Genomic DNA, 57671 nt, shown 5'->3' with positions numbered 1-57671 from the left:
ATATTGAAAAATCTTTTTATATTGATAAGGGAATTTTTGATAGATAAGACGTTTTAAAGACGGTGGCTTGGATATTTTTGTTATTTTGACATTATCTAAAAGACCTAAATGATGATTGAAGTTTGGCTCATAATCCTGTCTTATTTTTCCACTCAAGATCAGCTTATCGCCAAGAGTGTAATGTTCATTTTTGGGTATGAGTGCTTTAAATAGATTACTTTGTACGGTAAAAGTTTTATCATTAACCCCAATGATTTTTACCTGTTGGTTTTCGAAGGTTGGACAATACTGGTGACTGAAATATGACATACCCATTAGTAAAGCTAAAATTAACAAGGAAATCCTATGCTTCTCTTTATGAAATATCACGACAAAAACTAGAAAGCATAACAATTTATAAAGTGGATGGTTGAACAATAAAGATATTATCAGCCCAAATACTATAAGCATAAATAATCTTTCATTTTCTCGAATTTTTTAGGGCCTATCCCTTTGACATTCCTCACTTCATCAAGTTTTTGAAACAAACCAAATTCTTCTCGATAAGCAATAATTGCTTCTGCTGTTTTTGGGCCAATTCCATTCACAGTACTTAGTAATTCACAACTCCCGGTATTGATGGATACTTTCGACTGTAGTGTCTTAATCGGAATGACATAGAGATCTTTATGCGATAAAATTGTTTGATCATTCATTGCTTGATAATCTACATCATCTTTAAGTTTAACGTGTGTTAATGCTTCTTTTAAAGTGGAATACGGTTCTAATTCTAAAGGAATAATATCATCATGATATTTTATTTGAACCGTTATTTTTTTTGCTTCTTGATCCAAAGGTATATATCTTTTTTCAAAAATGAAAAACAAACATAACACGAGCAAGAATAAACCAAATAAAAAGACTTGACGCATCGTTATCACCTTTATTAAGTAATATCGATAAAATCAAGTCCCTAAGTATTTATTTAATTTTTAAAATCTTAACTTCATAAGGTTCTTCAACATCAACCTTAACAACATCACCTTCAACACTATCAAGCATGGCTTGAGCTAAGGGTGAAACGTTTGATATTTTCCCATTGGCTGGATCTGCTTCGACCGAACCAACAATTGCGAATGTTTCTTCCTCATTGATTCCATAGTCTAGAATAGTCACGGTTGCACCTAAGGCAACTTTCTTATGACCTTTCTTGCTACTTTCATCAATAATTTCAACATTAGTCAACATCGCTTCTAAATCACGTATACGTGCTTCTACACGAGCTTGGCGATCTCGCGCTGTATCATAGTCAGCATTTTCTGACAAGTCACCTTGTGCACGTGCTGCTTTTAAATCTTCAATGACATCCGGTCTTTCAACTTCAATTAAGTGACGGAGTTCCTTTTTTAAATCCTCTAAACCTTGTTCTGTTACATACATTTTGTCGCTCATTTTATCACTCCTTGAAATGGTATTATACCATGCTAGCGCTTATGATGCTACTGATTTTAGTTGTTAGTAAATCAATCGCCACTGTATTATGAGCCCCTTCAGGAATAATAATATCTGCATATCGCTTAGAAGGCTCAACAAATTGTTCATGCATTACTCTAACAGTATTCATATATTGATCAATAACATGATCAAGATTTCTTCCTCGTTTATTAACATCTCTTACTAAACGACGGATAAATCGAATATCAGCTGGTGCATCAACAAATACTTTAATATCTAGTAAATTTCTTAATTCTTGATTGTCTAAGGTCATCAATCCTTCTAAAACAATTACATCTGAGCATTCGATATGTTCGCGATAATCACTTCGCGTATGATTCATAAAATCATACACCGGCTTATCAATCGCTTCACCATTCTTTAATTTTTTGACATCACTAATTAATAAATCCATATCAAAAGCAAAGGGATGATCATAGTTTGCTTCAAGTCGCTCTTCCATTGGCATTTCACTTTGATCTTTATAGTAATCATCCATCCGAATAATTACAACATGTTTAGTAACACTAAAGTGTTCTTTCAATTTTTTCGCAATACTTGTTTTCCCTGAAGCGCTCCCGCCAGCAATTCCAATGACAATGGGTTTCATAATTTCCTCCTGATTAATATCCTAATAATTTCTTTCTAACAACCTCATGCTCTGCATAGGTTTCTTGATAATGAACTTTTCCATCTTCTTTCTGATAAACATCCGCAATAAAGAACAAGTAATTATTCTTATCATAATCCAAAGTCGCTTTTAACGCTCTAATCGATGGATTCAGGATCGGTCCTGGTGGCAATCCTTTATATCGATAGGTGTTATACGGTGATTCAATTTGATTGTTTTCTGCACTTTCGCACTCTTTCCAATCATCAAATTCATACAAAGAATAGCATACGGTAACACTTGATTGCAATGCCATATCCGCTTCGATTCTATTCATAAATACACCTGCAACTTTACGCATATCTTCATCACCTGATGCTTCATATTCAACAATCGAAGCGAGTGTGTAAAGTTCTTCCTGCGTCAAATCACTCAAGTGTACCAAATCCTTAACCTCTTCGAACTTATTGGCACCATTACTTAATAATGTTTCAGTAATCGTTTCAGCACTGTCTTTAGGACTTAGACGATACGTATCAGGGTATAAATAACCTTCTAATTTCACTCTAACATCTTTCAGTTTCACGATTTCTTGAGGAATGTGGTCAAACTTTTCGACCATTGCTTGAAGAAAGACTTCATTGTTCCAAAGGTCTAAATAATCTTGAGCGCTTACACCATTTACTGACGATAACTTTTCAGCCATATGTTTTGCCCAATCACCTTCATTTAATGTAATTGTGACATCATCACTAATAAAATCAGGATTATCAAGTTTTTCTAATATTTTTTTCGAAGAATCTGCTTTGTCTACTTCTACAGTACCTACATAAACACGGCCAAATCCGTGAATTTTCGCTTGTATTTTTGTGAAAAAAGCAGAGCGAATTAAACCTTCTTCTTCAAGTTGATGAAGTACTTGGTTAAAGCCACCTTCTTGCACTTCAAAAAGAACAGGTTCACTGTTCTTCTGAATTGATGATACTTGGTAGACATAAAATCCTCCTGTCAACACAAGCAGCAATACCAAGATTAAAATAACTTTAGTGTGTTTCTTCTTCATGTTTTAACACGAATGCTTGGAAAACCTCTTCAATCATTTCCCATTCTTGTTCGTCTTCAATATTAAATAATTCGCCTTCTTCGGTATAACTGGACACAAACACTTGCCCTGATTCATCATTCGGATCTACATATAATACATATTTTTTATCATATTCCTCGTTATCGAATGTGAATAAAATTTCCATTACAATTTCTGTACCGTCATCATTAATGACAACTAATTGATTTTCTTCCATAATTAATCCTCCATAAAACTTTGTTGATCGAGAAACGTTTGCAGTATATGTACTGCTGCTAATTGATCAATCACTTGTTTTCTTTTCTTTCTTGACATATCTTGTGAAATCAATTGTCGATTAGCCGCCATGCTTGTCAGCCTCTCATCAATTAAAACAACTCGTAGAGAAAACTCATTTTCCAAGAGTATTTTGAAATCTCTTGAAATTTGAGCTCTCTCTCCAATATCGTTATTCATCATCTTAGGATCTCCTAAGGCAATGTTTTTAATTTTTTCTTTTCGAATGATCTCATGTAAGGGTTCAATCAAATCATTTAAATTCCCTTCAAACGACAGAGTCGTAAGGGGGTGAGCATACATTCCCAATCCATCCGAGACGGCTACCCCACAGGTTTTTGACCCTAAGTCTAATCCAATACTTTTTGAAATCATTCTTTATTTTCCAAATAAAATCGTACTAATTCTTCAATAATTTCATAACGTTCTACTTCTTGGATTGTTACACGTGCATTGTTATGTGAAGAAATATATGCAGGATCATTAGAAATCAGATAACCAGTAATTTGACTGACTGAACGATACCCACGATCGTTCAATGCGCTATTTACGTCGTCTAGTATTTCTTTGATTCTATCTTGCTTTACCGACTCAGAATTGTAAGCCATTGTCTCAGTAATTTTTTTGTTTGACATCTATATCACATCCTTCTTACCTTCATTTTATCGTATCTAACACTTTAATTAAAGGGAAACTTTAGTTTTGTCCATAAATAAAGCTTTTGCTTCAGCTACTTTCGATAGATCTTTTCCACCTGCTTGAGCAAAGTCGGGACGACCCCCACCATTTCCGCCAGTTAGAACAGCTAATGATTTCGCAATTTCGCCTGCTTTGAATCCTTTCGCAATCGCTTCTTTCGATAAGCGAACCATTATATTTAGACTCTCTTCTTTTAGATTAATGATTCCAATAATGTCAACAGATTGAACAAGTGAATCTGTCATTTCTTTTAAGTCTTTCATATCTTGTAATTCTTTTTCAATGTATAAAACGCTTAATCCATCGTCATTATGAAGTGTGTCTTTTTGATATTGAATCATTTCATATTTAAGGGCTTCTTGACTTAATTGTTTATTTTTCTTTTGAAGATTTTTTACTTCATCTTCTAACTCTAAAAAGCGATCTTCGAGCGTCTTTTGTTCCGGTATTTTATATTCTTCTCTAAGAGTAGAAATTGTTTGTTCGCTTTCTTTAAATATTTCATATGCATGAAGACTTGTGGTTCCTGTTATTCTTCGAACACCTGAACCAACACTTTCTTCTTTAATTATTTTTAAACAACCAATTTCTGCCAAATCCCCAACATGAGTACCCCCACATAACTCCATAGATTTGTCACCCATTTTTACTAAACGAACCTGATCACCGTAATTATCTGAGAAAAAAGCTAAGGCTCCCATTTCTTGAGCTGTGTTTAGATCTGTCATGATTGTTTCAACCTCTGTTGGAACTGAAATCCATTCATTCAACTCATATTCAATTTCATCTAACATGTCTTTTTCAACACTTTCGAAATGACTGAAGTCAAATCTGAAGTACTCATCTGTAACAAATGATCCTGCTTGTTCTACATGACTGCCAAGTTTTGTTCTTAAAATAGATTGTAGCAAATGGACTGCTGAGTGATTTTTTCGGATTAGACGGCGCGCTTGTTCATCAATTGTTAAGGATACAGATTCGTTCATTTTAAGTTGTCCTTCGACTTTAACATGATGAACATGTTGACCGTGTGGACCCTTAAACATTGCAATGACATCAGCATGCATCGAATCGTTTTCAATCGTTCCTTTATCTGAAACCTGTCCTCCACTTTCTGCATAGAATGGCGTTTGGCGAGTTATAACTAATCCTTCGCCTTCAAGGACATCAACAAGTGTTCCATCTTTAATGAGAGCTATCACAGATGACTCTAAACTATTTTCTGTATAAACAAACTCACTTGATTCATTGAAGTTCATTAACGCTTCATTTTGTGATCCCATTGATTCGTGGGTTTGACGAGCATTGCGAGCTCTTTCTCTTTGGATTTCCATTTCTTCATTAAATCCAATTAAATCAATGTCAACGCCTTTCTCAGCCGCAATTTCTTGACTCAGTTCGATTGGGAAGCCGTAGGTATCATACAATGTGAATGCAGTCTTTCCATCAATCAAGTGATGTTCAGCTTTTTCAATGGCGCTCATCAACAAACGCTCACCTGAATCAAGCGTTTTAGAAAAACGAATCTCTTCGGCCTCTATCAGGGATTTTACCATTGTCTTTTTATCGTGTAAATTTGGATAGACATTATCCATAGTCGCGATTACAACATCAACAAGTTCATACATAAAACTCTCTTTTATATTCAAGTTTCTTCCAAATCGAACACCACGGCGTAACACGCGTCTTAAAACATAACCACGGCCTTCATTTGAGAATACTGCGCCATCACTTAATGCAAAGACTAAGGTTCGTATATGATCCGCAATCACTCGATAAGCCATCGGTTCTTGTTGATAGGTAATCTCAGTTTTAGATTCTATTTCATTAATAATTGGCATGAATAAGTCTGTATCAAAGTTTGTTTCTACATTTTGAACAATACTCATTAAACGTTCAAATCCCATTCCAGTATCAATGTTTTTTTGCGGAAGTTCTTTAAAGGTATGAATATCTTGGCCTTCTTTTCCATCAAATTGTGAAAAAACAATATTCCAAATTTCTACATAACGATCATTTTCTAAGTCTTCAAAGAAAAGTTTTTCACCAATTTGTTCAGGATCATATTTGGGGCCACGATCAATAAAAATTTCCGTATTGGGACCACATGGTCCATCTCCGATTTGCCAAAAATTATCCTCAGTCTTCAAAATTCTATCGGCTGGAATATGATATTTATCATGCCAAATTGAATAGGCTGTTGTGTCATCGGGATGCACTGAAAAGTAAGCATCTTTCACATCAAACCCAATATACTCTTTTGAAAATAAAAATTCATACGCGAAGTCAATGGCTTCCTCTTTAAAATAGTCACCAATTGAAAAATTTCCCATCATTTCAAAAAATGTATGATGACGAGATGTTTTTCCGACATTTTCGATGTCATTGGTTCTTATTGATTTTTGTATATTAACAATTCTAGGATTTGTTGGTTTAACAGAACCGTCAAAATATTTTTTTAATGCAGCAACCCCTGAGTTAATCCATAATAGTGTCTCATCATCTTGTGGAATTAAGCCAGCTCCTGGTTCAATTTTATGTTTTTTTGATTCGAAAAAATCCAAAAACATTTGTCTTACTTCTAAACTTGTTTTCATCTATATCCTCCTAAACACAAAAAAAACATTCCATCCAGGAACGTTTTCACGCGGTACCATCCTGATTTATGCAATGCATACATCTCACTTTGTTTTTAACGCAAACAACACGGAGCATAAACTCATCATTAAGGTAGCATTCATCATACAGTCTTGAAGTCTTTCACCTTACAACTTCTCTCTTTGATCAACTGAATTATGACAAACATGTCCTTAATTAAGATTTGCATTTATTTTAGCACAGCTGCGACTTTTGAACAAGTGTTTCTACCCTTTTTACATCACGCGGATGACCAACCACCACTAATATATCATTTGTTTTAAAGATTGCGTCTGGACCGGGCGAAAGAATCGTTTCACCTTTTCGATGAATCGCAATAATGGTCATCATCGTTTTTTGATAGAACGAGGAAGCACTTATACTCATATCAATAAGACTGGAGTCTTCCTCCAACGTAAATTCAAACTGTTTTAAAGGATCCGTATAATTTAGCGTACTGCTCATATCTATAATATCTTGAACGAGTTGATTGATTTGGTTGTCAATCCTTGTTCGTTGTTCCATAAGATTGGTTAAACGATGCTTCATTTCGCTCATATCATTCATTAATGACATCTTCTCTAAATAGGCTAGAGCTGATTTTTTCTCACCAATAACAACACCATAATTATTAATAACATGAACACAATGATGTTCAGATAACAAATTAAGGGAGCGTCGAATTGTTTCAGGGGAGACTGAATATTCACTTGATAAAATTGAACGACCTGAAATACGATCCCCTTCAGCAAGATCTTCTCGTGCAATTCTAGCTGCTATATCCAATGCAATTTGTTCATATTTAGCTTGTTTTAATTTTCTCATATGTTCACCTTATTCTATAATACCATAAATTTTAGGATATAAAGAGCTAAAGACCAAGGCTTCCCTTGATCTTTATGCATTATAAATATTTAAGAATTTCTTTTTTATACCCTAAGAAAGCATGGCTTGTTGGAAAGGATTCAATGGCATTTTTATCTTTTTCTATCACAAGCTCTTTGACTATTTTTCCAGGCTTTCCGTTCAGTACTAAAACTCGATCTGATAATAGAATGGCTTCATCTATATCATGGGTAACTAAAATCGTTGATAATTCTAATTCTTTTACAAGCTCGTAGTACCATGTTTGCATTTTACTTCGAGTGATTGTATCCAGTGCACTAAATGGTTCATCAAGAAGGGCGATTCTATGTCCCATTAAGAAAGTTCTTAAAAATGCAACACGTTGACGCATCCCTCCAGACAGCTGAAATGGATAAAGGTTTTCAGTGTTTTCTAAACCAAACCGTTGGAGCAATGGCATCACTTTACCTTTGATTTCTTCATACGTTTTCCCTTGAATCACTAAGGGCAATGATGCATTATCGTAAACCGTTTTATGTTCAAACAAAAGGTCTTTTTGTAGCATATAGCTCACTTTATTTTTTGTTTGATCATACAGCGAACCCTGTATTTGTATTGTTCCTGTATCAATGTCAATAAAGCCAGCAATACTTTGAAACAGTGTTGTTTTTCCTACTCCACTCGGACCTAAAACAGAGATTATTTCATTTTTACCTAAATCAAAAGAAAGGTTATCAAGAACTGGGTGTTCTCCATAAGAGACCGAAAGTTTTTCTACTCTAAGGACATTACTTTTCAATGAAGTCATTTGAAAAACCAAAGCCTTTGTCAATTGGTTTCTCGATGATTTTAATTTCATACAACCAATCATGGAAGGCATTCCAACGCTCTGCATCAAAAATTCCCCACTGACTTGCCTCTGCTTGATATTTGTCAGCAAGGAAGTTTTGACTTTCATAAATCATAGCTTCACTCGACTGTAATTCAGGAACATGCTTCATCAAAATATCCGCAGCCTCTTTCGGGTTTTCAATGGCAAATTCATACCCTTTACGAATCGCTGATAAAACTGATTTTGCTTGTTCAGGATGTGCTTGTAAATAGTCATTATTAGCAATAAGAACGGGTGTATAATAATCCAGTTCTTTGCCATAGTCAGCAAAATTAAAATAGTTAATTTCGGTCTTTTCACTTCTTAGTTTTGCACCATCCCAAGCATCAAAGATCCAAACCGCATCGACTTGAGTTTTTAATGCACTCACAATATCTGTGACGGTACTTGGCACAAGATTAACCTTTGAAAAGTTTCCGCCATCATCCTCAATTACCTTAGCTACAATGGCTTTTTCTATATCCATATCCCAGGTTGCATACGTATGGCCTTCTAATTTTGCAGGTCTATCAATTCCTTTTTCCTTTAAAGAAACAAGTCCTGATGTATTATGTTGAATCATAGCTGCAACCGCAGTTACAGGAAGTGGTTCATCTTTAGTAAACACAGGGACTAATGAATCTTGAAAACTTACACCAAATTCAGCACCTTTTGAAGCGACAAGACCAACAGCACCATCCTCAGGTGGCTGGACAATCTCAAGATTAACATCTTCAAAATAACCATTTTCTAATGCAACATATAAACCGGTATGGTTGGTATTTGGCGTCCAATCCAAAACGAGTTTAACTGTTTCTTTTTCTTGTTTTGGTGTTGTCTTACCACAACCAACAAGGAGTAAAATTGCGAGTAAACTTAATGCGATTTTTTTCATTATTTTTTTTCTTCCTTCCATGGTTGACATTTCTTTTCTAAAAATGTCACAAAACCCATCAAGATCAAGCTCAAACAAGAAATTATTAAAATGACGGCAAACATTTTATCAAATGCGAAGGCCTTTCTGACTCGTGTCATGTATACACCCAGTCCATAGTGTCCTCCCAACCATTCAGAAACTACTGCTCCAACAATGGCATAAGAAGCAGAAATTTTTAATGCTGCAAAGAATGGTCCAAGTGTCTGTGGAAATTTTAAATGTCTTAAAATTTCCAATTCACTGGCATTCATTGATTTTAATAAATTAATCTGATCTTGATCTGTTTCTTCCAAAGCATTATAGACTCCAATTGTAATTGGAAAAAACGATGTCAGTACAATAAGTACAATTTTAGGTAAGATTCCATACCCAAGCCACAACACTAATAAAGGTGCAATGGCTACGGTTGGAACCGTTTGCGTTAGTACAACGAAAGGATAGAATATGCGATGTACCCATTTAATATGATGCATCATAAAAGCTAAAAAATAACCGATGATGACCCCCATTACCAAACCAAGAAAAGCTTCGAGTAATGTTATTTTTGCATGGGTTATAATCAGTGGGAAATCATGGATAAGCGCTCTCATAATATCTTGAGGAGATGGTAGCATAAAGCGTGGGATAAACCCTGCCTCGACAACCATTTCCCAAAGGATTAAAAGAAACACACCTACGATTAACGCACTATATTTATTGCTTATGTTTTGTAATTTTTTCATCAATCGTTAATAAGTGTCCTTCTTTAACAACAGATGTTTTAATATAGGCACTCACTGCATCACTTGATTGTAACGCAATTAAATGACAGTCTTTGATCAATTCCATGAGTTCATTAAACTCCCCTTCAACAGTTGTTTCAAATGGACCTACTTCGTAGCGAAGTCCTTTTGATTTAATTAATTCAATCACTTCATCAACCGCTTCAACAACTTCTGTTAAGTTATTTCTTTTCGGTAAAATTTGAATAGCTATGCTTGTTTTCATTTTTCCTCCTCCATATAAAAAACCTTCTTTTGCACGCAAAAGAAGGTTACTTAAAAGTCTAATACCATCCTTACGCCAGCATTACCTGGATCAAGTGCAAACAGTTACCTGTTTAGGGTCAAGACTATGAATCTTATCTCAGCTCTCTCTAGAGCCCCCCTTGTAGTTATATTCTATTGTACATTGTCATTATATTATATTCATGTTGAATGTCAATGAATGTTCACAATATCATGAATTATTGTTTTTATGACGATTAAAATATTTTATTATACAAATAGTTCGGTTGATAAATAACGTTCACCTGTATCTGGCAGCAAGACAACAATTTGCTTTCCTTTATTCTCAGGACGTTTTGCTAATTGAACCGCACCAGCAAGAGCTGCTCCCGAAGAAATACCAACTAATAAACCATCTTTTTTTGCAATCAATCGTGCCATCTCAAACGCGTCTTCATTACTTACTTGGACGATTTCATCGACACTTTCTTTTTCATAAATACTTGGAATAAAACCTGCGCCTATTCCTTGAATTTTATGAGGACTTGGTTCACCACCACTCAATACTGGCGAAGCTGTCGGCTCAACAGCAACAACATGAACTCCCGCTTTGTTTTCTTTTAAAAAGCGCCCAACCCCTGATACTGTTCCACCTGTTCCAACACCCGCTACAAAAATATCAACTTTGCCATCTGTATCTTGAAAAATTTCAGGTCCTGTTGTTTCATAGTGCATTTTTGAATTATTAAAATTGTCAAACTGTGAAGGAATAAAACTATTGCTATAACCATCTGCAAGTTCTTCAGCTTTGGCTATGGCACCTTTCATCCCTTTTGCACCTTCTGTTAAGACAATCTCTGCACCATATCCTTGTAGAATTTTTCGACGCTCGATGCTCATTGTTTCTGGCATTGTTAAAATAACTTTAAGCCCTAAGGATGCTCCTACTGATGCTAATCCAATACCAGTGTTACCACTTGTAGGTTCAATAATCACTGTTTCATCGTTAACTTTATTTTCTTTAATCGCTTGTGTCAACATTGCTAAAGCAATACGATCTTTAACACTGCCTCCTGGATTAAAAAATTCAACTTTTGCAACAATTTCGGCTTCTAGCCCTAATTCTTTGCCTGTATTCTCTAATCTTACTAATGGTGTCTTTCCAATTAATGATTGAATATTGTTATGAATCATACTTTACCTCGTTTCTGTTTTTATTATTACAAAACTCTCATTTTTTTACAAACAATATGTTTACAAAATTAATAAGCACTGAAATATATACTGTATTTAAGTGGTTTATTACCAAAAAAAAAAGAAAGCTATTCTGCTTCCTCTTCTTCATCATCATAGTCTTCGTGTTGTGTCACTCGTACTTTAGAGATAACTTTTTCATCAACATCAACAATGGAAAACAAATAACCATGATATACAAAATCTGATGTATCTTCTTCGACATCTTCAAGTGTTGGTATTCGACCTAACTGTCCGATGATAAAGCCACTGACTGTATCATAATCATCAATTGGTAAACCAATTTCAATGACTTCTTCTAAATCTTCAATATCCGTTGCACCATCAACAAGATATTCCCCTTCATGGACCGCGACAACATCGTATTCATCTTCTTCATCGTCATATTCATCAAGAATATTTCCCATGATTTCTTCAATTAAATCTTCCATGGTTACAATTCCAGCTGTTCCCCCATACTCATCAATAACAATCGCCATATGGGTTTTGTGGTTTTGTAATTCCTTAAATAACTGATCCGTTCGTTTTGAATCCGGAACAAAATATGGTTCACGAATTAACTCCGCCATTACAAATTCATGGCCACCATTTTTTCTAATATATCGCAGTAAGTCTCGTAAATGAATAATACCGATAACATTATCCATGTTTTCTTCATAAACTGGATAGCGAGTATATCGTTCTTCATTTACTAAATTCATAACTTCTTCGAAATTAGCTGTTGACTCTAACGCAACGACCTCTGTTCGGTGCGTCATAATATCTGAAACTTCTAAATTATCAAATTCAAAGATATTGTTGATCATTTCTTTTTCGCTAATGTTTATCTCACCAGCATCAACCATAATTCGAATTTCTTCTTCTGTAACCTCTTCACCAACTTTATCAGGGTCAATGCCAACAAGTCTCAAAACAAGATTGGTTGAAAAGGATAAAAATTTAACAATAGGATTGCTTATCTTTGATAGAACCCATAATGGATAAACGACCACAAAAGCGAAACCTTCAGGGTTTGACATTGCAATTCGCTTTGGAACCAGTTCTCCAAACACCAACATTAAGTACGATGTAATGAGTGTAATTAAAAACATTGATAACGGTTTAATAACCGTGATTGAAACATTACTAAATGTTAAAATCCAATTACTCAATTCCGTAGCGAAAGCTTCAGAAGCAAAAACCCCTGAAAGAACACTTGCTAAAGAAACACCAATTTGGATGGTGGATAAGAAAAGATTCGGCACTTCTTTCAAACTTAGCACAATCTTTGCTTTCTTATGACCTTCTTCAGCCATGCTTTTTAATTTAGAATTATTAATCGATATAAATGCAATTTCACTTCCTGAGAAGAATCCATTAAAAAGGACTAACAAGAGAAGTAACGCAACTTGTACCATCATTGTCGTTCACCTCTATCTGTGATTAGTTTATTTAACAAAATACTGGGCAAGGGACAACTGTCCTCTTCATTATGTTCCACATTCATTCCTCCATTAGATTAGTTTCATTAATTCTACAAAGATTTTTTGTTTTTGTCAATTATTCTATGCATCAAATGTTTTTAACGCTTCACTCATGTTTACTTTATCTGCTTTTTTAGCCATGAGTAAATTAATGATAATTGAGAGCGAAAGTGTTAAAACAGCTGCAAACATATAACTTGTCCAAAGCAATTCTCGGTTAAACATCACTGCATCGATTTCTGCATTTATAATAACAAACTGGTGTAGGTATTTTCCAAAGAAAGCTCCAAAGAATAAACTCACAAATGTTAAAATGATGTTTTCTCTTAAGAGATACAAGGCAAGTTCTTTTGGGTAAAATCCTAAAACTTTTAATGTTGCCATTTCTTTATAACGCTCACTTAAATTCATTGTGATTAGATTCAGTAAAACGATTAATTCGAGTGCAAATGCTGCCCCCACAATGACATAAATTACGATATCGAAGTTCCCCATCATATCTTTGTAGGTTGATCTCATGTCTTTTAAGTGATTGACTGCCAAAACTTTGTCATTTTCAAATAATGTTGTATTCATCAACTCTTGATCTTGAGTTGATTTAAAGAGTGTTACATTATTTTTTACATCTTGTTTACTAATTTCTTTGTGTATTTTTTTAGGCATATAGATATAATGAAAAACATAGTTCTCAACAATGTCACCTATTTCAACTTCGTATACTTTTTCGTTATAGGTGAAACTAATGTCATCGCCTACCTGTAAATTATTAAGTAGAGCCAATTTTTCTGTCACAACGACTTTATCTTCACTCACTTCAATCTTTTGCTTAGTTTTTCGATCTTCAAATTTGATATACTCACTCAGTTTATTCATATCATCACTTATATATAGACTGACATCATTATTGTTTACTTTGACAGTTTTCGAAGCTAAATCAATCGAATCGTCGAATAAGTCATGGTTATATTGAGCACCTTCATCATAAATTACCATTCCATCGTATTGAATAATAGAATCAAATTGCTTGTCAACAATCGAATAAATAGAATGCTTAAGACCAAATCCTGTTATAAGTAAGCCAAAGGATCCCCCTATTCCAGCGATCGTCATTAAGAATCGTGTTTTATTCCTGAATAGATTTCTTAAACTAACTTTGTACAAGAAACTCAATCGTTCCCAGATGATTGTCAAGTGTTCTAAAAATATTCGTTGTCCATCTTTTGGCATCGGTGGGCGAAGCAAGTGAGCAGTTTTATTGCGACTGACACTCATCGATTTAACAAATGCAACTCCGACACTGGACATAAAACTAACAAAAAGTGGCAGCCATGCATAGCTCATAACTAAACCATCGTGAAGTTCTGGGGTTTGATACATGATTCGATACGCATTATAGATTAATTTAGGAATCATATAAAAACCAATACCAAGACCAGCAACACTTCCTAAAAGCCAGGCAATACCAGTGAACCCTACAAATTTTAATGCGGATACTAACGATGAATACCCCAATGCTTTATAAACTCCCATCTGCATTCTTGACTCATCAATCATTCGTGATACTGTGCTTAACGTTACCAGAATTGCGACACCAAAGAATATTAGTGGAAACACTTTACCAATTGCTTCAATACGGTCTGAATCTTGGTAAAATTCTCGATAACCAATTAAAACATCTTCGCGATCTTGGAGGTACATTTTACCCCGGCTTGTTTGCGCAATTTTTTCATAGCCTTCATCAATTTTAATCTGAGCTTCACCGATTTCTTGATTTGCTTGTGAACGGTTAGTTTGTAGAGTAAGTTTTGCTGCTTCCAATTCTTTTAAACCTTGGTTATACTTATCAATTCCTTCTTTTAATTGCTTTAGTCCAAGGGATGCCTTTGCAAATTCTTCATTTACAGCTTGTTCTTCTTCTTTGATTGCTAAAAGCATTTGTTCTTTAATTATTGGATTTTCTTGTTCATTTGCTTCCTGATAAGCTGCAGCAAATTTCTTTTCCGCTTGTCCTTTTTGATCTTCAAACAAACGCTGTGCTGTCGCATGTTGTTCTTGTAGATTTTCACCACTTAAAGGAGATTGAGCTATTTCCAGCAAGCCTGATTCTAACTCCTCGTAGGAATCTTTGAGCTTGATTTCATTTGCTAGAATTTTTTGCTCTCCGTCTCGAAACTTAGCATTTGCTTCCAAGGTTTTATCGTCTAATTCTTTTTGTGCATTAGCCAACTTTTCCTTATCTGGCTGAATCAACCGTTCAAAGCGATCATTTGAAAGTTCCATTTCAATTGATTCTATTTTTATTTTAACTTTCTCTAGATCCTTTTCATTTTTAAGTTTTATCCGAGCACTCGTATATACGTCAATTTCTTTCTCCAATTCAATCGGATAAATAAAACCAGAAACACCGCCTGATCCCAAACGACTTTGTCCTCGTTCAAGATTCATATAGAGCGTAGATTCTACAAAACCGACAACTTCGATTTCTTGTTCTTTAAAGATATCTCCTTCATGAACTTTTAATTTGCTCCCTATTGTCAATCTATGAGCATCTTTCATCACTGCATCCACAACTGTTTCACCTTTTGTTTGAGGTAGACGACCTTCTATTAATCGAAGATCGTTTTTAGTTTTCTGATTATACTCGATGACTTTCACAACATTATCGAAGTTTTCATTACTCAAATAAGTATCGCCATCATAAACACCATAGATTTCACCATCAATAACCTTTTCCAGTTCTTTGATCATGTCTGTATCAAGACCTAAACTGTGATGAAGTTGCAAATCCATGACATGACTTTCTTCCATGTACAGATCTGCTGTTTGGCGCATATCATACCCGGTGACTTGAATCCCAATGAAAAAACCCACGCCAAGCATGGTGATGATTGCGATTGCCAGAAACTGAAACCATTTCTGTTTTATTTCCCGAAAAATATCTTTTACCATTTTATTTGTTCCACCGTTTTAACATGTTTGTTATTCCAAGCACGCTCAACCTTACCATTCTTAATTTCAATCACTTGATCGGCAATTTCAGTGATCACAGGGTTGTGTGTAATAATAACAACCGTCATCCCAAAATCATCTGAGCACGCTCTTAAAACAGACATGATATTTTTACCTGTTTCTGTATCTAGAGCTCCAGTTGGTTCATCACATAACAACAACTTTGGGTTTTTTGCTATCGCTCTTGCAATCGCCACCCGTTGCTGTTCTCCACCACTCAATTGAGCTGGAAAGTTATGCATACGATCGCCTAAACCAACTTGTGCCAAGATTTCTTTCGGGTCTTTCGCATCTTTAGATATTTGTGTCGCTAACTCAACATTTTCAATCGCTGTAAGATTAGGGATAAGATTATAGGATTGAAAAACAAACCCAACATCATCACGGCGATATTGCGTCATAGCTTTATCTTTTAGCTTTGAAATGTCTTTTTCATCCACAACAACTTCACCAGAACTTGGCAAATCCATTCCACCTAAAATATTCATGACCGTTGTCTTTCCTGCTCCTGAAGGACCAACAATTACAACAAATTCTCCTTCTTTGATATCGATATCAACACCATCAACTGCTTTAATTTCCACATCACCAACTTGGTATTTTTTATGAATGTTTGTCATTTTTATGTATGTCATTTTTGCACCTCTTTAATTTTTTCTATTAATGTTTCTTTCGTATTATCAGTTCCATTCCAAAACACACTAAACCATGCATAATTTAAGAACTGATTTCGTTTATTTGCTGGTATATTTATTGATTTTAAATCCTTAGATCTAACAGCTAACACAAGTGGATTCTTGTTTTTTTCTTTCATCATCAAAAACTGCTTTTTCTCTTTAAAATTAGGTGTATACTTCACCATAAACTCCATAAATAAAAGCCATGCTGTCGGTCCATGATCAACGGCCATTGATTCAAGACTTTCCACTTGATAATCATAATACATCTGACTTAGTAACAGAATATAATTCTTTTCACTTTTGCTAAGTTGCCATGCATTAACAAGGTCCCGTAGCTTCTCTGGCTTGTAAATAACCACAAGTTTTTCCTGCCAGGTCATTTTAGGATGCAGTCGCTTTACACTCAAGTTTGCTTGATCAAAGATACATTGAATTTCACCTTGATTAGATTTATATATTTTAAGAAAATTGTGTGATGATAATAATTTTATCATTTCATCTCTGCGCTGAATTAGCGATAGATGATGAATCAGTTCAATGTTTCGCTTTGCAGCAGACAGAGTATTTTTTTCTGCTTTAAAGTCAAGCTGTGCCATCAAGCGATAAAATCGGATGAGGCGTAAGGCATCTTCTTTAAATACAACGTGTGGACAGCGAACTGTTTTAAGAGTTCTTGCTTGAAGATCGTCAAGCCCCCCATGAAAATCATCAATCCGTTCATTACGATCCATATAAAGACTATTCACAGTAAAATCTCTGCGACGTGAATCGAGCTGATGACTTGAAATAGGTTCGATTCTTGATGGTTTTCGGTAGTCTACATACTCATGCTCAAAACGAAACTGAGTTATTTCAACAGGTTGGTCTTTAATGTTTACTTTTATCGTGCCAAATTTTTCATTGCGGTAGGTTATCGGAATGGCTAACCGATTTAAAAGTGTCTCAACTTGCTTGATTGGCATCGAGGTTGCCATATCAAGATCAAACGTTTGAACAGATAAAAACTGATCACGAACATAACCACCCACAAGATAGATTTGTTCGTGCTGCAGTTCAATCTCCTTCATGAAGTCACATATTTCTTTATCAAGCATTGCATCACACCTTTCTTATTATTATACCACTACTTTTCAATAATATAAAAAAATGAATGTACAAAAAAAGGGTCCTGGATAAAAGGACCCATTAACACTATTCTTATTATTTTATACTGATTTTATTGACAATATCAGTTTCAACACGTAATGGCAGACTTAACCGTAATACACCATTTTCATAATGACCTTCTATTGCAGTGCCATCAACATCATTGATTCTTATTTTTCTATCGACGTTTTGGTAACGTCGTGATTGATAGAAATAGTCCTTTTCACTTGATGTCTCTTGCGTTTGATGCTCTGCTTTAATCGTCAAGATGTCACCTTGGTAATCCACCTGAATATCCTCTTTATTAAAGCCAGGCATTTCTAGTTCTACAAAATAGGTTTGGTTCTCTTTATAGATATCTATTTCGTTTCCATAAGAAAATGAACTTATTGGCTCCTCATTTAAGAACGCATCTAATAAAGTTTGGGGTCTATTCGTCATTGTATATCTCATTTCTACCTCCTTGGCACTCTCTAGGTACGAGTGCTATGGTTTAATTATACCACGATTATTAGCACTGTCAACCATTGAGTGCTATTTCATGTTTGGTTGAGCAAGTTTTTCATTTTCCCTTTTAAATGGTGTAAACTATATATAGGAGGTAAACTATGAAATTAGTCATTATTAGACATGGAGAAAGTCTTTGGAACAAAAAAAATCTCTTCACAGGATGGACGGATGTTGAGTTAAGTAACCAAGGGATAAATGAGGCCAAGCAAGCTGGCCAACGCCTTTTAGACCAAAACTTTAGTTTCGATATTGCTTACACCTCAACTTTGAAAAGAGCAATCCATACGCTTGATATCATTCTCAATGAGATGAACCTTGTGTATATTCCTGTTATAAAAGATTATCATTTAAACGAAAGGCATTATGGTGCTTTACAAGGTTTAAACAAACAAGAAACAGCTGAAAAATATGGTGATGAACAAGTTTTAATCTGGCGACGTTCGTTTGATGTAAAACCACCAGCACTTACAATGGATGATCCTCGAGCACCAAGAAATCAATCTGCTTATCAAAGGATTGATGAGCATGAATTACCACTCACTGAATCATTAAAAGAAACGATTCAACGCGTTGTACCTTATTTTGAATCAACCATTAAACCTCAAATCATAGCGGGAGAAAATGTTATCATAGCTGCTCATGGTAATTCAATTCGCGCATTAATGAAATACTTTTTAAAGATAAGTGATACTGACATTATTTCTTTAAACATACCAACTGGTGTACCACTCATCATCGAATTTGATGAAAATTTCAATGTCATTAACCACCACTACTTAGATGCCTAATCATCAATCAATCATAAACACTAACTCAGCATTTAAAAACTTTCTTAAATTCTGAGTTTTTTATTGTCATGAGCTACCCTTTGTAATTCAATCCACTAGTTTATCCCACACTTTTCTTGTACAATAGAGTATGTTAAATAGGAGGAAAAAATGAAAAAAAATAATATTGGAGTAATCGGATTGGCGGTAATGGGATCAAACTTAGCCTTAAACATTGCTGACAATGGCTATGATGTCGCCATTTATAATCGTACAACAAAAGTTGGAGAAGATTTCCTTGCAACTAATCCACACAAAAATTTACATTTATATAAAACAATGGAAGAATTTGTCGATTCACTTGAAAAACCACGAAAAATTATCTTAATGGTACAGGCAGGTGCCCCAGTCGATAAAGTGATCGAATCACTAACTGTCCTTTTGGATAAAGACGATATCATCATGGATGGTGGTAATTCAAACTTTAATGATACCATTCGTCGAACTCAAGAAGTTGAAGAACGAGGTTTCAAATTCTTAGGTGTTGGGATTTCAGGTGGTGAAGAAGGTGCTCGTTTTGGTCCTGCAATTATGCCTGGAGGAAGCGAAGACGCATACGCGCATGTTTCAGAAATTCTAGAAAAAATAGCAGCAAAAAAAGATGGTGAAGCATGTTGTGCATACATTGGTGATAATGGTGCAGGTCATTATGTCAAAATGGTTCATAACGGAATCGAATATGCTGACATGCAATTGATTGCTGAATCATATTCATTACTTAAAAATTTAGGGAATTTCAGTAATGCTGAGTTAGCCGATATCTTTAATTATTGGAATCAAGGCGAACTCGAAAGCTACCTTATTGAAATAACTGCAGATATTTTCAAAGTCAAAGACCCTGATAGCGACGCTGATTTAATTGACGTTGTTTTAGATAAAGCAGCTCAAAAAGGAACTGGTAAATGGACAGTTGAAGAAGCTTTAAATACCGGAACCGACGCATCTTTACTCGCTTCATCTGTGTTTGCTCGCTTCATGTCAGCTCAAAAAGATCAACGTGTATTTGCTGAAGATTTGCTAAATGTAAACCTTGAAAACGATGTAGAAAAGAACCAAGAACTGGTTGAAAAAATTCGTCAGGCGCTTTATGCAAGTAAAATTATTGCATATGCCCAAGGCTTTGATTTGATGAAAAATGCTGCTATTGAACATGATTGGGATTTAGATTTTAGTAGTATTGCGAAAATATTTAGAGAAGGATGCATTATTCGTGCCCGTTTCTTAAATCGAATTGCTGATGCTTATACCAAAAATCCTAAACTTCACAACTTAATGCTTGATGAAGCATTCAAAAATACATTGATTGATTATCAAGATAGTCTTCGTGAAGTCAGTGTTTTAGCCATTAAAAATGGCGTAAGCATTCCTGCATTTACCAATGCAATTGCTTATTTTGACGCTTATCGTCAAGGACGTTCAAATGCCAATTTAATTCAAGCTCAACGTGACTATTTTGGTGCTCATACGTTTGAAAGAATTGATAAAGAAGGATCATTCCATCACCAATGGGGTGAAGTCAATGAGGATTAACAATCATATTATCACCATCTTTGGAGGGACAGGAGATTTAAGCTTTAGGAAACTTTTGCCAGCCTTTTACAATCTTCACGCTGGAAATAAATTACCTGAATCCTTTCATATTGTTGTGGTTGGACGTCAAGATCTGACAACTGAAACGTATCGTCAGCGATTACGTCCATGGTTAAAGGAACACAGTCGATGCCCTATTGACGATGAATCGATGGAATTATATTTATCTTATGTATCTTATTTTAAAATGACTTTTACTGAAGATGAAGGATATCCTCAATTAAAGACATACTTTAATTCCTTAGATGAGAATGCTAGACTTCTATATTATTTTGCTGTTTCTCCATCTTTTTTTGAAACAATTACATATAAATTAAAAAACCATGGACTGACTCATAATGCAAAAGTAATTATAGAAAAACCTTTTGGCAATGATCTAGTGTCTGCAATTAAAATAAATCAAACACTCACTGATATCTTAGGTGATGATAATATTTATCGTATTGATCATTATATTGCTAAAGAAATGGTCCAAAACATTTATACAATTCGTTTTGGGAATGCACTCTTTAAAGAAATATGGGGTCGTAAAGCCATTAAATCAATTCAGATTAGCGCTAATGAAACTGTTGGCGTTGAATCACGCGGAACATTCTATGAAGCCACTGGAGCTCTTAAAGATATGTTTCCTAACCATTTACTGCAGATTTTATCAATTGTTACGATGGAAGAGCCCAAAAGTTTTGACGCTCACCATATTCATCACCAACAAGAAAAAGTTCTTGAACATTTAGATATTAAAAATGTTCAAGAAGATGTCATTTATGGACAATACACTCAAGCGATCAATTCTAAATCTTATCGCGATGAAGCAAATGTATCACCTGATTCAAACGTTGAAACATTCGTAGCCCTCAAACTAGCCATTGATAACGATCGTTGGCGTGATGTTCCAATTTATGTTAGAACTGGCAAAAGAATGCATAAACGATCCACTGAAGTTGTTTTAGAATTTAAAGAAGAACTCAATCAAACATCAAATTTGATTATCATTAAAATACAACCTGATGAAGGTGTTTATGTACGCTTTAACATAAAAAAACCTGGTCAAAAAAATGATACAGAAACTGTATTCATGGATTTTTGCCAGAGTTGTAATTATGAAAATAGATTAAACACACCCGAAGCGTATGAACGGTTATTACATGCAGCCATGCTTGAAGACCATACTTTATTCGCAAGTTTCAAACAAGTTGAACTTTCTTGGAAACTCGCAGAAAAAATCATTAACGGCACACATGATAATCCGTTATATTTCTATGAAGCATTTACATCAGGACCAAAAGAATCCTATGACTTATTAAGAAATGACAACAATGATTGGATTGATGAAGAAGTGCTAGGCGAACTATCGTCATAATTTAAAATAACAAAAGGACTTACACGTTGTAACGTGTAAGTCCTTTTTTATCCGACATACTTGGAAATAGCTGTTGATAAACGGGGAATGATTTGATTTTTTCTAGAAACAACATTTTCTAAGAAACTACGATCCTCACCCGGAAATGCTTCTCTAACCGCATTCTCTAACTTACCAGAAGCCAAGACGATCGAACCATTGTCAACGACACTTGTAAAGACAACGACCAATAGATCAAGGTTATATCGTTCCACAAATAAATCCATTTCATTTTCAAACGCATCAATAATTGTATCCAATTCTTCAAAGTGATAAATAACCACCTGAGAAACCATAACTTCTTGGTTTGATAAATAAAACTTCTTAATATCTTGATTAATTATTTCTTGATATGATTTATTTTTGAAATTCGATGTCGCCTCATACATTTCTTGTGCAAACTCAAAACGATCAAGTCCACTGATGTCCTCAAGCTTTTTGGCAATAATATGATCCTGAGGTGTTGTTGTAGGAGACTTTAAATTTAATGTATCAGAAACCAAAGCTGATAAGAGGATTGCCGCAATATTTTTAGGAATCTCAATCTCATGTTCTTGATACATTTTAGTAATAATAGATGCAGTTGAACCAATAATTTCGTTTCTAAAGTATATTGGCTTATTGGTACTCAAGTCACCAATTCGATGGTGATCAATGATTTCCAATACTTCCGCAGTTTCAATCCCTTCAACAGATTGAGATGCTTCGTTATGATCCACAAGAATTAATTTCTTGCTATGACTGTTTAAAATATGATAGCGAGAAACAAAACCAAACAAACGATCATGATCATCAACAACTGGGTAAGCTCTAAATCGAGTTTCAAGCATTTTTCGACCGACTTCATCCACAAACTCATTGCGGTTAAAATAAACTAACTCAGTCGTCATCACTTCCCGAACATTGGGTGCAAAAAGTAAATAACGTGAAGTGTTCATTGATCCATGTGTTGATTTTATAATTGTACAATCAAACTCTTTGGCTAATTGGATAACTTCCTCAGAAATTTTTTCAGTCCAGACTGTTACCAGTGCTGCTGCGCCTTTCCTGATTGCTTCACATTGTGACTCAATATCATCACCAATAATTACCAAACGGTTTTTTAACTCATAATATTTTAATTTCGACTCCGCAATTGTTGCAATACTTGTTTTACCATTAAAATCAAATGTTTTGGATTCATACACAAGTTCACCATCAATCGCTCTAACAATATTAGATACTGGCGTTCTTTTAAGTAAATCAATCGTATGAGCAGTATCTCCCATCGCAATATGGGCAAGATTTGATATTGTAACCATACCAATTAAACGCTGACGATCATCGACAACCGCAAGTGAACGATTATTGCGAGCAATTAAATCCATCGCGTCTTTAATCGAAGCATTTAAAGAGATCGTGATGGGCTGATCCATTTCAATCTCATCAAGTGATGCACGTGCATCCTTCAAAAACACTGGCTTATCAAGGTTGAAGCGTTCTAATAAATATGCAGTTTCGTCATTTAGACCACCTAAACGGCATGCTACTGCTGGCACGCCTAGTTCTTGTTTGAGGTGAGCATAAGCAATTGCTGAAGCTATCGAGTCCGTATCAGGATGACGATGTCCTGTAATAAAAACATTATCCTTCTTTTTATGCATAGGTACTCCCTTCAATTTGTTAACTTTCACTATTTTATCACATTCGTGATTATTTGAGTAGTTCGAAGACCTCAGACGCAGTATTAACTATGTAAGATGCACCAGCAGTCTTTAACTCGTCAACACTTCTAAAACCCCACGATACACCGACTGGAATCATGTGACTATTCAGTGCCGTATAAATGTCAACATCACTGTCACCCACAAAATAAATTTGCTCTGGTTTTATGCCCATTTCCTTTGCAATACTCAATGGATAATGAGCACTTGGTTTTTCTTTCCCTTCAAAACGATCGCCATAAACTGAAACAAAATCAATTTCATTAAAAAATAATTCAACGATTTTATCGGTATATTCCTGTTTTTTATTTGTACAAATTCCAATAGGAATCTTATGGCGGTTTAAATCTTTCAACATCTCAATAACACCTGGATAAGGTCGAGACAATTCATAATACCGTTCTTTATAAACTTCTAAAAAATCAGCAAGTACCTGATCCTTATTTTCATAATCAGTAGGACATGCTCTTTCAACAAGTTTGACCATACCATTACCAACAAATTTTTGATACGCTTCACGACCATGACTTGCCAATCCGTGTGATTCTAAAACTTGATTTAAAGAATTCATCATATCATCAAGTGAATTCAATAATGTACCATCCAAATCAAAAATAAATGCCATTTTTATTCCTCTATTCTATACTTCTTATTTTCTTGTTTGGGACCATAGAAAGTTATTCCTCTTTCTTTTACCCATTCAGAAAAACGAGCGATGTCTGCAATATAATTTCCAAAGTTACTTGGAAAAACTTTTCTTGGTCGAAGACTTTCAACAATAAATTTCGCATCCTCATCATATTCTTGTCCTGCTAAAGGATTGACCTGTGTAATAATTAACTTTGGTTTAACTAACTGTTTAATTGACAACGTCAAAAACCTGAAGCGATCGAGCGCTTCAAGCATTTGTAAATTACTTGGGTTTTTTCTTTTTGAGTGTGAACTAAAACTTCCAGTATGAAAGACAGCCTGCCCGTCTTTAACAAATATAAATCCTAGTCCGTTATCTTTATGGCCAATTGTCATAACTTTAACGTTACCAAAATGAAGAACATCTCCTGCTGATACAATGAATAATTCATTGTCAATCAACATGTCCTTGGGAGATATAATTGGTTTTCGATAAGCCTTAATGGAATCCACAAAATGATCATTTGTGAAGTCAGATACTACAAAATAACATTGTTTTGATCCCTTTAAGTACTGTGATGGTAAGCGTCCTTCTGTATAATCAACAATAAACACACTTTCTCCAAAATCAATAGCGTAACCAAACTTCGATAAATACTCAATTGTTATCATAGTGTTCTCCTAACTTAATTCAGATTGTCCGTGATACAGTGATGCATAACGTCCATTAAACTCCAATAGTTCGTCGTGGCTTCCTCTTTCCACAATTTCACCATTTTCCAAGACTATAATAGCATCTGCATTACGAACTGTCGAGAGTCTATGTGCGATAACAAAGACTGTTCTACCTTCCATAATTGAGTCCATCCCTTCTTCAACTAATAATTCAGTTCGAGTATCAATTGAAGATGTTGCCTCATCAAGAATTAAAATACTAGGATTAGCGACAGCAGCTCTTGCAATATTTAATAATTGTTTTTGACCTTCAGAGAGCTCATCACCATCGCCACGAATTTCTGTATAGTAACCATGTTCTAATTGACGAATAAATGTATCCGCATTTGCTAATTTTGCCGCCGCAATACATTCTTCATCACTCGCTTCAAGATTTCCATAGCGAATATTTTCCATTATACTACCACTGAAAAGATGAGTATCTTGGAGTACCATAGAGATATGTTTTCGTAAACTATAACGGTTAATTGTCTCAATATCAATGTCATCAATCAAAATTCGACCAGAGTTAATATCGTAAAACTTAGTAATCAGGTTCGTAATTGTAGTTTTACCTGCCCCTGTTGATCCTACAAATGCAATTTTTTGTCCAGGTTTAGCAAAGAAACTAATATCTTTTAGGACTAAACGATGGTGATCATAACCAAAATCAACATTTTCGAATTTCACATCACCCACTACATTTTCTAAAATTAAGCTATCTTTATCAACAAATTCTTCAGGCCAATCAATCATTTGAAAAATTCGTTCGGCAGATGCTAGTGCAGCCTGCAAGGTTGTAAACTGACTTGAAATCATATTTATTGGTCGACCTTGAGTTCGTGCCATATTAACATAAGCTCCTAAATCACCAATACTCAAGTATCCATTAATTGATAATATTCCCCCAACAATTCCAATAACCGCATAGTTAATGGTGTTCATGTTCTGCATGAGTGGAAACATCATAATTGATGATATTTGTGCTTTTTGAGATGCCTCTCGGTATTTCTCATTGAGGTCTTCAAAGTATTCCATTGATTCTTGTTCATAATTAAAGAGTTGAATAACATCTTGACCTTCTATGCTCTCTTCAATGTAAGCATTGAGATCCCCCAATGTCTGTTGTTGGCGACGGGAATAACGACGACTTCGTTTCACAATCCAACGAGCCATCAACGTGAGTAATGGAATAATTAGCAATGTCACAATGGATAATGTTGGACTCAGTATAAACATTAGAATTAAAGTCCCTATTAACGTTAGGACGTTGATTACTATCGAGGCCGCTGCATTATTTAATCCTTCGCTTAACAAATCAATATCGTTTGTAAAACGGCTCATTAAATCACCAAACGCATTTTGATCATGATATTTAACTTGCATACGTAACATATTTTGATACATATCCTCACGAATATCTTGAACTGTTTTTTGTGATACTTTGACCATTATTCTCGTTGAAAAGAACTCAGCTAAAATTTCAATTAAGAAAATAACCGCTAAAATAACAAGACGGACCGTAATCTGTTGAAACATGACCTCTGTCGTTAATGTCTTATTCAATCCTTGTTCAATTAAAGTAATAATTGGTGATATAGCATAGGATCCATATAATCCTGCAAATGTGGATACAATGGACATTGTTATGACTGCAATCATCAAATATTTTGATTTTGCTAAATAGGAGATGAGTCTTCTTAAGGTTTGTTTCTGATTTCTTGCTTTACGTACACTCATTCTAATCCTCCTTTGCTCATTTGACTATCATATATTTCTTGGTAAACATTACATGTTTTCATTAATTCGGTATGTGTTCCTTGACCCACAATTTCACCTTTATCTAAAACTAGTATTTGATCACTATCAATCACTGATGAAATTTTTTGTGCAATACTAATAATTGTCATCGTTGGATACGACTTATCAATATTTTCTTTAACACGCATTTCTGTAGCCGCATCAAGCGCTGAAGTACTATCATCAAGCACTAACACCGGCGCTTCCTTTACCAACGCTCTAGCAATCGTTAAACGCTGTTTCTGACCGCCAGAGAAGTTAGTTCCCCCCTGTTGAACAGGATCATCAAATCGTTTCGGTAATTTTCGAATATGTTCATAAATATCAGCATTAGAACTTGCCTTTACTAATGTGTCATCACTCGCATCACGATTACCAAAGTATAAGTTATCACGAATGGTCCCACTGAATAAAACATTATTTTGCGGAACAAACCCAAACAGATCCCTTAATTCTTTTAAATCAATATCACGAACATCAACATCATTGATCGTAACACTTCCCGAACTAACATCAACCAAACGAACAAGTAAGTTAATTAAACTAGTTTTACCACTTCCTGTAGAACCAATAATCCCTAAACGATCCCCTTGATTAACTGTAAAGTTTAAATTCTTTAACACTGCTTCCGCATCTTCATAATATTTAAAACTCACGTCATTAAACTTAATTGTTAAATCATCATGATTAACCTCTATACTCTCATCCAAACTCTCAATATCAATATCAACTGCAAGAACAGCTTTAATTCTTTCAGATGATGCTCGTGAACGAGATAACATCATTAAAACATGCGTAATCATCATCATCGAAAACATTGTAAATCGTAAGTAGTTTATAAATACAAGTAAATCTCCAACTTGAAGCATTCCCACATTCACAATTAGATGTGAAGAGATATACATCACTAAAATACTTGAAAAGTTAATGGCCGCCATCAAGGCTGGACTCATTAAAGCCATCAGTATATTAGCACGCACACTCGCTTCATATAAATCTTGATTTTCTGTTTCAAAATTATCATCTTCATAGTCTTCACGAACAAATGACTTGATGACACGAATATTGATTAAACTTTCTTGAATTTTTTTATTCAACGCGTCAACTTTTGTTTGAAGAACAGTAAAACGCGGAAATCCCTGTTGAACTACATAAAAAAGAATTAACGATAAAACAAAAACAGCAACTAACATAACCCATGATAACTGCGGACTGGTCATATATGTTAAAACAACCGTACTCAATAAGAAAACAGGGGCCCTTACTAACATCCTCAAGGACATCATCAACGTTCTTTGTAAAAAGTTAACATCATTCGTTAAACGAGTAACCAAAGTAGCCGTAGAAAATCTCGACTTGTTTTTAATCGAAAACGTTTGAATCTTATCATAAAGATCTTCACGTAATCGAAGTGCGAAGTTATTCGATGCTTTCGAAGGATAAATTAACCCCAACATACCAATACCAGCCCCCAATAATGCAAGGCCAATCATTTTACCCCCAACTCTTAATATAACCTCTAAGTTCGATTGCTGAATACCAACATCAATTATTTCTGACATTAATTGGATTTGATACAACTCAATTAACGCTGATCCAATAACAAAACTAACGCCTAATATCGCAATTTTAATATCAGGCTTCAAATATTTATATAAACTATTATTTTTCTTTTTCAACGACCATCACCACTCCCTTCCAAATTCCCCTTAATTTTTTTAAATAAAACTTTCAATTGAATGATTTCATCATCCGTTAGACTTGCATACATTTTATAATTTATTTTATCAAACTCACCACTTATTTTAGTGAGAACATCTTCACCATGTTCAGATACATAAAGACGATTTCTACGACGATCATTTTCACATGTTTTACGAATAATAAAACCCGACTTTTCAAGTCTTCTTACCGAAACTGACGTCGCCTCTTTTGTTATTTCTAAAAATTCTGCTAAATCATTTTGTGTCAACCCAGGATTATCTTTTAAATAAAACAATAACCTTGGTTGTCCTAAGTACAAATCATAATCAGTTAAAAATTCTTGAACCGAATTTCGATGACTTAATAGAATACTTCTAAATAAATCCGACAATTCCTCCATTTATTAAACCTCCTCAACAATATAGTTAACCGGTTGACTAATTATACCATATCTTCATAATTCAATCTATCGTATTACCTTATTGTTCACCTATTTATCAAATAAAAAAAGACCACATTGTGGTCTAAAGTTAATTTATCTTAGAAATAGTAACCAAAGAATAAATACGAAGATACCAATGATTAAAAACATTGCTGGTAAAAATGTTGTTAATGCTGCAATAATAATTGCTTTAGTATCATTATCCTCAAATTCAACATCTTTGAATTTTTCGGCAATCTCTTCTTCTGTCAATAATTTTTTCTTTTTTCTGCGAGACATTGTTATTTATTTTAGTGTACAAGCAACAAAATGATTGTCGCCGACTTTGAACCAGTCTTCATCCGCTTTATTTGTTTCACGGAACATTCTAAAGTCATAGATTTCATTTTCACTTGAAAATAAATCTTCTTGTACTTGTTTTTCATTTTTTGATGAATTAATGTCAGTTTTTAAAAACGCAGCAAGTAAACGTTTTGTATAAGGATGCTTTGCATTCTTAAATATTTCTCGAATCGGTGCAGCCTCTACAATTTTTCCACCATGCATAACAATAACATCATCCGCCATTTGACTTATAACCCCAAGGTCATGAGTAATGAATAAGATTGAAGTATTTAAGTCATGTTTTAAATCATTCATTAAGTTTAAGATTTCTGCTTGAATAATAACATCAAGCGCAGTTGTAGGCTCATCAGCGATCAACAACCTTGGATTACATGCTAATGCCATCGCAATCATGACACGCTGACTCATCCCACCTGAAAGTTGATGAGGATAACTTTTCAAGACTTTAGAAGCATTGCTAATCTTTACAGATTCTAACATTGCCAATGATTTCTTACTTGCATCTTCTTTACTTAAGCTTTGATGTAACATCAATACTTCGTTAATTTGTTGTTCAACGGTAAACACTGGATTCAAACTCGTCATTGGTTCTTGAAAAATCATCGAAATATCATTCCCACGAATTTTTCTTAATTTTTCTTCACCAAAATCCGAAATTACTTCTCCGTCAAATGTAATACTACCATCATAGATTCGTTGGTTACTCTCAAACAATTGTAAAATTGACATTGCAGTTTGACTTTTACCACTTCCAGATTCACCAACAATTCCTAACGTTCTACCTTCTTCAACAGAAAAAGATATTCCACGAACAGCTTTAACTAATCCACGCTTTGTAGCAAAATAAGTATGGAGATTGTTAACTTCTAATAACGCCATCTAGAGAACCTCCTTATTTGCATGACCATCCAATAAACGACAAGCAACAAAATGATCAGGAGCAACTTCATACCAATCTTTATCCGCTTCGCCTGTTTCTTGGAATTTAAAATCAAAGATATCATTTGGTTTAACTTCAAGTAATTTTTTAATTTCTTCTTCATCACGATCCATGCGTGGAATCGCTGCAAGAAGTTGTTTTGTATATGGGTGTTGAGGATTGTTAAAGATTTCTTCAGCAGGTGCTAACTCAACCAAATTCCCAAAATACATAACGCCAATTCTATCACTAATATAACGAACAACACCCAAGTCATGAGTAATAAATAAATAAGTTAAATTATGCTCATCTTTTAGATCCTGTAATAAATTAATAACTTGTGATTGAATCGAAACATCAAGCGCACTTACCGCTTCATCACAAACGATAAAACGAGGTTTAAGTGCCAACGCACGAGCAATCCCGATACGTTGACGTTGTCCACCAGAGAACTGGTGAGGATAACGATGAATAAATTCTTTATTCAAGCCACATTTTTCCATGATATCAATAACATAATTGTTAAATTCATCACTCTTATTATCTTTAAATAAACCGTGAGCAATTAACCCTTCTCCAATAATATTACCAACTGTAAAACGAGGGTCAAGTGAAGAATAAGGATCTTGGAAAATAATCTGTAAATCTTTTCTTAAAAATCTCATTTCATTTTTTGTCAATTGAGATAAATCTATACCGCTATCCAATTTAGATTCAAAGAATTCAAATTCAGCATGCGATTCTAAATCTTTCTTCATTGCAAGAACTTTTTCTTCAGTTGCAGTAAATTTTTTATTTACTTCATCACGCTGTGCTTTTAGTTTGTCTAATTCACCATTAGTCTTCCCATCACGCATCTCACGTTTTAACGTTTCAATTTCAATTTTTTTGTTAAGTTCCGCAACTTTAGATCCTTCTTGGTATTTTTCTTCAAGGACTTTACTTACTGCATTTAAGTTATCACTAACTAATAAACCACCCGCTAAACGAAGAACATTACCATATTTATCTTCATAAGCAATCTTTTTCAAACGAAGTTCTTCATTCAACTCTGCAAACTCTTCACCTTTTAAGTTTAGTAATCTTGTCTCAATTTCATTTAACTCAGCAATATCAACATTATGACTAGCCATAACTTTTGGTATTGATTTATAAGCTTTTAATACATATTTAGGCATCATTTCTTCGATGGTCTCACCGTAGTACAATGAAACACCACCAGTCTGATCGTACAACTGTATAAGTGTACGACCAAACGTTGATTTACCACACCCGGATTCACCAACTAACCCTAGTGTTTCTCCCTCTTTAATTTCGATTGAAATATCTTTATTAGCTTTTACATAGTCTTGTTTCTTTTGGAAAACTGATGACTTTTTAATCGGGAAATATTTCTGTAAATGCTCAACTTTTAATAATGCTTTTTCTTCAACTTTTGTTGTCATTAATTCTCCCTACCTTTCTTTTATTATTTTTGATTTGATCTTGGATCCATTGCATCTCGTAAGGCATCACCTATCAAGTTAACTGATAACGCTGTAAAGGTAATACATAACGCAGGCAATAACCATTGCCACCAATAATATTCAATAACAGTTACGTTTGCTACACCATTCAACATGTTACCCCATGAAGGTGAAGGTGGTTGAACTCCAAAACCAAGGTAGGATAAACCTGCTTCCGTTAATAAACTCGAAGCATAACCTAATGTAAGATTAACAATAATAAAGTTAAACACACTTGGTAAAATATGACGAAGTATAATGACATTCTCTCTTAGCCCCAATGCTTTAGCAGCTAACACGAAATCTTTTTCACGTTCAGCCAAGATTTGTCCACGAACTAAGCGTGCAACACCTGGCCACGTAAGAATCCCAAGTATAACCATGATCATATAGAGACGTTGTGATTCCGGTGTATCAGAAGGCAACATCGCAGATAATGTAATCGCTAAAGGTAAGAATGGGAAAGCACTAATAACTTCAGCTATACGCATGAGTAAGTTATCGATCCATCCACCATAGAAACCAGCAATTAATCCAACAATAACTCCTATCGTAATAGAAATTACCATCGCAATTGCACCGACCGTAAGTGAAATCTTACCACCTTGAATTAAACGTTCACTAACAGAACGTCCTAATGAATCAGTTCCTAAAATAAATCCTTTATTCCCCCAAGCATCAATCGTTCCATCTTCATGAATCGCATATTGTTGAAATACATCTGAATAGATACGATCAACTGATGAGTCAGCATCTTTAGGAACACTGGTTAAATCAAATTTTCCATCACCCCAACTATATACTTTACCATTCTCACTCAAAGCTGAAAACGAAGTATATGTAGAAGAAATGTCTTTAATTTTCCCGTCAATTTCAGGAACAGATTGAAACTTGCCATTCGCACCCCAAGTATAAATTTTACCTTGATCATCAAGGCCCATTGCAGACGTTTTTGACATCGCAACTTTCTTTACATTAACAGATCCATCAGTTAATTCTTCAGGTAATTTAGCAACCTCAGTTCCTCGTGTACCAAAGACATTAACAGTTCCATCATCTAGAATAGCTGCAATGTTAAATTGCCCTACTTCAAAATCAACAACTCGACCTTGAATTTCTGCTGGAATTCGATCTAAATTATTTTCTAAAACGCCACCCCACGTAAAGATTTTTCCATCTTCTGTTAAAGCAGCTGAAACACGAGTCCCTGCACCAACTTTAATAATTGGTTTAGTCATGTCATCTTCAACGATAAATGGTAATTCTGCTTGATTGAAGCTATTTTCTCCAACCCCAATAAATTTTCCATTTTCGGTTACGGCAATAACAAAATTATCACCAGCAGCAATAGAAGCAATTTTTTTGCCTTCAGTTAATTCGACGATTTTATCAACTTCGAATTTTTTAAAAGGACGTTGTCCCCAAAAATATACTTCACCTTTATCATCTAAAGCAACAGAGAAAGACGTACCACTGCTAATATCAACAATGTTTTTTCCATCAATGTTTTTATCAACTTTCAAGAAATTACGTCCTGGTGCTAAGTTCCCTAAAATAGTTTCGTGCTCATATGCATTATATTTCATCATGGCACTACCACCAAATACAATTGCAAAAATTAATACAAACGAAATTAAACCAGCAATTCCCAATTTGTTCTCAAAGAAATTTTTAGCAATTTGTTTACTTGGGCTCAGGATGATATCATCAGAACCAACGTATTCTTCTAACTCTTCAATTCCTCCTCCTGGTTTAAAAAGACGAGTGAAAAGAGATTTAATACTTCCCCATAATGTTGTTTTATTATCTTTCATATCTCTATTCTCCTAATCTAATTTAACGCGAGGATCAACTGCAGCATATCCAATGTCCATAATAACATTCGATAATAAGGCAATAACAGCATAGAACATGTTCAAAGAAAGGATTAGCATGAAATCACGAGCAGTAACAGCTTGAATCAATACATTACCTATCCCATTCCAACTAAATATTTGTTCTGTAATGGCAGCTCCACCAAATAATCCAGCCAACATACCTGCAAGAATTGTAACAACAGGAATTAAAGCATTTCTAAACGCATGTTGGTAAATGACAACTTTTTCTGAAAGTCCCTTTGCTCGTGCTGTTCTAATGTAGTCACTATTTAACACTTCAATCATCGCGTTACGTACGTAACGAATAGTTGTTGCAAACGAACCAATTGTTAAGGTTAATATCGGCAATGTCGCAAATTTAAACCACTCAACAAGGTAAGCTGGACCAGTAGTTCCAGGTAATGGCATCCCACCCGTTGGAAATAATTTAAATTTAATCGATAAGACATAGATTAACAATACTGATATTAATAGAGTTGGCATCGACATACCAACAAGTGAGAAAATTTGCCAAAACTTGTCAAATTTTCCACCCCGATTAACAGCAGACTTAATCCCTACAATAACCGAAATAACAAAAGCTAAACTCATCGCTATGATATTAAGGAAGATGGTATTTTTTAAAGGTGTTCCAATCACATCTTTAACCGGACGGTTTTTTGATGTAGACATTCCTAAATCACCTGATACTGTACTTTTTACCCAGCGTACATATTGTTCTGGCAATGATTTGTCGAGTCCTAATTGTTGTTCAATTCTAGCGTATTCTTGTTTATATGCAACCGGATCTTTAATATTAGGATTAATCATTCCTAACACTACATCACCAGGCATCATTTTTACTAATGAAAAAAGCAAGATTGAAATAATGATAACAACAGGAATCAACGACATAATTCTTTTTCCAAGATATTTTAACATCGAATTCTCCTTTTTACGACCTTAAGAAGTGCCTATTCAGGCACTTCTTAAGTTTATACACATAATTTTTCTGTAATTACTCTACAGATAAGTAAACAATTGATTTAGCCCAATCCATTTCTGGAGTAATAACATCTACACCTTTAACACGTGTTGTAGTGATATCGAAGTATTCGTTAGAATATAATGGGATTTGGAATAGTAAATCGTTCCATACTTTGAAGTATTCCATAATATTGTCTGCAAATGCGTCTTTATCTCCAGGTTTTGTTGTTTGAACTGCTTTAATTGTTGCATCTAATTTGTCATCTTCAATGTCTGACCAGTTTAAACCAGTATTAACATATTGTGACTCATTTTGCCATGGATCATACATTGAAGTGAATGATGTAGCTAAGTTAAATGCATTGTAATCGTTATCTTGTGTACCTTGCATATATGCACCAAGTGTTGCGAAGTCTCCTTGATCAACAGCATATTCCACACCTGCTTCTGTAGCAGCTGGAACAAGTTGAGAAATAATCAAGTCAGTAACGTCGTTCTTCTCTGAACCAAAGTGTTTAATTAATAGTTTTTCACCTTTACTGTTGTGACGACGGTAATCTTCACTTGCTTTTTCAACATCAAATGGTGTTGAACCATCTTTTTCAAACTTATAATCTGTTTGATCTAACAGTTCATTCGCTTTTGTTAAGTTATATGTATATTCGATTAGTTCTGATTCAATTCGATCTTTGTTTTCTTTATAGAACCATTGTGATAATCCGTAAGGAGCATTAACAACTGATCCATACCCACCAACAATCTTAGAAACGAACTCTTGACGATTCAATAAGAATCCAAGTGCTTGTCGTACTTCCTTGATTTGTGTAGGCCCTTTATTTGCTTTAAGAACAATGTTTCCAAACCCGTTACGAGGGTAACTGTGTGTTTGAAGTTCTTTTTCTTTCGCTTGGTTAATTAATTTTCCTTCAATTACTCCAGGAACAAAGTCAACTTCATTGTTCTCAAGAGCTTGAATTGAAAGTGAACTTTCAACTTGACGAACAACAACTTTTTCAATTGAAGGTGTTTTTCCTTCGAAGTTTCCTGCATAGTGTTCGTTAACAACCACTGTAGCAGTATTGTTTTCGTTTGATTCAAATTTATATGGTCCAGCTGTTACAGTTGGAGCAAAACGTTCTTTTTCAGAAATCTCTTTCACTGCTGCTGTAATTTCTTCATCGGTATTATCGAATCCATTACCATCTGCATTGAATTTAGCATCTTTGAACCAAGCTGCCATAGGTGTTGGTGAAACTGCAACACTTGCTCTTTCGAAATAGTATGGTAATTCATCTTTTGAAATTGTTAATGAGAAGGTTTTATCATCGATATATTTTACACCATCGAATGTTGCTGATTTTCCTGCTGAATAATCGGCATAACCAACTAATTTATCACCTGTGTTGTCCATTTTTGCTGTTGCTTTCCATTTAGGATTAGCACGCATTAGAACTGTAAATACATAATCTTTTGCAGTGATTTCAGTTCCATCTGAGAACTTGTTTCCTGCTTTTAATGTAAAGGTATACTCTTTGTCGCCGCCTTTGTCTGCAACATCAACTTTTTCAACAACTGTTGGGTTGTCTAATAAATCTGATGTTTCGCGATCTGAGTAAAATACCCCGTAGTCATAGTTGAGTAGTTCTTGTACCCATCTATCATATGCATTACTACTGAAACCTGCGATAAAGTCACCGTTAAAGTTTGATGGTGCCGCTACGGTTAATGTTCCCCCAGCTTTAGGCTTTGAGCTACATGCTGTTAGAACGAGTAAACTTGCTATCAATATAGTAAATAGTTTCTTCATTACTTCTCCTCCTTGTTTCTATAGCGATACAGTAAGCTGTATATGTTGTATTATATCCTACTCTGAATATTTGTCAATGGTTTTTACATATAAATATCATATTTCTTGAAAATTGTTACAATACTATGAAACAACGCTTACATATATGTAAACAATGTATCGTGTTTTCAACCATAAAGCCCGTTTTAACTACTTATTAGGCTTATTTCGACAAATCTATTAAAATTTATATAAAATAATCAAGTTTGTTCATTTAATATTTTCTATTCGTTTAAAATGAAATATTTACTATAAGTTTCTACCTCATCATAATAATCAACTGTTTTGAAAAAATTTACATTTCATTTTCAGTAAAAAAAAAGGTGTCTACATTATGTAAACACCTTTACTTTCATTAAATATGAATTGGTAATCCTAAGGATAACTCCGAAGCATCCATGATTGTTTCTGAAATTGTAGGATGAGCATGAATAGTTAATGAAAGATCTTCAATATTCATTCTCGCTTCCACAGCTAGACCAAGTTCTGCAACGACATCACTTGCTCCAACACCAGCAACTTGACCACCAAGGATCAATCCTGTATCTTTTTCAGTAACTAAACGAACAAAACCTTCTGTTTGGTTAAGTGATAAGGCACGTCCGTTTGCTCCAAATGGGAACTTAGATACTTTAACAGTAAATCCTTGTTCTTTTGCTTGAGCTTCAGTTAAACCAACCGTCGCTAATTCTGGATCTGTAAAGCAGACCGCTGGAATTGCAACATAATCGATCTCTGCATTTTTACCTGCGATAACTTCAGCAGCGACTTTCGCTTCATAACTTGCTTTATGTGCAAGTGCTGGACCTTTTGTTACATCACCAATTGCAAAGATATGCTTTTGTGATGAACGTCCTTGGTTGTCAACCTTAACAAGACCACGCTCATCAAGTTCAACTCCAGCCATTTGCAATCCTAAATCATCAGTATTTGGACGACGTCCAACAGTTACTAAGACATAGTCTGCTTCAATTGTTTCAGCTTTACCATCTTTTTCATAAACAACTTCGACACCATTATCTGTTTCTTTTGCTTCTTTTGCCATAGCATTTGTAACAATTTCAACATTTTTTTGTTTAAAGTTATCCACAACAAGTTTAATCATATCATTATCAAATGCTGATAAGATTTTTGATTCGCCTTCTAAGATTGTTACTTCGGTACCTAAGTTTGCATATACTCCCGCTAACTCACTCCCGATATAACCTCCACCAATAACAACTAATTTTTTAGGAATTTCTTTAAGATTTAATGCTCCAGTAGAATCAATGACACGACCACCAAATTTGAAACCTTTGATTTCAATTGGACGACTCCCTGTTGCAATGATTGCATTTTTAAATGTGTATGATTGTGCATCATCACCATTAACAACTCTTAATTGATTTGTATCATTGAAAAATGCAGATCCTTTGATGATTTCAACTTTGTTTTTCTTTAACAACATTTCAACACCTGATGTTAATTGACCAACAACTTGTTCATCTTTCCATTTTTGAGTTTTAGCAAAGTCAATTTCAACCTTGCTTGTTTTAATTCCAAATTGTTCTGAAGTTTGAGCTTCAAGGTAACGATGTCCTGCGTTAATTAACGCTTTTGAAGGAATACATCCTACGTTTAAACACACACCACCAATATTATCTTTTTCAATAATTGCTACTTTTTTACCTAATTGAGCTGCACGAATAGCCGCGACATACCCACCAGGACCTGAACCAATAACAATTGTATCTAATTCTAATGCTAAATCTCCAACTACCATCTCATCATCATCCTTCCATTAAGAGAAGTTCTGGATCTTTTAATAAACGTTTTAAATCGTTCATTGCGTTTTGAGCTAATGCTCCATCAATAATTCTGTGATCAAAGCTCATCGATAAGTGAAGTACACTTCCAACGCCAAGACTTCCGTCTTCTAAGACAACAGGTTTCTTCTCAATTCGTCCCATTCCAAAGATTGCTACTTCAGGATAGTTAATGATTGGTGTAAACCACATTCCCCATGCTGATCCAATGTTTGAAATTGTTGATGATCCATCACGCATATCTGCAGGTTTTAGTGTTCCTTCATGTGCTTGAGCAGCTAATTCTGAAATCTCACTTGCAATTTTAAAGATACTCTTACGTTCTGCATTTTTAATATTTGGAACATAGAGACCATGATCTGTATCAACTGCAATCCCTAAGTTAAAGTAATTTTTATAAACAATTTCATCTGTTGTTTCATCAACACTTGAATTTAGAACTGGATATTTACGCAATACTGTTGTAACAGCTTTTGCCATATAAGCTAAGAATGTTAGCTTAATGTCTTGTTCAGCCGCAACATCTTTGAATTTTTTACGATGTGACATTAAAGCACTTACTTCAACTTCATCAAAAATTGTAACATGAGGTGCATGTGCTTTAGAGTTAACCATTGCTTTAGCAATTGCACGACGTGTCGGTGTCATTTTCTCACGACTTGTGTCTTCAGTTGTTGCAACAGCTTGTGCTTTAGGTGCAGGTGCTGCTTTTGCTGCTGCCGCTTTAGGTGCTGGAGCTGCTTCAACTTGCGCTGGTGCCGCTACTGGTGCACTTGTAAAGTTATCAATGTCAGTTTTTGTGATATGACCATGACGGCCTGAACCATTTACTTGCGTAATATCGATTCCTTTATCACGAGCATATTGACGAACTGATGGCATTGCCAAGACACGTCCACCAACAACGGATGGAGCATTTGTTGTGTTTTCATTTTGTGCAGGTGCAACTTGAGCGACTGCTTCTGCTGTTGGAGCAGGAGTAGCTGCTGGTGCTGAACCTTCAGCCGCAATTTCAACCAATACATCTCCAACTTGTGAGATGGTTCCTGGTTCAACAAGAATGTTTTTAATGACTCCAGTTACTGGAGATGGAATTTCTTGAACTAATTTATCGTTTTGAACTTCTAATAGTGGTGCATCTTCTTCGACTTTGTCTCCAACAGATACAAACCAACTAACAATTTCACCTTCTGCAATTCCTTCACCAACATCTGGTAAACGGAATACAAAATCTGATGAGGCAGCTGCTGCTGGTGCAGGTGCTGCTTCCACTGGTGCTTCAACTGCAGGTGTTGCTGTTGTTGCCTCAGCATTTTCATGACCAGGTGCATCAATCTCAATTAGAATATCTCCAACTTGAGCGACAGTTCCTGGTTCTACCATAATCTTCTTAATTGTTCCTGAAACAGGTGATGGAATTTCTTGAACTAGTTTATCGTTTTGAACTTCTAGTAAAGGAGCATCTTCTGTAATACTGTCTCCTTCTGCTACAAACCAACTTACGATTTCACCTTCTGCAATTCCCTCGCCCACATCAGGCATCTTAAATACAAATGACATTTATTGTGCCTCCTTAGTCAAAATGAACGATTTCGCGAACTTTATTAATGATATCTTCTTCATTTGGTAACCAATCATTTTCAGCTAAACCAAATGGGTAAATTGTATCAGGTGCTGCAACACGACCGATTGGCGCTTGCAATGATAAAATTGCACGTTCTGCAATTTCAGCCATGACAGCCGCACCAACACCCGCTTGGCGTTGAGCTTCTTGAACTACAACCAAACGACCTGTTTTTTCAACAGAAGCAACAATTGTTTCGATATCAATAGGTGAAACAGTTCTTAAGTCAATAACTTCTGCAGAGATTCCTTCAGCTTTCAATGTTTCTGCTGCTTTATTTGCTTCTCTAACCATGTAACCGTAAGTAACGATTGTTACATCAGTTCCTTCATTTGTAACTGCTGCTTTACCTAAAGGAATTGTATAGTATTCTTCAGGAACTTCGTCTCTAAATGAACGGTATAATTTCATATGTTCTAAGTATACTACAGGATCATTGTCTTCAATTGATGCCAACAATAAACCTTTAGCATCATATGGATTACTTGGAATAACAACTTTCAATCCTGGTGTATGTGTCATTAAACTCTCTAAGTTATCAGCGTGAAGTTCTGGTGTATGCACACCACCACCAAATGGTGAACGAACAGTAATTGGCATTGTACGTGTACCACCTGAACGGTAACGTGTACGTGACATTTGTCCTGCAATTGAGTCAAAAACTTCAAATACAAACCCAAAGAATTGAATTTCTGGGATTGGACGGAATTTTTCTAATGCTAAACCAATTGCTAAACCACCAATACCTGATTCAGCTAATGGTGTATCGAAGACTCGGTCTTCACCATGTTTTTCTTGTAAACCATCAGTTGCACGGAATACTCCACCGTTTTTACCGACATCTTCACCGAAAATTAATGTATTTTCATCTTTTTCAAGGGCAAGGTCAAGCGCATTCGTAATCGCTTGAATCATTGTTAATTGTGCCATCTAATTATTTACCCTCCTTCATTTCAAAGTATTCAATTTGTTCTTGAATAACATTTGTTGGTTCTTCAAACATTGTTTTTAGGAAATCAGAAACTTTTTGCTTTGGAGCATTATCTGCCTGTTTAACAGCTTCTCTAATTTCTTCATCATATTTTTCAATTAAAGCAACTTCTTTTTCTTCGTTCCATAATCCTTTTTCTGTTAAGAAATTACGCATACGAATCAATGGGTCTTTTTTGTCCCATTCTTCAAAGCTTGCTTGTGTACGGTAACGTTTTGGATCATCTCCTGATAATGAGTGAGGTCCAAATCTTGATGTAATTGTTTCAATTACAACAGGTCCGTTTCCTTCAACAGCCCAATCACGTGCTGCTTTTGAAACAGTGTACATTGCCAATGGATCCATTCCATCGACTTGAATTCCTGGTACCCCTGCAGCTGCTGCTTTTTGAGCTAATGTTGTTGCTGCTGTTTGCTTATGACGTGGAGTTGAAATAGCATACCCGTTATTTTGAATATAGAATACGACTGGAGCTTCGAATGCACCTGCAAAGTTAACTCCTTCATAGAAGTCTCCTTGTGATGAACCACCATCTCCTGTATATGTAAACGCAACTTGTTTTTTACCACGTTTCTTTAATCCAAGACCTGCTCCTGCAGCTTGAACGATTTGCGCACCAATAATAATTTGTGGTGGCATTGCATTGTAATCTTCTGGATATAAGTTTCCTTCAACATGTCCACGACTCCATAAGAACGCCTTATATAGTGGTAAACCGTGTAATACTAATTGAGGAATATCTCGATATCCTGGGAATAAAATATCCTCTCTATTAAATGCATATAAACTTGCCAATTGACTTGCTTCTTGTCCAGCTGTTGGAGCGAAGAATCCAAGACGTCCTTGGCGAGCTAGTGTTGTTGAACGGTCATTTAGCGCACGAGACCATAACATGTTCTCAAACAGCTCAACAAGCTCCTCATCTTTTAAATCTGGTAATAAGTCTTCGTTAACGACTTTTCCGGTTTCGTCTAAAACCTGTACCATTGAATAGTTTTTCTCAACTGATTTCAGATGAGCAGCAAAATCTAATGCTTTGTTTTTCTTAACTTTTGCCATTGAAATACCCATTTCCCTTCTATCTCTATATATTAGACCATGATAGGCCAATATTACATTAATAATGTAACACGTAAACCGCTTGCATTCAACGATTTCGCTTATTTATTGTGAGATTTACACAATATTTAACAATTACTCAAACATGAGTGACAATAATTCTTCTTTACTGATTTTGCCGAAATATGTTGTGAGCTCAAATGTAGAGAGTATTGCATCAACATCCAAACGATTGAAACGCACATTTTTCAATCTTTCTTCAATGATCGCAACATCCTCAAGACCTAAGTAATCACCAATAAAACGAACACTTTGAATATACCCAGCATCAACATCCATCATAATTTCAACCTTACCACCAGGGAAACGACGACTGTTTTTTAAATTAAATTCTGGCGATTCGCCATAAATCCAATCCCATGTTCCAAACTTGTTTACTGCCTCATATTCAATTTTCGCAATATCTTCTTCACTCAAGATAATTTCTTCATCTTGTCCTTCATTTGAAAGATAATATTGTAATGCATCCCAGAAGTCAAAAATATCAGTACTGTTTGGTAAATGTTCCTTAATATTAGTAACTCGAGATCGAACCGATTTCACACCTTTCGATGTGATTTTATCAGGATCAACATTTAATGCTTGAACCATGTTTTCAATGTTAACATCATAAAGTAACGTTCCATGATGCATCAATTTTCCATTAGCCATTCTTTGCGCATTCCCCGATATCTTTAACCCATCAATCAAGATATCGTTTCTACCCGACGCTTCAGCTTCAATTCCCATTTCTTTTAACGCTGAAATAATTGGCTGAACATATTTCTTATAATTAACTTTACCCGGATCATCAACATTAATAACAAATGTAAAGTTCAAGTTTCCAAAGTCATGGTAAACTGCGCCACCACCCGAAACACGACGTGCAACTTTAACACCATTATCATCAATGTACTTTTGATTTATTTCTTCTGCAGTATTTTGGTTTTTACCAATAATTACTGCTGGCTCATTGCGCCACAAAAAAAAGAAATCCTCATCTACATCGATATGCTTCATAGCATATTCATCCAATGCAAGATTGAAATACGGATTTGTTGAATTATTAATTAAATATCTCATGCACTACCTCTCTTCCACATATATATTAGTCTCTATTTAGACTCATTTCAAGTAAGATGATACAAATTAAAAACAAGTCTTTTATGACTTGTTTACTCGTTAATTCATTAGTCTTTCTTCATCTGTTGAATAGTGAATGTATTCACGAAGAGCATCAAATATCAACTTCATATCATCCGCTTCAATACCCTTAACATTACTATTTAAAAAATAATCAAGTAAAGGAACAATTTCTTCCTTTTCAATTGAATCTTTAAATGCAGTAATGAAGTGAATAATTATTTCGGATACTTCATCATTTTTAACGTTTGCTTCTATTTCTTCCACAACATTCTCAAAATCATCTTCTAATTCAAACATATTTATGGGTCTGAACGGTGGAATAATTATTTCAAATCGTGCTTCGTGTGGATTTCCTGCAATTATAATCGTTTGATTCCCTTTTATCTCGCTCATTTTATCACCCTTTCACATCTATTTTATCATAAGTACTCGTTATCTGTACATTTATGCTAACATATTAGAATAAAGGAGGCTATTATGAACGAAAGAATTAATACGGTTTTACATAAAATAGAAACTGAACAAGCACTTATTTATGACAAATATAGTATCGAATACCTGATTGGAGTGCAATATGATGTTGGTGAACGTTTTATTGCTTTATTGATTGATAAAAACAAAGAACCCATTTTATTTTTAAATAAACTATTTCAAGCTCCCGATTCAATTCAAAGCGTTACATTTGAAGATCACGATGCGCCACTAAAATTACTTAAAGATTATTTACGTGGTAATACATTGAGTGTTGATGGCAATATGCCAAGTCGTTTTGTCCTTCCTTTGATTGAGGATGGATATCTGTTTTACGATATTCGGCCAATTATTGATGAAGTACGCTCGATTAAATCATTGGATGAGCAAAATATATTGATTCAAGCATCAAAACATAACGATGCAATTATGGAGAAAGTAAAGCAACATATCAAAATTGGAATATCCGAGAAGGAATTAGCAGAAAAGATAAAACAATGGCACTTTGAAGTGGATCCAGAAGGTGTTAGTTTCGAGCCGATTGTACTCTTTACAGAAAATGCAGCTGATCCGCATGGCGTACCAAGTCATAGACGTTTAAAAAATGATGATATGATTCTCATTGATATGGGTGGATATTACCAATCATATGCCTCAGATATGACGCGATGCTTCTTCATGCCTGATCATCATAAGATGTTGGAAATCTATGAAATAGTTTTAAAAGCCAATCAAGCAGCCATTGATGCAGTTAAACCTGGCATTCCTCTTAAAGATGTTGATAAAGCAGCCCGTGATGTGATCTCTGATTGGGGTTGGGCTAATCAGTTTGTTCACCGGACAGGTCATGGCGTTGGAATTGAAGTCCACGAAACCCTTGATGTATCCCAAAGTTCAGAAACAATCATTAAAGAAGGTATGTGCTTTTCAATCGAGCCTGGTATTTACCTTGGCGGTATCGGCGGTATTCGGATTGAAGATCTAGTTTTAGTAGGAAAAAACGGTGCAAAAATACTCAATTCCTTTCCAAAAGACACAAAAATAGTGAAATTGTGAATTAATCATGAAATTGAGGTAAAAACAGTTTACATTCTGTGAAATATACGATAATATGTATAATGCAATCGATAAGATTGTAATGCTTTACATCCCCTCAAAGCATTGGCGGCATAAGCCGCCTTTTTTTTATGCACATTTTTATTTTTTTAGTGTTATAGTTAAAATAGGAATTGTTGAAGGAGGATAACATCATGACAATTTACTACCAATTCAGTGGCCCAAGTAATGAAGATATAGGCTTTGATAATATCACTTTGTCATATCTCATCAAAGATTGCTCAGCAGTTAAAAATGTTCTTGTTATTGCATCAGATCTAGATGACCATGATACTACCGACTATTATTACAATAAAAATCTTCCATGGTTTGAGAGGTTTATCTCTAACCCATTCAAGATTGAACTCATCGATTCAAGAAAATCCATTGAACAAACAAAAGAATTACTCAATAATGCTGATTGTATCCATTTAATGGGAGGCTATACCGAAAACCAAATTGAACTCTTACAGCATTTTGGTATTAACAAAGAATCATTTAAAAATGCTCAAGTTGTTTTTGGTACAAGTGCTGGAGCGATGGCACTTGGACCGATTCTTATCGGTACACACCAACAAAACCATATAATGACAGGCCTTGATTGTGTACCCTCTATTATATGGCCACACTATTCTAAACATGATGATCATACTATCCAATCATTGATTCCACTCGTAAAGCGGTTTGTTGCCCTTAGCGATGACACAGGAATTCGATATGAACGCGATGATATCACTGTCATTAATTCTGATTATCATATATTCAAGTAGAAAAAAAGAAGCGATTAGCTTCTTTTTTCTCTACTCAACTTTCATATCTAGTACATCATCTGCATGTTCAAGTGCAGCTAGACTGGCCTTTATTGAATCAGTGATCGCTGATTCAATATCATCATCAGTAACACCCAAGAAATCAGCGGCTTCTTCTTTTTCAATAAACATATTAGAAAATTGCAAATCTACAAACTTAACCATATGTAATCCTTGATCAAGACCTTGGGCTTCTAATTCTTTTTGAGCTGGTTCAACACTTGCCAAGTATTGTTCTGGTGTAATAGTAACAACAGGTCTTCCCTTTAATCCCATTGCCTCATGCACTATCGCCATCATTTCAGTGAATGTAAGGTTGAAATATCCTAGTGGATAATAATTTCCACCTTTATTCTTTTCTAAAGCACCAACGCAAGCTTGTCCAACCTGTCGAACAGTCACCATTGTTGTGCCTCCACCCGTATAATATGTTGCATCTGGAGTAGCATTCACACTATCCACTAAAAGTGTCCAAACTGGTTTTCGTCCTGGTTGTGACCCAAATATGTATGGTAACTCAACAACAGAAACATCAAAGTTTTCATCCGCCATAGAAATCGCTAGATTTAATTGATCAACGCGACTACGAATATAAGGATGCCACTTTGTTAACTCAAATTCTGGGAACTTACGATCCATAGCCGTAAAATATGATCCTAGTACTACGGCGTGCTTTACACCAACTTCTTTAGAAATTCTTAAGACACGTTCCATTGCATCAATATTATATTTCTTAAAGAAATCGTAAATTGGCGAAGGTCCAGGAATTCGTTCATCAACTCCTGCAGCAAACACAACACCATCCATACCTTTTAAGACATTTGCCATTTCATCATCAGACATTTCTATGTAATTTGCAAACTCAAGTTTCATCTCTTGAGGAATCGGTGCACCTGTAGGAACCGGTGGCAAAGCCAAACCTGTAACTTCATGACCTTTCTCAATTAATTGACGTGCAATCTCACTACCTAGTAATCCTGTACCACCAATAACTAATGTTTTCATGTAATACCTCCTATAATCAAAGTTTATTAAATATTTTGCTATCTTTAGTCAATTATTCACTATCACTAAGTCAATTATTCACTATTAATACAAATTCATGTATAATTATAGTGTACTTGTACAATTCGTTAAATAATTCACAGGAGGTAGAAAATGAGTCACACACAGTTTATCGGCTTACATCGAGGGGCCTATTCATCTCAAGATACATACCCATCTGATCACGAACAATTTGATTCGAGCCATGAAGTTCGAATCATTCATATTAAGAATCCTTATCAGTATATTGAACCTCTTCATTATCATGATTCACTTGAATTTATTTATTGCTTAAAAGGTCCTCTTGAAATAAAACTTAACAACCAAACGATATTACTAAAGGAACATTACCTTTTAAGTATTCCATACTTGATGTCACACCAAATCATTTACGATTCTCATGTTGAATTTATTAAGTGCAATATAACAGGACGGTATATGGTCAAAAACTTACCATTGTATCCGAACTTTATGAAAGAAAATATTAGTTTCAATAAATTTTATGAACCTCTACTCTTAGAAATGAAAGAATGTATTTCAGCAACCAACCATAGCTCTCAATTTGGGTTCACAAGTTCTTTAAATACTTTCTTACATCTTCTGCAGAAATCAATGCCTAAACATTATGAAAATAATTCTAATTGGCAAGACAATGCACCACAAAGTTTTATGGATATATTACTCTTTATCCATATTAATTTTGTCGATGATCTCAAGATTAATGATATTACTGATAATTTTTCTATATCTCAACAGTCATTATCTCGTCAATTTAGAAAATATATGAATATGACCTTTAATGAATATTTAACAATGCTAAGACTTGATCATGCCCGTTACTTATTAATTAATACAACCTTATCAATTCAACAAATTTTATTACAGTCTGGGTATAGCACTAAACAAAGTTTTGCGGTTGCTTTTAGAAAGAAATATCATTGCACCCCCAGTGAGTTTCGCCAACTCAATCAAAGCAATTAAAAAGGAGCCTAGGCTCCTTTTTATTAAATAATTTCTACTTTTTCCATCACAACATCTTCAAGAGGTTTATCATTATAGTCTGTTGCAACTGCTACAATTGAATCAATAACATCCAAACCTTCAGTAATCTTCCCAAAAGCTGCATACTGACCATCTAAATGTGGCGAATATTCTGCCATTAAAAAGAATTGACTTCCGGCACTATCGGGTATCATTGTACGAGCCATTGACAGCACACCTTTTTCATGTTTTAAATCATTTTGGAAACCATTCTGGCTGAATTCACCTGGAATTGTATGTCCAGGTCCACCCATACCCGTCCCATCAGGACAACCACCTTGAATCATAAATCCTGGAATAACACGATGGAATGTCAATCCATTATAAAATCCTTGATTAATTAAACTAACAAAATTTTCTACGGTCTTAGGTGCAATTTCTTCATATAACTCACCAATCATCACATCACCGTTTTTCATCGTAATTTTAAAATTCATATTTTTCTCCTTTATAAATCAAACAGCCCTATTAACATTCTGTTAATTCCTGAGCTCATAATACCAAATGCTAAACAATACATAATAAATTCTTGAGCTAATTTAGGATTTATAAACATATAAACACTAAACGCAATTAAAATAATATTTAGAAGTATTGAGATTACCTTCAACCATGGCTTAACAATCATCACTGAGAATTGTAGATGCACAAATGCTGAAAGTATAAAAACAAATAAAAATAAATATGTCAGAACACCAAGGGTTAAGTTTCTATCACCAAAGACTAAAATCAACCCTAAAACCAACATCATAAAGGCCTCAAATATCATCGTTGACCGCATCGATAAGAAATCTGGTAATTTCCATGCATCAAAAAATAATATAGCACCCATAACGCAGAACACCATTCCTGTTGCCACTAACATTTGAATTAACATGGAAATTGGATTTAACAGCATGAGCACTCCCAAAACTGTCATGAATAATCCAACCATAAATAATGAGAATCTAGGCTTCTTGTAAGTCATCATTTTGATCGTCCTCCAACTCTATAAAATATTTAATGGATTCGATTCTTTGACGTAATCGTTTACGCTTCTTAGTTCTTAGCAACGGTAAATCTAAAACCTTGTACATGATTGTTTTTCCTGTACTATTTTTTCCTTTACCCTCTTCATAGATTTCTAAGAAAGAACCGTCATTGTCATCTGCAATAAATTTGTAATGAGTTTCTACAACATTATCTTGGTCCTCACTCAGTAAGACTAAATGATTGGGACGTTCTTGCACTGGAATCGACTGAATAACTTCTTTTCCACCATGTTTGATTTTCAATGTTTTTTCATGAAGTTTTTTAGGACTACATTTGAACACTTTCGCAAATTCGAGTTCAACAAAGTCCCAAACTTCATCAACACTTTTATTAATCCACACTGTTTCTTTCATAGTTCCTCCTAATTACTATCTTCTATTATACAAGAAAATGATCGGTTTTAAAACCAGTCTAGCAAAAGAAAAGATAAGCTGTTCTCTAACAACTTATCTGTTTAAAATTAACGTTTGTAATTAACAAGTTCGTTATACAAATCACGATCGAGTCTTGTGCAAAATTCGGTTAAAACTTTGACTGTATCTGCATAATCCTTACGATGAATTATTCCACGGTGTGAATGGATATAACGTGCAGGAATTGATAATGTAAGAGTAATAACTCCATCATGAACTTTATGCATTTCACCTGAATCGGTTCCACCTGCAGACAATAGCTCAAACTGATAATCAACATCAATTTCTTCCGCTAAGTCTTGGAGATAGTAGAGTAGACCTTTATGACCGATGTAAGATCCATCCATTACTTCAAGTGTTAATCCAACACCCATTTTTACACGATTATCCATTTTAGGACTATCCGTAGCAATTGTTACATCAAGTGCGATTGCTATATCAGGATTAATCATTTGTGCTGCAGTTTTCGCACCACGCAAACCAACTTCCTCTTGAACAGTTCCGACACCATAAACAGTAGCTTGAGTCGTTACATCTTTCAGGTTTCTCATAACGTCCATAACAATGGCTGCCCCGATTCGATCATCCCATGCTTTTGATAAAAGGAAATTAGGATTAGCTAATACATTGAATTCGGATCGTGGAGTAACGGTGTCTCCAATTTGAATTCCTAATTTTTTTAATTCTTCCTTATTCGAAACACCTAAATCAACAAACAAATCTTCAATCCCCATGACTTTATTTCTAACTTCTGGTTTCATTCCATGAGGTGCTTGTGAACCGATAACCCCGACAAATTCGTCTCCTTTGCGATTCTTTACAGTGACTGCTTGAGATGGAAGTACATGACCCCACCATCCGCCTACAGGATGGATTCTTAAAAATCCATTATCATCAATATCTTTGATTAAAAAACCAATTTCATCAATATGGCCTGCTAGCATAATCTTAGGACCATCTTCCTCACCTTTTTTTATTGAAATAACGGATCCTAATTGATCATATTGAATCTCATCAACTGAATCCTTTACCCATTTTGTAAAGACCTTCGCAACCTCTTTTTCATGACCGGAGATTCCATCTGTTAATGTTAACTCTTCCAACATTTCTAGATTTACATCACCATAAGCTACTTCTATATCATTTTTACTCATAAATTATACCCCTTTTCTTAATATTCGTTATCTTGACGTTCGTGATTTTTTTTATTTTTATAAAAATACATTTCTCGCATGGTTTCACTCGTTAATCCGATATTATCTGCCAATTGACCAAGAGTTATCATTAATAGTCGATAACTATCTTTGTGATTGTCTTGCTGAAATTGAATCACTTCTTGATAAAATTTCCTAAAAATATCCGCAGTACTTAAGTTGCTCTTCTCAAACTCAATCACAGCTTCATTAAATTTAATATCTATCCCTAATGACAATGCAAAATGAAGTACATCTGAAAACTCTTCAAACATCTCCGCTTCATTAATTGTCTTATTTAAACTCCAATATTTAAAACAGCGTGTTTCATTGGCTAATTCTCCAAGTTCGACTAGCAAAGCCAAGACGCGATCTTCCCGTGTAGCACTTCGACTTGTTTTATGTAAATCGAAAATGCGCTGATCCAATTGATCTTGGATTTTTTGTAAATCATCTATCTTTAGTTCCATATTTTACCTCACATTCTTCCTAATCATATCATAGGACCTCATTAAGTTCATCATCCTTTAATTGACTTTGATAAAGTTGATAATACATCCCTTGCTTTTTCATTAATTCATCATGACTACCATCTTCTTTAATTTCACCTTTGTCAATAAGTAAAATTCGATCAACATTCACAATTGTTGAAAGACGATGCGCAATAATGACACTCGTTTTTTCTTTAAATAGTGAGTCAATTGCATATTGAATGACGGCCTCTGTTTCGGTATCAATTGATGAAGTCGCTTCATCTAAAACAATAATGGAAGGATCTGGTAATAATGCTCGAGCAAAAGATATCAATTGCTTTTGTCCTGATGATAAACGATCACCACCTTCACCAACATCAAAATCATAATCACCATCTAGGTTCATGATAAACTCATGAGCACCTACTAATTTACAAACTTCAATAATTTCATCATCATTTGCATCTAACTTACCAAATTTAAGATTATCCTTCACACTTCCTGAAAAAAGGTGTGGTGATTGTAAAACATAACCAAGTTGAGAACGCAACGATCCAATAGAACGCTCTTTGTAATCATGATCATCAACAAGAATTTTTCCACTTATTGGCTCGTAAAATCGGCAGATTAAATTAACAATTGTACTTTTTCCTGATCCCGTTTCCCCAACAAGCGCAATACTTTGTTTAGGTTCAATCTTCAAATTGAAGTTATTTAGAATTGGTTCTTTTTCATTGTAGTAGAATTCAACATTTTCAAATTCAATTTTTCCTTTAATTTTTTCATAACTATTTGGTTTAGGGTTTAAAATGGTTCCATACTTTTCTTGAACATGCTGATGATCCGCCAGTTCAACCTTGGTTTCTAACAGACCAATAACACGTTCTGCCGAAGCTTGAGCCATTTGTAACTGCGCTAAAATTGCCGCTATATTTCTTAAAGGTTGAAAAAATTGTGTTGCATACTGGCTAAACATAATCAATGTACCAATCGCAATGACATCTTGAATTACCATCTCAGTACCAATCCATAGAATTCCCGCTTCACTCAAAGTCGAAAGTAAAATAACACTTGGAATATAGAGAGATGATAAAACAATCGCTTGCATTGCCTTCTTTTTCATCGAACTAGTTAATGTATCAAAATCTTTAAACTGCTGTTCTTCAAGTGCGAGTGTTTTTGTCGTTTTAGCACCAGAAATCCCTTCACTGAATGCTGATGTAACCTGAGAATTTATTGCCCGCAAATCACGGTAGTTTGTCAACATTTTCTTTTGAAACCATGAACTTACAATGAATACAATGGGTAAAACAACTATAATAATCATGGCTAATTTTACATTAACAAGTAACATAACACCAATTAATAAGACCATGATAAATCCTCCCCATACCAAATCAATAAGACTCCATGAAAGGATTGAAGACAAGCGAGCAATATCAGATGTAACTCGCGCCATAATCCAACCACTGTCTGTAACATCATAGTATGAGAAAGGAAGCTCTTGTAATTTCTCCATTGCTTTTTTACGAGTTTCATAGCTAACAGCCATTTCAATCTTCCCACTACGATAAATAAACTCATAAATTAAATATGCTTGAAGACTAATCAAGAAGAAATAAGCTAAAGCAAACAGAATGATTTCTCGAGTTGTTCCCCCACCTGAAAAATAAACATCGATAGCATGACGATTCAGAACCGGTAAAGCAATCGCAATCATCGCTTCGGCAAAGACAAACCCCAAAGCTAAAATAATTTGTTTCTTTTGATTAGCCATCAGTCCAATCATTTTCTTCCACAAACCAACGTCCAAAGAATTAGACGTTGAATCTTCATTATAATTTTTATCTTTACTCATCTTACTTACTCACTCCTTCCTTGTGTCTGAATACTTGCTATTCTTTGATAAATTCCATCCTCATTCAAAAGAGAATCATGACTTCCAACTTGAACTATTTTACCTTGATCAATAACGATGATTTTATCTGCATGCATCGCTGTATTGACTCTATGAGTAATAATAAGAGTACTTGCTTCATGCTCTCTTTTTTCCAATGCTTGACGAATCTTTAAATCAGTTTTCGCATCGAGTGCAGAAAGAGAATCATCAAACACAACTATTTTTTGATTTAATAACAAAGTCCGTGCAATCGCAACCCGTTGTTTTTGTCCACCACTCAAGGTGACACCTTTTTCGCCTACGATTGTTTCATACCCTTGATCAAATTCGGTAATGACATCATGAACTGATGCCATACGAGCAGCATTCTCAACATCTGAATACGAGAAATCTTGTGCCGCAATTTTAATATTGTCACCAATTGTTTTTGAAAATAAAAACGGCTCTTGCAAGACAATGCCAATCTGTTCACGCAATGACTTTTTAGCTATGTTTTTTATACTAACACCATCAAATAAAATATCACCTTGATCGATGTTATACAATTTGGTCAACAGAAGAACAAGACTTGATTTACCACTACCGGTAGGTCCCATAATTGCTACAGTTTCACCAACATCAACTGTGAATGAAATATCAGTAAGCACCTCATTTTGAGCATCAGGATATTTAAATGATACATTTTTAAATTCAATATTCCCTTTTAACTGTGGGGTCTCACCAATTTCAAGATTTTCAATATCAGCATTTAAAACTTCTTGTAGGCGTTCGATCGCAATTGATAATTTCCCCATATCTGCTAAAATACGACCAACATTTCTTAATGGCCAAATGACCATGCTAACATAGGATATAAAAACCACTGCATTCCCCAAGCTTAATGTTCCGTTTCTTACCATGAATAAGCTTGAAATTAAAACAATTAATATTTGTAAGAAACAAAGAAAATCAGACGTTCCCCAATAAACGCCCATCAATTTAATCATGTGTTCTGTCTTATCTCTATATTCGCGATTCCGTTTGTCAAATCTTTCTATTTCGTACAACTCACGATTAAAAGCCTTTACTACACGAACACCATCCAATGATTCTTGAAATACAGAAGACATCGCCGCTTCCGCCTCATCACTTTCTCTAAATCGATCTTGCATCTTTTTAAAGAAGATAATAGCAAATACGAAAATAACTGGAAAAACTAACATCGATAGTTTTGCTAATTCTGCATTAATGTTAAATAGAATAAACATTGCCACAAAAATCATTAAAATAGCATACATCAATTCACGAATTTGATTGTTGATGAAATTACTTATTTGTTCAATATCACTCGTAGCACGTTGAATTAAGTCTCCAGTTTTTACGGTGACATGATACTCAAATGGAAGTTTTTGAATATGATTGTATAGGTCATTTCTTAGATTTTGGACAGTGTGTTCAGCTAAACTACCCGCTGCTTTATTTCGGATATATAACGCAAGCCCACTAATAAAACTTAAAGCTACAACTAAAACTGCAATAATCCATAAATTTCCACGAATCCAATCAATCCCGTTAAATGTTTCGCTAAACACCCTTGCAAATCTTGACGTTATTTGATTATTACTTGCAATATGATCGATTGTAAATTGCATAATCATCGGATTTAAAAGGACAACACTAACATATAGTAGTGTACCGAAAAGAACATAAAAAATACTATGACTTTTGTCGCCCATATATTTCCTTATAAATTTTATTTTTTTCATAATAGCCCCTTTTTTAATAAATATTAATTTATTCTATCATAAGTCAATTAAACTTGCACTCTATATTGTATAGATATAGTAAAAACGTGTCGGACTTCACCAAAACACGTTTATTTTCTTGAATTAATTTTTTTTGTTAATTTATTTCTTTTTGATACTTTTTGCTGGTATACCTGCAACGACATCATTTTTCATCACTTCTTTAACAACAACTGCATTTGCTCCAATAACAGAATCACTCCCAATTTTAATATTGCCAATGATCTGAGCTCCAGCCCCTACTAATACATTATCCCCTAATTTTGGATGACGATCGCAAGGTGTTGTACTTTTTGAGCCAAGCGTAACACCATGATGAATATGACAATCATCTCCAACTACAGCAGTCTCACCAATCACTACGCCTGATCCATGATCAATGACAAACCGCTTTCCAATAACGGCACCTGGATGAATCTCAATTTGTGTAAAAAACCGTCCTACTTGAGATATCAACCGCGCAATAAAATATAAATGAACTTTATAAAAAAAATGAGCAATGCGGTAAAATCCCATAACATGATATCCAGGATAGAGAAAAATCACTTCCAAAACTGACTTAACAGCAGGATCTTTTTTCTTATACGCACGAGCAGTTTCTAACCAAGCCATCACCTTATTCTAGTCCTTCAAGCGCTTCATCGATTTTATCCATAACATATTTACGATCATCAGGATTATTTTCAAAGTCCAAATTATCTACATTGATGACAAGCAAGGGTGATAAATCATAATCTTTAAAGTAATCTTGATATTCATGATTCAATTTTTCCCAATAGTCTTGTTCAACAATCAGTTCATAGTCACGACCACGTTTGTGTATTCTTCGCATCGCTTCTTCAACACCAATTTCTAAATAAACCATTAATTTTGGTGCTTGAACATGTTCTAGCATATTAATTAATAATTCTTCATATATTTGAAATTCTTCATCACTCATTTCTTGACTAAGATTCAACATTCTTGCAAAAATTGCATCACCATAGATACTTCTATCCATAACAGCATTATTTATATCTTTAGCTTTTTTTATATGCTCAAATCTCTTGTTTAAGAAGAAAACTTGTAATGGAAATGAATAACGAACTCTATCGTAGTAAAACTTATCCAAAATAGGATTATCCACTACCGGTTCTTCAAATTCAATATAGCCTTCTTTTCCTAATATGTGCATCAAAGAACTTTTGCCTACACCCACTACACCCTCAATAACAATCATGTCATAAACCTCGCTTCTAGATATATACTTCAATAAACTTTTATAGTTAAACATAAATATCACCGTTTCTACTACTGTGTTAAAAAACACGGCCTTACTATTCTATTACGACTCTTAAACGATTTCAAGTGTACAGCTTAAGTATTTTTTGCGCTTCTAAGATAATCCAATCTTTGAATTCCGTTGGTGCTTCAATTTTCATATTCGCACTACCACTTAAGACAAATTTTTTAAAAGCCATTTCATTTGGGAACGTTACAGACAATCTAAAACTATCATCATCAATCCATTCAATTGTTTGTTTATCTCCCCAAATATATTCACTAATATAATCCATGTTCTTAACTACTATTATAGCCGAAATTGGGTTAATATTATAGCCAAATTGACCGACTCCTCTAAATTTTTTTGTTTCATCATCATACCTAAACTTTTGATGTGTATAAGTGATTGAATCGATTCTACTAATCTTCAGATTAATGAAACGATTTTCTTGATCATAACCACTAAGATACCACATACCATTCACTACAAACATGGAATAAGGTTCAAATGTATACGAACGAAATGTATTGTATTTTTTCTGATATTCTATTTTTATTTTCTCATGATTTTCAATGGCATGATCGATCATTTCCATATGTCTTTGATATTTTTCTATATCAAGATTTAGACTCACTGTTTGAAATGATGGTACACTTGTCTGAATATCTTGATCAAGTTGTTTTGAAATATTTGCTAATGCATCAACAAAATTTGAGCCTAAGCTCAAACCATGTTGTTTTGTTAAAATTGACAAACCTTGCTTAATTAGTTTTTTTTGGTGAAAGCTTAATTCCTGTGCACGAATATCGATTCCTTGACGCAGGATGTAACCACCACCTGGTCCTTTGACTGTCTCAATTTGATAACCAGCATCCTCTAACTCATTTCTTAATCGTTGAACACTTCGCTCGCTGAGAGCTAAATAGTCAGATAGTTCTTGCAATGAAACAATGTTTCTCAAACTCAAATAATTCAACATCTTAATTGCACTCACAACACGACTCAAATTAATCTCACTCCTTCAACAGAATATATTCTTGTTAATAGCAAATCAAATTCACTTAATGTCTTAGCAATTTGACCTAAACCAGCAAGAGACAGCTCTGGTAGAACTTCACTCACTTCAATAATAAGTTGACGACTTAATAATTCACCTGATACGACTGAACCTGTAAAAATAGAACCAGAATAATCTTGATTAAACAAAATTTCAAAGCGAATTCCTAAATCACGACTCAGTGTTAAAAGATTAGGTTCTCGCGTTCCAAAATAGTCAAATAATGTTTTTGCCCCACTTATAATAAGTTTATTGGGTGAATGTGTTGTAAAGACACTAAAGTCACTGTATTTCGAATTATATTTTAATTCTTGATAAAAGTCATTCGCGTCTCTAAATGTTTCAAAATTTAATTCGACATCAATGTCATCCTGAAACTCCATACCAAATCTTTCATGAAACTTATTTTGGTTGTATTTTATTAATCCTTCTATATTGGTATAGTTATACTCATTGATATATTCTTTGATACTGTATGATTTTTTAATCATTCCTATCACCTCAAATAGAGTATAGCAATAGTACACGACAAACTATAGCACCTATTATTATAACTATAAAAAAAGGATAATCAAGTGAATGATTATCCTAAGTTTACCTGGCAATGAGCTAATTTCACTATGGCTAGCATAGCTATACTCGCCGCTAAAGTGCTTAACTTCTGTGTTCGGGATGGGAACAGG

56 protein-coding genes and 1 rRNA gene (1 of these 57 running past the window's edge) are annotated in these 57671 nt (G+C 34.6%); 6 read left to right on the top strand and 51 right to left on the bottom strand.

Features of this window, described 5'->3' with window-relative positions; genetic code table 11:
- The 20 genes from GVV10_RS06545 to GVV10_RS06450 all read right to left on the bottom strand — a co-directional run.
- Window positions 1–309, bottom strand: partial view of a ComEC/Rec2 family competence protein gene (locus GVV10_RS06545; RefSeq protein ID WP_159520897.1) — the start only. 1326 nt of this gene lie to the left of the window's left edge; the window shows 309 of its 1635 coding nt (coding positions 1–309); the start codon lies at window positions 307–309; its stop codon lies off the left edge, out of view.
- 131 nt (window positions 310–440) lie between these two features.
- The gene (locus GVV10_RS06540) at window positions 441–911 is read right to left on the bottom strand and encodes a ComEA family DNA-binding protein (RefSeq protein WP_159520895.1); all 471 of its coding nucleotides are present in this window, start codon (window positions 909–911) and stop codon (window positions 441–443) included.
- A 49-nt stretch (window positions 912–960) separates the two neighbouring features.
- On the bottom strand, window positions 961–1431 hold the full coding sequence (gene greA / locus GVV10_RS06535) for a transcription elongation factor GreA (RefSeq protein ID WP_159520893.1): 471 nt from the start codon (window positions 1429–1431) through the stop codon (window positions 961–963).
- Between the two features lie 22 nt (window positions 1432–1453).
- Window positions 1454–2083 (bottom strand): uridine kinase, encoded by a 630-nt coding sequence (gene udk / locus GVV10_RS06530; protein WP_159520891.1) that lies wholly within the window; start codon window positions 2081–2083, stop codon window positions 1454–1456.
- Window positions 2084–2096: 13 nt separating this feature from the next.
- A complete protein-coding gene (gene mltG, locus GVV10_RS06525) occupies window positions 2097–3146 on the bottom strand; it encodes an endolytic transglycosylase MltG (RefSeq protein ID WP_159520889.1) in 1050 nt (349 codons plus the stop codon).
- Window positions 3127–3384: a DUF1292 domain-containing protein gene (locus GVV10_RS06520; RefSeq protein WP_159520887.1), complete on the bottom strand. Its 258-nt coding sequence runs from the start codon at window positions 3382–3384 to the stop codon at window positions 3127–3129. The genes mltG and GVV10_RS06520 overlap by 20 nt, the downstream gene beginning before the upstream one ends.
- A gap of 2 nt (window positions 3385–3386) precedes the next feature.
- The gene (ruvX, locus tag GVV10_RS06515) at window positions 3387–3818 is read right to left on the bottom strand and encodes a Holliday junction resolvase RuvX (protein WP_159520885.1); all 432 of its coding nucleotides are present in this window, start codon (window positions 3816–3818) and stop codon (window positions 3387–3389) included.
- Entirely contained in the window at window positions 3815–4078 is a 264-nt protein-coding gene (locus GVV10_RS06510; protein WP_159520883.1) for an IreB family regulatory phosphoprotein, read from the bottom strand. Before GVV10_RS06510 ends, ruvX begins: the two co-directional genes overlap by 4 nt.
- 48 nt (window positions 4079–4126) lie before the next feature.
- Complete coding sequence (alaS, locus tag GVV10_RS06505; RefSeq protein ID WP_159520881.1) at window positions 4127–6739, bottom strand: alanine--tRNA ligase; 2613 nt, start codon at window positions 6737–6739, stop codon at window positions 4127–4129.
- A 235-nt stretch (window positions 6740–6974) separates the two neighbouring features.
- Window positions 6975–7604 (bottom strand): TrkA C-terminal domain-containing protein, encoded by a 630-nt coding sequence (locus GVV10_RS06500; protein ID WP_159520879.1) that lies wholly within the window; start codon window positions 7602–7604, stop codon window positions 6975–6977.
- Between the two features lie 79 nt (window positions 7605–7683).
- Window positions 7684–8433 carry an ABC transporter ATP-binding protein gene (locus GVV10_RS06495; protein WP_159520877.1) on the bottom strand — a complete coding sequence of 250 codons (750 nt, stop codon included), beginning with the start codon at window positions 8431–8433 and terminating at the stop codon, window positions 7684–7686.
- Complete coding sequence (locus tag GVV10_RS06490) at window positions 8414–9391, bottom strand: ABC transporter substrate-binding protein (protein WP_159520874.1); 978 nt, start codon at window positions 9389–9391, stop codon at window positions 8414–8416. The genes GVV10_RS06495 and GVV10_RS06490 overlap by 20 nt, the downstream gene beginning before the upstream one ends.
- Entirely contained in the window at window positions 9391–10155 is a 765-nt protein-coding gene (locus GVV10_RS06485) for an ABC transporter permease (RefSeq protein ID WP_159520872.1), read from the bottom strand. Before GVV10_RS06485 ends, GVV10_RS06490 begins: the two co-directional genes overlap by 1 nt.
- Window positions 10127–10420, bottom strand: coding sequence for a thiamine-binding protein (locus tag GVV10_RS06480; RefSeq protein WP_159520870.1), 294 nt, complete (start codon window positions 10418–10420; stop codon window positions 10127–10129). Before GVV10_RS06480 ends, GVV10_RS06485 begins: the two co-directional genes overlap by 29 nt.
- Window positions 10421–10689: 269 nt before the next feature.
- Entirely contained in the window at window positions 10690–11613 is a 924-nt protein-coding gene (gene cysK / locus GVV10_RS06475; protein ID WP_159520868.1) for a cysteine synthase A, read from the bottom strand.
- Window positions 11614–11741: 128 nt separating this feature from the next.
- Window positions 11742–13073: a hemolysin family protein gene (locus tag GVV10_RS06470; RefSeq protein ID WP_159520866.1), complete on the bottom strand. Its 1332-nt coding sequence runs from the start codon at window positions 13071–13073 to the stop codon at window positions 11742–11744.
- Between the two features lie 144 nt (window positions 13074–13217).
- Entirely contained in the window at window positions 13218–16085 is a 2868-nt protein-coding gene (locus GVV10_RS06465) for an ABC transporter permease (protein WP_159520856.1), read from the bottom strand.
- Window positions 16079–16780 (bottom strand): ABC transporter ATP-binding protein, encoded by a 702-nt coding sequence (locus GVV10_RS06460; RefSeq protein WP_159520854.1) that lies wholly within the window; start codon window positions 16778–16780, stop codon window positions 16079–16081. The genes GVV10_RS06465 and GVV10_RS06460 overlap by 7 nt, the downstream gene beginning before the upstream one ends.
- Window positions 16777–17919: a tRNA nucleotidyltransferase/poly(A) polymerase family protein gene (locus tag GVV10_RS06455; protein ID WP_159520852.1), complete on the bottom strand. Its 1143-nt coding sequence runs from the start codon at window positions 17917–17919 to the stop codon at window positions 16777–16779. Before GVV10_RS06455 ends, GVV10_RS06460 begins: the two co-directional genes overlap by 4 nt.
- Window positions 17920–18025: 106 nt before the next feature.
- A complete protein-coding gene (locus GVV10_RS06450; RefSeq protein ID WP_159520850.1) occupies window positions 18026–18424 on the bottom strand; it encodes an Hsp20/alpha crystallin family protein in 399 nt (132 codons plus the stop codon).
- A gap of 155 nt (window positions 18425–18579) precedes the next feature.
- Between GVV10_RS06450 and gpmA the strand changes: the two genes are divergently transcribed.
- The 3 genes from gpmA to zwf all read left to right on the top strand — a co-directional run bounded on the left by gpmA (window position 18580) and on the right by zwf (window position 22258).
- Window positions 18580–19269, top strand: a complete 690-nt coding sequence (gene gpmA, locus GVV10_RS06445; RefSeq protein ID WP_159520848.1) for a 2,3-diphosphoglycerate-dependent phosphoglycerate mutase — start codon at window positions 18580–18582, stop codon at window positions 19267–19269.
- Between the two features lie 150 nt (window positions 19270–19419).
- Window positions 19420–20838, top strand: coding sequence for an NADP-dependent phosphogluconate dehydrogenase (gene gndA / locus GVV10_RS06440; RefSeq protein WP_159520846.1), 1419 nt, complete (start codon window positions 19420–19422; stop codon window positions 20836–20838).
- Entirely contained in the window at window positions 20828–22258 is a 1431-nt protein-coding gene (gene zwf / locus GVV10_RS06435) for a glucose-6-phosphate dehydrogenase (protein WP_159520844.1), read from the top strand. Before gndA ends, zwf begins: the two co-directional genes overlap by 11 nt.
- A gap of 47 nt (window positions 22259–22305) precedes the next feature.
- Here the strand turns inward: zwf and GVV10_RS06430 are convergent, their stop codons facing one another.
- The 18 genes from GVV10_RS06430 to GVV10_RS06345 form a co-directional block, all read right to left on the bottom strand.
- Window positions 22306–23940 carry a putative manganese-dependent inorganic diphosphatase gene (locus tag GVV10_RS06430; protein WP_159520842.1) on the bottom strand — a complete coding sequence of 545 codons (1635 nt, stop codon included), beginning with the start codon at window positions 23938–23940 and terminating at the stop codon, window positions 22306–22308.
- Between the two features lie 49 nt (window positions 23941–23989).
- Complete coding sequence (locus tag GVV10_RS06425; protein ID WP_159520840.1) at window positions 23990–24625, bottom strand: HAD family hydrolase; 636 nt, start codon at window positions 24623–24625, stop codon at window positions 23990–23992.
- 2 nt (window positions 24626–24627) lie between these two features.
- Window positions 24628–25302, bottom strand: a complete 675-nt coding sequence (locus GVV10_RS06420) for a hypothetical protein (protein WP_159520838.1) — start codon at window positions 25300–25302, stop codon at window positions 24628–24630.
- A gap of 9 nt (window positions 25303–25311) precedes the next feature.
- On the bottom strand, window positions 25312–27084 hold the full coding sequence (locus GVV10_RS06415; protein ID WP_159520836.1) for an ABC transporter ATP-binding protein: 1773 nt from the start codon (window positions 27082–27084) through the stop codon (window positions 25312–25314).
- Entirely contained in the window at window positions 27081–28823 is a 1743-nt protein-coding gene (locus GVV10_RS06410; RefSeq protein WP_159520834.1) for an ABC transporter ATP-binding protein, read from the bottom strand. Before GVV10_RS06410 ends, GVV10_RS06415 begins: the two co-directional genes overlap by 4 nt.
- The gene (locus tag GVV10_RS06405) at window positions 28820–29248 is read right to left on the bottom strand and encodes a MarR family winged helix-turn-helix transcriptional regulator (protein ID WP_159520832.1); all 429 of its coding nucleotides are present in this window, start codon (window positions 29246–29248) and stop codon (window positions 28820–28822) included. Before GVV10_RS06405 ends, GVV10_RS06410 begins: the two co-directional genes overlap by 4 nt.
- Before the next feature lie 135 nt (window positions 29249–29383).
- Window positions 29384–29569 (bottom strand): hypothetical protein, encoded by a 186-nt coding sequence (locus tag GVV10_RS06400; RefSeq protein ID WP_159520830.1) that lies wholly within the window; start codon window positions 29567–29569, stop codon window positions 29384–29386.
- Window positions 29570–29575: 6 nt separating this feature from the next.
- Window positions 29576–30514 (bottom strand): ABC transporter ATP-binding protein, encoded by a 939-nt coding sequence (locus GVV10_RS06395; RefSeq protein WP_159520828.1) that lies wholly within the window; start codon window positions 30512–30514, stop codon window positions 29576–29578.
- Window positions 30515–31999, bottom strand: a complete 1485-nt coding sequence (locus tag GVV10_RS06390) for an oligopeptide/dipeptide ABC transporter ATP-binding protein (protein WP_159520826.1) — start codon at window positions 31997–31999, stop codon at window positions 30515–30517.
- A gap of 23 nt (window positions 32000–32022) precedes the next feature.
- Complete coding sequence (locus GVV10_RS06385; RefSeq protein ID WP_159520824.1) at window positions 32023–33873, bottom strand: ABC transporter permease subunit; 1851 nt, start codon at window positions 33871–33873, stop codon at window positions 32023–32025.
- A 12-nt stretch (window positions 33874–33885) separates the two neighbouring features.
- Window positions 33886–34857 (bottom strand): ABC transporter permease, encoded by a 972-nt coding sequence (locus GVV10_RS06380; RefSeq protein WP_159520822.1) that lies wholly within the window; start codon window positions 34855–34857, stop codon window positions 33886–33888.
- Between the two features lie 76 nt (window positions 34858–34933).
- The gene (locus GVV10_RS06375) at window positions 34934–36709 is read right to left on the bottom strand and encodes an ABC transporter substrate-binding protein (protein WP_159520820.1); all 1776 of its coding nucleotides are present in this window, start codon (window positions 36707–36709) and stop codon (window positions 34934–34936) included.
- A gap of 394 nt (window positions 36710–37103) precedes the next feature.
- Window positions 37104–38510 carry a dihydrolipoyl dehydrogenase gene (lpdA, locus tag GVV10_RS06370; protein WP_159520818.1) on the bottom strand — a complete coding sequence of 469 codons (1407 nt, stop codon included), beginning with the start codon at window positions 38508–38510 and terminating at the stop codon, window positions 37104–37106.
- Between the two features lie 7 nt (window positions 38511–38517).
- On the bottom strand, window positions 38518–40113 hold the full coding sequence (locus GVV10_RS06365) for a 2-oxo acid dehydrogenase subunit E2 (RefSeq protein WP_159520816.1): 1596 nt from the start codon (window positions 40111–40113) through the stop codon (window positions 38518–38520).
- Window positions 40114–40126: 13 nt separating this feature from the next.
- The gene (locus GVV10_RS06360; protein WP_159520814.1) at window positions 40127–41107 is read right to left on the bottom strand and encodes an alpha-ketoacid dehydrogenase subunit beta; all 981 of its coding nucleotides are present in this window, start codon (window positions 41105–41107) and stop codon (window positions 40127–40129) included.
- A gap of 4 nt (window positions 41108–41111) precedes the next feature.
- Window positions 41112–42227 (bottom strand): pyruvate dehydrogenase (acetyl-transferring) E1 component subunit alpha, encoded by a 1116-nt coding sequence (gene pdhA / locus GVV10_RS06355; protein ID WP_407925654.1) that lies wholly within the window; start codon window positions 42225–42227, stop codon window positions 41112–41114.
- Between the two features lie 135 nt (window positions 42228–42362).
- Entirely contained in the window at window positions 42363–43349 is a 987-nt protein-coding gene (locus GVV10_RS06350; protein WP_159520809.1) for a lipoate--protein ligase, read from the bottom strand.
- 99 nt (window positions 43350–43448) lie between these two features.
- A complete protein-coding gene (locus GVV10_RS06345; RefSeq protein WP_159520807.1) occupies window positions 43449–43805 on the bottom strand; it encodes a hypothetical protein in 357 nt (118 codons plus the stop codon).
- An 84-nt stretch (window positions 43806–43889) separates the two neighbouring features.
- Between GVV10_RS06345 and GVV10_RS06340 the strand changes: the two genes are divergently transcribed.
- Together GVV10_RS06340 and GVV10_RS06335 are read left to right on the top strand one after the other, a co-directional pair.
- Window positions 43890–44939 carry a M24 family metallopeptidase gene (locus tag GVV10_RS06340; RefSeq protein ID WP_159520805.1) on the top strand — a complete coding sequence of 350 codons (1050 nt, stop codon included), beginning with the start codon at window positions 43890–43892 and terminating at the stop codon, window positions 44937–44939.
- Between the two features lie 194 nt (window positions 44940–45133).
- A complete protein-coding gene (locus GVV10_RS06335; protein ID WP_159520803.1) occupies window positions 45134–45748 on the top strand; it encodes a Type 1 glutamine amidotransferase-like domain-containing protein in 615 nt (204 codons plus the stop codon).
- Window positions 45749–45778: 30 nt separating this feature from the next.
- On the opposite strand, the gene GVV10_RS06330 is transcribed toward GVV10_RS06335, so the two are convergent.
- The gene (locus tag GVV10_RS06330) at window positions 45779–46792 is read right to left on the bottom strand and encodes an NAD-dependent epimerase/dehydratase family protein (RefSeq protein ID WP_159520801.1); all 1014 of its coding nucleotides are present in this window, start codon (window positions 46790–46792) and stop codon (window positions 45779–45781) included.
- 153 nt (window positions 46793–46945) lie between these two features.
- Between GVV10_RS06330 and GVV10_RS06325 the strand changes: the two genes are divergently transcribed.
- Window positions 46946–47812: an AraC family transcriptional regulator gene (locus GVV10_RS06325; RefSeq protein ID WP_159520799.1), complete on the top strand. Its 867-nt coding sequence runs from the start codon at window positions 46946–46948 to the stop codon at window positions 47810–47812.
- Window positions 47813–47835: 23 nt separating this feature from the next.
- Here the strand turns inward: GVV10_RS06325 and GVV10_RS06320 are convergent, their stop codons facing one another.
- From GVV10_RS06320 to rrf, 12 genes are all read right to left on the bottom strand, one after another.
- The gene (locus GVV10_RS06320; protein ID WP_159520797.1) at window positions 47836–48309 is read right to left on the bottom strand and encodes a peptidylprolyl isomerase; all 474 of its coding nucleotides are present in this window, start codon (window positions 48307–48309) and stop codon (window positions 47836–47838) included.
- An 11-nt stretch (window positions 48310–48320) separates the two neighbouring features.
- Window positions 48321–48842 (bottom strand): DUF308 domain-containing protein, encoded by a 522-nt coding sequence (locus GVV10_RS06315; protein WP_159520795.1) that lies wholly within the window; start codon window positions 48840–48842, stop codon window positions 48321–48323.
- On the bottom strand, window positions 48820–49257 hold the full coding sequence (locus tag GVV10_RS06310; RefSeq protein ID WP_159520793.1) for a hypothetical protein: 438 nt from the start codon (window positions 49255–49257) through the stop codon (window positions 48820–48822). The genes GVV10_RS06315 and GVV10_RS06310 overlap by 23 nt, the downstream gene beginning before the upstream one ends.
- Before the next feature lie 107 nt (window positions 49258–49364).
- Window positions 49365–50471: a M42 family metallopeptidase gene (locus GVV10_RS06305; protein WP_159520791.1), complete on the bottom strand. Its 1107-nt coding sequence runs from the start codon at window positions 50469–50471 to the stop codon at window positions 49365–49367.
- A gap of 17 nt (window positions 50472–50488) precedes the next feature.
- Entirely contained in the window at window positions 50489–50980 is a 492-nt protein-coding gene (locus GVV10_RS06300) for a dUTP diphosphatase (protein WP_159520789.1), read from the bottom strand.
- A gap of 28 nt (window positions 50981–51008) precedes the next feature.
- Window positions 51009–52841 (bottom strand): ABC transporter ATP-binding protein, encoded by a 1833-nt coding sequence (locus GVV10_RS06295; RefSeq protein WP_159520786.1) that lies wholly within the window; start codon window positions 52839–52841, stop codon window positions 51009–51011.
- 5 nt (window positions 52842–52846) lie between these two features.
- Window positions 52847–54628, bottom strand: coding sequence for an ABC transporter ATP-binding protein (locus tag GVV10_RS06290; RefSeq protein WP_159520784.1), 1782 nt, complete (start codon window positions 54626–54628; stop codon window positions 52847–52849).
- Window positions 54629–54769: 141 nt separating this feature from the next.
- The gene (gene cysE, locus GVV10_RS06285) at window positions 54770–55279 is read right to left on the bottom strand and encodes a serine O-acetyltransferase (RefSeq protein WP_159520782.1); all 510 of its coding nucleotides are present in this window, start codon (window positions 55277–55279) and stop codon (window positions 54770–54772) included.
- 4 nt (window positions 55280–55283) lie between these two features.
- On the bottom strand, window positions 55284–55940 hold the full coding sequence (locus tag GVV10_RS06280; protein WP_201290013.1) for a deoxynucleoside kinase: 657 nt from the start codon (window positions 55938–55940) through the stop codon (window positions 55284–55286).
- Window positions 55941–56010: 70 nt separating this feature from the next.
- On the bottom strand, window positions 56011–56937 hold the full coding sequence (locus GVV10_RS06275; protein ID WP_159520780.1) for a helix-turn-helix transcriptional regulator: 927 nt from the start codon (window positions 56935–56937) through the stop codon (window positions 56011–56013).
- Window positions 56934–57479, bottom strand: coding sequence for a hypothetical protein (locus GVV10_RS06270; protein WP_159520778.1), 546 nt, complete (start codon window positions 57477–57479; stop codon window positions 56934–56936). The genes GVV10_RS06275 and GVV10_RS06270 overlap by 4 nt, the downstream gene beginning before the upstream one ends.
- Window positions 57480–57584: 105 nt before the next feature.
- Window positions 57585–57671 (bottom strand): 5S ribosomal RNA (gene rrf / locus GVV10_RS06265); the annotation flags it as partial.

The sequence above is a fragment of the Erysipelothrix urinaevulpis genome, from assembly GCF_009828835.1.
Taxonomy (GTDB): Bacteria; Bacillota_I; Bacilli_A; order Erysipelotrichales; family Erysipelotrichaceae; genus Erysipelothrix; species Erysipelothrix urinaevulpis.
This window is presented reverse-complemented; position numbering and strand designations above follow the sequence as displayed.

Bases quoted from the DNA above. Each gene is read 5' to 3' on its own strand.
- GVV10_RS06480 (WP_159520870.1), bottom strand. From the start codon at position 10,420: ATGAAAACAAGCATAGCTATTCAAATTTTACCGAAAAGAAATAACTTA.
- GVV10_RS06325 (WP_159520799.1), top strand. From the start codon at position 46,946: ATGAGTCACACACAGTTTATCGGCTTACATCGAGGGGCCTATTCATCT.
- GVV10_RS06500 (WP_159520879.1), bottom strand. From the start codon at position 7,604: ATGAGAAAATTAAAACAAGCTAAATATGAACAAATTGCATTGGATATA.
- greA (WP_159520893.1), bottom strand. From the start codon at position 1,431: ATGAGCGACAAAATGTATGTAACAGAACAAGGTTTAGAGGATTTAAAA.
- GVV10_RS06395 (WP_159520828.1), bottom strand. From the start codon at position 30,514: ATGGCGTTATTAGAAGTTAACAATCTCCATACTTATTTTGCTACAAAG.
- GVV10_RS06300 (WP_159520789.1), bottom strand. From the start codon at position 50,980: ATGGAACTAAAGATAGATGATTTACAAAAAATCCAAGATCAATTGGAT.
- GVV10_RS06345 (WP_159520807.1), bottom strand. From the start codon at position 43,805: ATGAGCGAGATAAAAGGGAATCAAACGATTATAATTGCAGGAAATCCA.
- GVV10_RS06390 (WP_159520826.1), bottom strand. From the start codon at position 31,999: ATGACAACAAAAGTTGAAGAAAAAGCATTATTAAAAGTTGAGCATTTA.
- GVV10_RS06385 (WP_159520824.1), bottom strand. From the start codon at position 33,873: ATGAAAGATAATAAAACAACATTATGGGGAAGTATTAAATCTCTTTTC.
- udk (WP_159520891.1), bottom strand. From the start codon at position 2,083: ATGAAACCCATTGTCATTGGAATTGCTGGCGGGAGCGCTTCAGGGAAA.
- cysE (WP_159520782.1), bottom strand. From the start codon at position 55,279: ATGGCTTGGTTAGAAACTGCTCGTGCGTATAAGAAAAAAGATCCTGCT.
- GVV10_RS06375 (WP_159520820.1), bottom strand. From the start codon at position 36,709: ATGAAGAAACTATTTACTATATTGATAGCAAGTTTACTCGTTCTAACA.
- GVV10_RS06295 (WP_159520786.1), bottom strand. From the start codon at position 52,841: ATGAGTAAAGATAAAAATTATAATGAAGATTCAACGTCTAATTCTTTG.
- GVV10_RS06450 (WP_159520850.1), bottom strand. From the start codon at position 18,424: ATGAGATATACAATGACGAATAGACCCCAAACTTTATTAGATGCGTTC.
- GVV10_RS06455 (WP_159520852.1), bottom strand. From the start codon at position 17,919: ATGCTTGATAAAGAAATATGTGACTTCATGAAGGAGATTGAACTGCAG.
- GVV10_RS06350 (WP_159520809.1), bottom strand. From the start codon at position 43,349: ATGAGATATTTAATTAATAATTCAACAAATCCGTATTTCAATCTTGCA.
- alaS (WP_159520881.1), bottom strand. From the start codon at position 6,739: ATGAAAACAAGTTTAGAAGTAAGACAAATGTTTTTGGATTTTTTCGAA.
- mltG (WP_159520889.1), bottom strand. From the start codon at position 3,146: ATGAAGAAGAAACACACTAAAGTTATTTTAATCTTGGTATTGCTGCTT.
- GVV10_RS06320 (WP_159520797.1), bottom strand. From the start codon at position 48,309: ATGAATTTTAAAATTACGATGAAAAACGGTGATGTGATGATTGGTGAG.
- zwf (WP_159520844.1), top strand. From the start codon at position 20,828: ATGAGGATTAACAATCATATTATCACCATCTTTGGAGGGACAGGAGAT.
- GVV10_RS06315 (WP_159520795.1), bottom strand. From the start codon at position 48,842: ATGATGACTTACAAGAAGCCTAGATTCTCATTATTTATGGTTGGATTA.
- gpmA (WP_159520848.1), top strand. From the start codon at position 18,580: ATGAAATTAGTCATTATTAGACATGGAGAAAGTCTTTGGAACAAAAAA.
- GVV10_RS06460 (WP_159520854.1), bottom strand. From the start codon at position 16,780: ATGACATACATAAAAATGACAAACATTCATAAAAAATACCAAGTTGGT.
- GVV10_RS06400 (WP_159520830.1), bottom strand. From the start codon at position 29,569: ATGTCTCGCAGAAAAAAGAAAAAATTATTGACAGAAGAAGAGATTGCC.
- GVV10_RS06415 (WP_159520836.1), bottom strand. From the start codon at position 27,084: ATGAGTGTACGTAAAGCAAGAAATCAGAAACAAACCTTAAGAAGACTC.
- GVV10_RS06335 (WP_159520803.1), top strand. From the start codon at position 45,134: ATGACAATTTACTACCAATTCAGTGGCCCAAGTAATGAAGATATAGGC.
- GVV10_RS06405 (WP_159520832.1), bottom strand. From the start codon at position 29,248: ATGGAGGAATTGTCGGATTTATTTAGAAGTATTCTATTAAGTCATCGA.
- GVV10_RS06280 (WP_201290013.1), bottom strand. From the start codon at position 55,940: ATGTTTAACTATAAAAGTTTATTGAAGTATATATCTAGAAGCGAGGTT.
- gndA (WP_159520846.1), top strand. From the start codon at position 19,420: ATGAAAAAAAATAATATTGGAGTAATCGGATTGGCGGTAATGGGATCA.
- GVV10_RS06490 (WP_159520874.1), bottom strand. From the start codon at position 9,391: ATGAAAAAAATCGCATTAAGTTTACTCGCAATTTTACTCCTTGTTGGT.
- GVV10_RS06380 (WP_159520822.1), bottom strand. From the start codon at position 34,857: ATGTTAAAATATCTTGGAAAAAGAATTATGTCGTTGATTCCTGTTGTT.
- GVV10_RS06270 (WP_159520778.1), bottom strand. From the start codon at position 57,479: ATGATTAAAAAATCATACAGTATCAAAGAATATATCAATGAGTATAAC.
- GVV10_RS06470 (WP_159520866.1), bottom strand. From the start codon at position 13,073: ATGATGGTACAAGTTGCGTTACTTCTCTTGTTAGTCCTTTTTAATGGA.
- GVV10_RS06365 (WP_159520816.1), bottom strand. From the start codon at position 40,113: ATGTCATTTGTATTTAAGATGCCTGATGTGGGCGAGGGAATTGCAGAA.
- GVV10_RS06495 (WP_159520877.1), bottom strand. From the start codon at position 8,433: ATGACTTCATTGAAAAGTAATGTCCTTAGAGTAGAAAAACTTTCGGTC.
- GVV10_RS06485 (WP_159520872.1), bottom strand. From the start codon at position 10,155: ATGAAAAAATTACAAAACATAAGCAATAAATATAGTGCGTTAATCGTA.
- GVV10_RS06540 (WP_159520895.1), bottom strand. From the start codon at position 911: ATGCGTCAAGTCTTTTTATTTGGTTTATTCTTGCTCGTGTTATGTTTG.
- lpdA (WP_159520818.1), bottom strand. From the start codon at position 38,510: ATGGTAGTTGGAGATTTAGCATTAGAATTAGATACAATTGTTATTGGT.
- GVV10_RS06465 (WP_159520856.1), bottom strand. From the start codon at position 16,085: ATGGTAAAAGATATTTTTCGGGAAATAAAACAGAAATGGTTTCAGTTT.
- GVV10_RS06430 (WP_159520842.1), bottom strand. From the start codon at position 23,940: ATGCATAAAAAGAAGGATAATGTTTTTATTACAGGACATCGTCATCCT.
- GVV10_RS06520 (WP_159520887.1), bottom strand. From the start codon at position 3,384: ATGGAAGAAAATCAATTAGTTGTCATTAATGATGACGGTACAGAAATT.
- GVV10_RS06340 (WP_159520805.1), top strand. From the start codon at position 43,890: ATGAACGAAAGAATTAATACGGTTTTACATAAAATAGAAACTGAACAA.
- GVV10_RS06360 (WP_159520814.1), bottom strand. From the start codon at position 41,107: ATGGCACAATTAACAATGATTCAAGCGATTACGAATGCGCTTGACCTT.
- GVV10_RS06330 (WP_159520801.1), bottom strand. From the start codon at position 46,792: ATGAAAACATTAGTTATTGGTGGTACAGGATTACTAGGTAGTGAGATT.
- GVV10_RS06310 (WP_159520793.1), bottom strand. From the start codon at position 49,257: ATGAAAGAAACAGTGTGGATTAATAAAAGTGTTGATGAAGTTTGGGAC.
- GVV10_RS06420 (WP_159520838.1), bottom strand. From the start codon at position 25,302: ATGATAACAATTGAGTATTTATCGAAGTTTGGTTACGCTATTGATTTT.
- GVV10_RS06425 (WP_159520840.1), bottom strand. From the start codon at position 24,625: ATGGCATTTATTTTTGATTTGGATGGTACATTATTGAATTCACTTGAT.
- GVV10_RS06290 (WP_159520784.1), bottom strand. From the start codon at position 54,628: ATGAAAAAAATAAAATTTATAAGGAAATATATGGGCGACAAAAGTCAT.
- cysK (WP_159520868.1), bottom strand. From the start codon at position 11,613: ATGATTCATAACAATATTCAATCATTAATTGGAAAGACACCATTAGTA.
- ruvX (WP_159520885.1), bottom strand. From the start codon at position 3,818: ATGATTTCAAAAAGTATTGGATTAGACTTAGGGTCAAAAACCTGTGGG.
- GVV10_RS06305 (WP_159520791.1), bottom strand. From the start codon at position 50,471: ATGAGTAAAAATGATATAGAAGTAGCTTATGGTGATGTAAATCTAGAA.
- pdhA (WP_407925654.1), bottom strand. From the start codon at position 42,227: ATGGCAAAAGTTAAGAAAAACAAAGCATTAGATTTTGCTGCTCATCTG.
- GVV10_RS06510 (WP_159520883.1), bottom strand. From the start codon at position 4,078: ATGTCAAACAAAAAAATTACTGAGACAATGGCTTACAATTCTGAGTCG.